This window comes from Antarcticimicrobium sp. (assembly GCF_029212575.1).
In the GTDB taxonomy this organism is placed as follows: domain Bacteria; phylum Pseudomonadota; class Alphaproteobacteria; order Rhodobacterales; family Rhodobacteraceae; genus Antarcticimicrobium.
Window position 1 is genome coordinate 1 of record NZ_JARGPK010000003.1, and the last position, 56,040, is coordinate 56,040.

53 protein-coding genes (1 of these 53 only partly in view) are annotated in these 56,040 nt (G+C 66.5%); 31 read left to right on the forward strand and 22 right to left on the reverse strand.

Annotated features, from left to right (window positions below):
* On the reverse strand, window positions 1-669 hold a 669-nt coding region (locus P1U75_RS00135; RefSeq protein WP_300238268.1), incomplete at its 3' end, for an alcohol dehydrogenase catalytic domain-containing protein.
* Window positions 670-825: 156 nt separating this feature from the next.
* Window positions 826-2,190, reverse strand: a complete 1,365-nt coding sequence (locus P1U75_RS00140; RefSeq protein ID WP_300238270.1) for a 1-acyl-sn-glycerol-3-phosphate acyltransferase — start codon at window positions 2,188-2,190, stop codon at window positions 826-828.
* 164 nt (window positions 2,191-2,354) lie between these two features.
* Between P1U75_RS00140 and P1U75_RS00145 the strand changes: the two genes are divergently transcribed.
* The 3 genes from P1U75_RS00145 (at window position 2,355) to deoD (ending at window position 5,510) form a co-directional block, all read left to right on the forward strand.
* A complete protein-coding gene (locus P1U75_RS00145; protein ID WP_300238412.1) occupies window positions 2,355-4,352 on the forward strand; it encodes a protein meaA in 1,998 nt (665 codons plus the stop codon).
* A gap of 105 nt (window positions 4,353-4,457) precedes the next feature.
* On the forward strand, window positions 4,458-4,778 hold the full coding sequence (locus tag P1U75_RS00150) for an H-NS histone family protein (RefSeq protein ID WP_300238273.1): 321 nt from the start codon (window positions 4,458-4,460) through the stop codon (window positions 4,776-4,778).
* Window positions 4,779-4,796: 18 nt separating this feature from the next.
* The gene (gene deoD / locus P1U75_RS00155) at window positions 4,797-5,510 is read left to right on the forward strand and encodes a purine-nucleoside phosphorylase (RefSeq protein WP_300238275.1); all 714 of its coding nucleotides are present in this window, start codon (window positions 4,797-4,799) and stop codon (window positions 5,508-5,510) included.
* A 32-nt stretch (window positions 5,511-5,542) separates the two neighbouring features.
* Here deoD and P1U75_RS00160 read toward each other — a convergent pair whose 3' ends face one another.
* From P1U75_RS00160 to P1U75_RS00180, 5 genes are all read right to left on the reverse strand, one after another.
* Window positions 5,543-6,388 (reverse strand): DUF1989 domain-containing protein, encoded by an 846-nt coding sequence (locus P1U75_RS00160; RefSeq protein WP_300238278.1) that lies wholly within the window; start codon window positions 6,386-6,388, stop codon window positions 5,543-5,545.
* Between the two features lie 161 nt (window positions 6,389-6,549).
* The gene (locus P1U75_RS00165) at window positions 6,550-7,419 is read right to left on the reverse strand and encodes a DmsC/YnfH family molybdoenzyme membrane anchor subunit (RefSeq protein ID WP_300238280.1); all 870 of its coding nucleotides are present in this window, start codon (window positions 7,417-7,419) and stop codon (window positions 6,550-6,552) included.
* A gap of 1 nt (window position 7,420) precedes the next feature.
* Window positions 7,421-8,173 (reverse strand): 4Fe-4S dicluster domain-containing protein, encoded by a 753-nt coding sequence (locus tag P1U75_RS00170; RefSeq protein ID WP_300238283.1) that lies wholly within the window; start codon window positions 8,171-8,173, stop codon window positions 7,421-7,423.
* Complete coding sequence (locus tag P1U75_RS00175) at window positions 8,170-10,998, reverse strand: molybdopterin oxidoreductase family protein (RefSeq protein ID WP_300238286.1); 2,829 nt, start codon at window positions 10,996-10,998, stop codon at window positions 8,170-8,172. Before P1U75_RS00175 ends, P1U75_RS00170 begins: the two co-directional genes overlap by 4 nt.
* 97 nt (window positions 10,999-11,095) lie before the next feature.
* A complete protein-coding gene (locus tag P1U75_RS00180; protein WP_300238288.1) occupies window positions 11,096-12,229 on the reverse strand; it encodes a citrate/2-methylcitrate synthase in 1,134 nt (377 codons plus the stop codon).
* A gap of 33 nt (window positions 12,230-12,262) precedes the next feature.
* Between P1U75_RS00180 and P1U75_RS00185 the strand changes: the two genes are divergently transcribed.
* Window positions 12,263-13,117 carry a phosphate acyltransferase gene (locus P1U75_RS00185; protein WP_300238291.1) on the forward strand — a complete coding sequence of 285 codons (855 nt, stop codon included), beginning with the start codon at window positions 12,263-12,265 and terminating at the stop codon, window positions 13,115-13,117.
* Between the two features lie 66 nt (window positions 13,118-13,183).
* On the opposite strand, the gene xsc is transcribed toward P1U75_RS00185, so the two are convergent.
* The 5 genes from xsc to P1U75_RS00210 form a co-directional block, all read right to left on the reverse strand.
* On the reverse strand, window positions 13,184-14,959 hold the full coding sequence (gene xsc, locus P1U75_RS00190) for a sulfoacetaldehyde acetyltransferase (protein WP_300238293.1): 1,776 nt from the start codon (window positions 14,957-14,959) through the stop codon (window positions 13,184-13,186).
* A 145-nt stretch (window positions 14,960-15,104) separates the two neighbouring features.
* Window positions 15,105-16,568 carry a PLP-dependent aminotransferase family protein gene (locus P1U75_RS00195; RefSeq protein ID WP_300238295.1) on the reverse strand — a complete coding sequence of 488 codons (1,464 nt, stop codon included), beginning with the start codon at window positions 16,566-16,568 and terminating at the stop codon, window positions 15,105-15,107.
* 316 nt (window positions 16,569-16,884) lie between these two features.
* Window positions 16,885-17,526, reverse strand: coding sequence for a glutathione S-transferase family protein (locus P1U75_RS00200; RefSeq protein ID WP_300238297.1), 642 nt, complete (start codon window positions 17,524-17,526; stop codon window positions 16,885-16,887).
* Between the two features lie 70 nt (window positions 17,527-17,596).
* On the reverse strand, window positions 17,597-18,571 hold the full coding sequence (locus tag P1U75_RS00205) for a class I SAM-dependent methyltransferase (RefSeq protein WP_300238300.1): 975 nt from the start codon (window positions 18,569-18,571) through the stop codon (window positions 17,597-17,599).
* A 292-nt stretch (window positions 18,572-18,863) separates the two neighbouring features.
* The gene (locus P1U75_RS00210; RefSeq protein WP_300238302.1) at window positions 18,864-20,249 is read right to left on the reverse strand and encodes an aminotransferase class III-fold pyridoxal phosphate-dependent enzyme; all 1,386 of its coding nucleotides are present in this window, start codon (window positions 20,247-20,249) and stop codon (window positions 18,864-18,866) included.
* A 421-nt stretch (window positions 20,250-20,670) separates the two neighbouring features.
* Here P1U75_RS00210 and P1U75_RS00215 point away from each other — a divergent pair, with 421 nt between their 5' ends.
* From P1U75_RS00215 to rplQ, 16 genes are all read left to right on the forward strand, one after another.
* A complete protein-coding gene (locus P1U75_RS00215; RefSeq protein ID WP_300238303.1) occupies window positions 20,671-21,669 on the forward strand; it encodes an ABC transporter substrate-binding protein in 999 nt (332 codons plus the stop codon).
* Window positions 21,670-21,742: 73 nt separating this feature from the next.
* A complete protein-coding gene (locus P1U75_RS00220) occupies window positions 21,743-22,549 on the forward strand; it encodes an ABC transporter ATP-binding protein (RefSeq protein ID WP_300238305.1) in 807 nt (268 codons plus the stop codon).
* On the forward strand, window positions 22,546-23,814 hold the full coding sequence (locus P1U75_RS00225; protein WP_300238308.1) for an ABC transporter permease subunit: 1,269 nt from the start codon (window positions 22,546-22,548) through the stop codon (window positions 23,812-23,814). The genes P1U75_RS00220 and P1U75_RS00225 overlap by 4 nt, the downstream gene beginning before the upstream one ends.
* A 276-nt stretch (window positions 23,815-24,090) precedes the next feature.
* The gene (locus P1U75_RS00230; protein ID WP_300238311.1) at window positions 24,091-24,855 is read left to right on the forward strand and encodes a carboxyltransferase domain-containing protein; all 765 of its coding nucleotides are present in this window, start codon (window positions 24,091-24,093) and stop codon (window positions 24,853-24,855) included.
* On the forward strand, window positions 24,852-25,862 hold the full coding sequence (locus tag P1U75_RS00235) for a biotin-dependent carboxyltransferase family protein (RefSeq protein ID WP_300238314.1): 1,011 nt from the start codon (window positions 24,852-24,854) through the stop codon (window positions 25,860-25,862). Before P1U75_RS00230 ends, P1U75_RS00235 begins: the two co-directional genes overlap by 4 nt.
* An 11-nt stretch (window positions 25,863-25,873) precedes the next feature.
* Window positions 25,874-26,650, forward strand: a complete 777-nt coding sequence (locus P1U75_RS00240) for a 5-oxoprolinase subunit PxpA (RefSeq protein WP_300238317.1) — start codon at window positions 25,874-25,876, stop codon at window positions 26,648-26,650.
* 89 nt (window positions 26,651-26,739) lie between these two features.
* Window positions 26,740-27,426 (forward strand): TetR/AcrR family transcriptional regulator, encoded by a 687-nt coding sequence (locus P1U75_RS00245; protein WP_300238319.1) that lies wholly within the window; start codon window positions 26,740-26,742, stop codon window positions 27,424-27,426.
* The gene (locus P1U75_RS00250; RefSeq protein ID WP_300238321.1) at window positions 27,423-28,739 is read left to right on the forward strand and encodes an AMP-binding protein; all 1,317 of its coding nucleotides are present in this window, start codon (window positions 27,423-27,425) and stop codon (window positions 28,737-28,739) included. The genes P1U75_RS00245 and P1U75_RS00250 overlap by 4 nt, the downstream gene beginning before the upstream one ends.
* A complete protein-coding gene (locus P1U75_RS00255) occupies window positions 28,727-29,488 on the forward strand; it encodes an enoyl-CoA hydratase/isomerase family protein (RefSeq protein WP_300238323.1) in 762 nt (253 codons plus the stop codon). The genes P1U75_RS00250 and P1U75_RS00255 overlap by 13 nt, the downstream gene beginning before the upstream one ends.
* Before the next feature lie 258 nt (window positions 29,489-29,746).
* Window positions 29,747-30,220: a 50S ribosomal protein L15 gene (rplO, locus tag P1U75_RS00260; RefSeq protein ID WP_300238325.1), complete on the forward strand. Its 474-nt coding sequence runs from the start codon at window positions 29,747-29,749 to the stop codon at window positions 30,218-30,220.
* A gap of 108 nt (window positions 30,221-30,328) precedes the next feature.
* Complete coding sequence (secY, locus tag P1U75_RS00265) at window positions 30,329-31,705, forward strand: preprotein translocase subunit SecY (RefSeq protein WP_300238327.1); 1,377 nt, start codon at window positions 30,329-30,331, stop codon at window positions 31,703-31,705.
* A complete protein-coding gene (locus tag P1U75_RS00270) occupies window positions 31,702-32,346 on the forward strand; it encodes an adenylate kinase (RefSeq protein WP_300238329.1) in 645 nt (214 codons plus the stop codon). Before secY ends, P1U75_RS00270 begins: the two co-directional genes overlap by 4 nt.
* Before the next feature lie 194 nt (window positions 32,347-32,540).
* Window positions 32,541-32,909 (forward strand): 30S ribosomal protein S13, encoded by a 369-nt coding sequence (gene rpsM, locus P1U75_RS00275; RefSeq protein WP_300238332.1) that lies wholly within the window; start codon window positions 32,541-32,543, stop codon window positions 32,907-32,909.
* A gap of 15 nt (window positions 32,910-32,924) precedes the next feature.
* Window positions 32,925-33,314 carry a 30S ribosomal protein S11 gene (rpsK, locus tag P1U75_RS00280; protein ID WP_300238335.1) on the forward strand — a complete coding sequence of 130 codons (390 nt, stop codon included), beginning with the start codon at window positions 32,925-32,927 and terminating at the stop codon, window positions 33,312-33,314.
* 114 nt (window positions 33,315-33,428) lie between these two features.
* Window positions 33,429-34,445, forward strand: coding sequence for a DNA-directed RNA polymerase subunit alpha (locus P1U75_RS00285; protein WP_300238338.1), 1,017 nt, complete (start codon window positions 33,429-33,431; stop codon window positions 34,443-34,445).
* Between the two features lie 186 nt (window positions 34,446-34,631).
* Window positions 34,632-35,051 carry a 50S ribosomal protein L17 gene (gene rplQ / locus P1U75_RS00290; protein WP_300238340.1) on the forward strand — a complete coding sequence of 140 codons (420 nt, stop codon included), beginning with the start codon at window positions 34,632-34,634 and terminating at the stop codon, window positions 35,049-35,051.
* A gap of 90 nt (window positions 35,052-35,141) precedes the next feature.
* Here the strand turns inward: rplQ and P1U75_RS00295 are convergent, their stop codons facing one another.
* Complete coding sequence (locus P1U75_RS00295; protein WP_300238342.1) at window positions 35,142-35,588, reverse strand: host attachment family protein; 447 nt, start codon at window positions 35,586-35,588, stop codon at window positions 35,142-35,144.
* 151 nt (window positions 35,589-35,739) lie between these two features.
* On the opposite strand from P1U75_RS00295, the gene P1U75_RS00300 reads away from it, so the two are divergent.
* The 10 genes from P1U75_RS00300 to P1U75_RS00345 all read left to right on the forward strand — a co-directional run bounded on the left by P1U75_RS00300 (window position 35,740) and on the right by P1U75_RS00345 (window position 46,038).
* Window positions 35,740-37,134 carry a trypsin-like peptidase domain-containing protein gene (locus P1U75_RS00300; protein WP_300238344.1) on the forward strand — a complete coding sequence of 465 codons (1,395 nt, stop codon included), beginning with the start codon at window positions 35,740-35,742 and terminating at the stop codon, window positions 37,132-37,134.
* A 3-nt stretch (window positions 37,135-37,137) separates the two neighbouring features.
* Complete coding sequence (locus tag P1U75_RS00305; RefSeq protein ID WP_300238347.1) at window positions 37,138-38,460, forward strand: replication-associated recombination protein A; 1,323 nt, start codon at window positions 37,138-37,140, stop codon at window positions 38,458-38,460.
* 43 nt (window positions 38,461-38,503) lie between these two features.
* Window positions 38,504-38,884: a fluoride efflux transporter CrcB gene (crcB, locus tag P1U75_RS00310; protein ID WP_300238349.1), complete on the forward strand. Its 381-nt coding sequence runs from the start codon at window positions 38,504-38,506 to the stop codon at window positions 38,882-38,884.
* Window positions 38,881-39,924: an RluA family pseudouridine synthase gene (locus P1U75_RS00315; RefSeq protein WP_300238351.1), complete on the forward strand. Its 1,044-nt coding sequence runs from the start codon at window positions 38,881-38,883 to the stop codon at window positions 39,922-39,924. Before crcB ends, P1U75_RS00315 begins: the two co-directional genes overlap by 4 nt.
* On the forward strand, window positions 39,921-40,595 hold the full coding sequence (locus P1U75_RS00320; protein ID WP_300238353.1) for an HAD-IA family hydrolase: 675 nt from the start codon (window positions 39,921-39,923) through the stop codon (window positions 40,593-40,595). Before P1U75_RS00315 ends, P1U75_RS00320 begins: the two co-directional genes overlap by 4 nt.
* Window positions 40,592-41,296 (forward strand): ATP12 family protein, encoded by a 705-nt coding sequence (locus tag P1U75_RS00325; RefSeq protein ID WP_300238355.1) that lies wholly within the window; start codon window positions 40,592-40,594, stop codon window positions 41,294-41,296. Before P1U75_RS00320 ends, P1U75_RS00325 begins: the two co-directional genes overlap by 4 nt.
* 207 nt (window positions 41,297-41,503) lie before the next feature.
* A complete protein-coding gene (locus P1U75_RS00330; protein ID WP_300238358.1) occupies window positions 41,504-42,520 on the forward strand; it encodes an amino acid ABC transporter substrate-binding protein in 1,017 nt (338 codons plus the stop codon).
* Between the two features lie 135 nt (window positions 42,521-42,655).
* Window positions 42,656-43,924 carry an ABC transporter permease subunit gene (locus P1U75_RS00335; RefSeq protein WP_300238361.1) on the forward strand — a complete coding sequence of 423 codons (1,269 nt, stop codon included), beginning with the start codon at window positions 42,656-42,658 and terminating at the stop codon, window positions 43,922-43,924.
* A 1-nt stretch (window position 43,925) separates the two neighbouring features.
* Window positions 43,926-45,236: an amino acid ABC transporter permease gene (locus tag P1U75_RS00340; RefSeq protein ID WP_300238363.1), complete on the forward strand. Its 1,311-nt coding sequence runs from the start codon at window positions 43,926-43,928 to the stop codon at window positions 45,234-45,236.
* Window positions 45,237-45,246: 10 nt separating this feature from the next.
* On the forward strand, window positions 45,247-46,038 hold the full coding sequence (locus P1U75_RS00345; RefSeq protein ID WP_300238365.1) for an amino acid ABC transporter ATP-binding protein: 792 nt from the start codon (window positions 45,247-45,249) through the stop codon (window positions 46,036-46,038).
* A 48-nt stretch (window positions 46,039-46,086) separates the two neighbouring features.
* Here P1U75_RS00345 and P1U75_RS00350 read toward each other — a convergent pair whose 3' ends face one another.
* From P1U75_RS00350 to ttcA, 8 genes are all read right to left on the reverse strand, one after another.
* Complete coding sequence (locus P1U75_RS00350; protein WP_300238368.1) at window positions 46,087-46,584, reverse strand: histidine phosphatase family protein; 498 nt, start codon at window positions 46,582-46,584, stop codon at window positions 46,087-46,089.
* Complete coding sequence (locus tag P1U75_RS00355) at window positions 46,569-47,186, reverse strand: ferredoxin (RefSeq protein ID WP_300238414.1); 618 nt, start codon at window positions 47,184-47,186, stop codon at window positions 46,569-46,571. Before P1U75_RS00355 ends, P1U75_RS00350 begins: the two co-directional genes overlap by 16 nt.
* 78 nt (window positions 47,187-47,264) lie before the next feature.
* Complete coding sequence (gene argB / locus P1U75_RS00360; protein WP_300238371.1) at window positions 47,265-48,128, reverse strand: acetylglutamate kinase; 864 nt, start codon at window positions 48,126-48,128, stop codon at window positions 47,265-47,267.
* 50 nt (window positions 48,129-48,178) lie between these two features.
* The gene (yihA, locus tag P1U75_RS00365) at window positions 48,179-48,835 is read right to left on the reverse strand and encodes a ribosome biogenesis GTP-binding protein YihA/YsxC (protein ID WP_300238373.1); all 657 of its coding nucleotides are present in this window, start codon (window positions 48,833-48,835) and stop codon (window positions 48,179-48,181) included.
* The gene (locus tag P1U75_RS00370) at window positions 48,835-49,596 is read right to left on the reverse strand and encodes an MOSC domain-containing protein (protein WP_300238376.1); all 762 of its coding nucleotides are present in this window, start codon (window positions 49,594-49,596) and stop codon (window positions 48,835-48,837) included. The genes yihA and P1U75_RS00370 overlap by 1 nt, the downstream gene beginning before the upstream one ends.
* A complete protein-coding gene (gene yidC / locus P1U75_RS00375; RefSeq protein ID WP_300238380.1) occupies window positions 49,593-51,416 on the reverse strand; it encodes a membrane protein insertase YidC in 1,824 nt (607 codons plus the stop codon). The genes P1U75_RS00370 and yidC overlap by 4 nt, the downstream gene beginning before the upstream one ends.
* 122 nt (window positions 51,417-51,538) lie before the next feature.
* Window positions 51,539-53,086 (reverse strand): bifunctional diguanylate cyclase/phosphodiesterase, encoded by a 1,548-nt coding sequence (locus tag P1U75_RS00380; RefSeq protein ID WP_300238382.1) that lies wholly within the window; start codon window positions 53,084-53,086, stop codon window positions 51,539-51,541.
* A gap of 66 nt (window positions 53,087-53,152) precedes the next feature.
* The gene (gene ttcA / locus P1U75_RS00385) at window positions 53,153-54,031 is read right to left on the reverse strand and encodes a tRNA 2-thiocytidine(32) synthetase TtcA (RefSeq protein ID WP_300238384.1); all 879 of its coding nucleotides are present in this window, start codon (window positions 54,029-54,031) and stop codon (window positions 53,153-53,155) included.
* A 136-nt stretch (window positions 54,032-54,167) separates the two neighbouring features.
* On the opposite strand from ttcA, the gene P1U75_RS00390 reads away from it, so the two are divergent.
* Window positions 54,168-55,886: a pentapeptide repeat-containing protein gene (locus P1U75_RS00390; protein ID WP_300238386.1), complete on the forward strand. Its 1,719-nt coding sequence runs from the start codon at window positions 54,168-54,170 to the stop codon at window positions 55,884-55,886.
* A gap of 10 nt (window positions 55,887-55,896) precedes the next feature.
* Here the strand turns inward: P1U75_RS00390 and yidD are convergent, their stop codons facing one another.
* Window positions 55,897-56,040, reverse strand: the 3' portion of a protein-coding gene (yidD, locus tag P1U75_RS00395; RefSeq protein ID WP_300238388.1) for a membrane protein insertion efficiency factor YidD. Its footprint extends 99 nt past the window's final position; 144 of the gene's 243 nt are visible here — the last part of the coding sequence; the start codon falls outside the window, past its right edge; it ends in the stop codon at window positions 55,897-55,899.

Here is a 56,040-nt window from a genome sequence, read left to right on the forward strand (position 1 = left end):
AAGACCGCCCGACGCGCCCCAAACCAGAACGTTCTGACCGGGCTTGAGCTCATGGGGGTGGTGACCGAAGAGCATACGGTATGCGGTGGCCAGCGTCAGCGTGTAGCAAGCGGCCTCTTCCCACGTCAGGTGCTTGGGGCGCGGCATAAGCTGCTGCGCCTGCACCCGGGTGAACTGCCCGAACGAGCCGTCGGGCGTCTCGTAGCCCCAGATCCGCTGGCTGGGCGAGAACATCGGATCGCCGCCGTTGCACTCCTCGTCGTCGCCGTCGTCCTGGTTGCAATGAACCACGACCTCGTCGCCGACCTTCCAGCGCTTGACCCGGTCACCCACCGCCCAGACGATGCCGGCGGCATCCGACCCGGCGATGTGATAGGGCTGCTTGTGGCCGTCGAACGGGCTCACCGGCTGGCCCAGCGCGGCCCAGACACCGTTGTAGTTGACGCCGGCCGCCATCACCAGGACCAGCACCTCGTGGCTGTCGAGCACCGGGGTCTCCACGACCTCCAGCTGCATCGCCGTGTCCGGCTCACCATGACGCTCCTTGCGGATTGCCCAGGCGTACATCTGCTTGGGCACATAGCCCAGCGGGGGCATTTCCCCCATTTCGTAGAGGTCTTTTTCAGGCGCCTCGTACGGCGCGATACCGCCGTTGGTGTCCAAAGCCATGGTGGCCTCCATTCTGCATTCCTTGTGCCGCGATGCAGAATCGCGGCTCTCAAGATGGGATATGAATAGCCACGCAACAATGCAATAGTGTTTTGATCAATTTTGTAATTTTATGACCCAGCGAGTGCAGAAAGATCTTTGCACTTGCAGAATTCCCTAGGTCTCGACCGGCATGAGATGGCGGATCGAATTGGCATAGAACTGCAACAGGTCCAGCCCCTGCGGATCGGGAAAATAGCCCCCCTGCTCCAGCCGCAACGCCCCCTGCGCGCAGAGCGCGCGCAGCCCGGCCTCGGTGGCGGCGTGCGGATCGGCACCGAACCGGCCCACGGTCGAGGCCGACAGGGTCGCAAGGGCGGCCCGGGCGCGGGCATCGAGCTCGGCCCGGCTCATGGCCCCATGGGTCAGAACTAGCCAGGCCACCAGCGGCACCGGTAGCACCGGAACCCCGTCGGCGATCCGCCGCATCAGCGTTTCCGCCAGCCGGTCGGTGACATCGCCTTCGCTCTCCGCCCGCAGCGCGGCAAGCGACAGGGGCGCGCCAAAGGTGACCACCGCCTCGCCAAAGCGGCGGTATCGCCCGGTCGCCCACAGCCAAAGCTGACGCAGCACATGGCCCGCGATCACCCCGATCCGCGCGTTGAACCGCCGCCCGGTCCCCTTGCCTGCGGCGATCAGGATGCGGTCCTCCAGCACCCGGTCGTAGTTCAGCGCCACCGGGACAAAGACCACGTCGCGCCCCTGCGGATCGAACCCCGTGGTGATGTATTTCAACAGCCCGAGTTTCGGCGGCGTCAGCCCGCCGGTCAGGCTCAGCCCACCCTCGGGGAACAGCGCCTGGGTCACCCCGGCATCGGTGGCCAGCCGCACGTAACAGGCCAGCACCGCGCGATAGAGGTCGTTGCGCGACTTGCGGCGAATGAAATAGGCCCCCATCGCCCGGATCAGACGGCTCAGCGGCCAGACCTGCGCCCACTCCCCCACCGCATAGGACAGCGCCGACCGTTCCGCCGCCAGATAGGTGACCAGCACGTAATCCATGTTGCTGCGATGGTTCATCACGAAGATGACCGTCGCATCGCGGTCAATGGCGCGCAGCGCCGGTTCGTCCAGCTGCCGCAGCCGCACATGATAGAGCGCGTTGCTCAGGAACCGCGCCGCGCGGATCGCAAAGCCGAAGTAGAGCGAGGCGGAGAACGACGGCACGATCTCGCGCGCATAGCGGCGGGCTTGCTGGAATGCCACGTTCTCCGGGATGCCCTCGGCGCGGGCGTGGTCGGCGATCGCCTGGCTGACCTGCGGGTTGTAGATGATCCGCTGGATCATGTCGAAGCGCCGGGTCAGCTTGAACGGCTGGATCGGCTGATCCAATCGCTCGTTCAGCCGCGCCACCACCCGCTCCAGCCGCCGCCGAAAGAACCAGCGCACCGAGGGAAACAGAAAATGCGAGGCAAAGGTGACCGCCGCAAAGAGCAGGATCAGTATAAACAGCCACAGCGGAAGCTCGATGGTCCGGGTCATGCGCAAGCCTTGCAGCAATGCGGCCCGGCAGGAAAGAGGCGGCGTGCCCAAGGGCGCGGCATCCATCGCCCGTTTCGCGCCATTGGCGGGCCAGCGAAACTGATGCCGCGACGCAGCGAATTGACACACGTTGATAATTGCGATTTAGAACATCCAAGCGAAATATTCTTGCGCACCGATTCAAGAGGCACCCGATGACCCAGACCCAGAAAGACCGCCCCTGGCTGATCCGCACCTATGCCGGGCATTCCACTGCCCAGGCCTCCAACGCGCTCTATCGCGGCAACCTGGCCAAGGGGCAGACCGGGCTTTCGGTGGCCTTCGACCTGCCGACCCAAACCGGCTATGACAGCGACCACACCCTGGCGCGCGGCGAGGTCGGCAAGGTCGGCGTGCCGGTCTCGCATTTGGGCGACATGCGGTTGCTGTTCGACCAGATCCCGCTGGATCAGATGAACACCTCGATGACGATCAATGCCACCGCGCCCTGGTTGCTTGCGCTCTATATCGCGGTGGCCGAGGAACAGGGCGCGGATGTCTCCAGGCTGCAGGGCACGGTGCAGAATGACCTGATCAAGGAATACCTGTCGCGCGGCACCTATGTCTGCCCGCCGAAACCCTCGCTGAAGATGATCGCGGATGTGGCTGAATACTGCTATTCCAACGTGCCGAAATGGAACCCGATGAATGTCTGTTCCTATCACTTGCAAGAGGCCGGCGCGACGCCCGAGCAGGAGCTGTCCTTTGCCCTTGCCACCGGCATCGCGGTGTTGGACGAGTTGCGCCCGCGCGTTCCGGCCGAGGATTTTCCCGCCCTCGTCGGGCGCATTTCCTTTTTCGTGAATGCCGGCATCCGCTTTGTCACCGAAATGTGCAAGATGCGCGCCTTCGTCGATCTCTGGGACGAGATCTGCGAGACCCGCTACGGGGTGAGCGATCCGAAATTCCGCCGTTTCCGTTACGGGGTCCAGGTCAATTCGCTGGGCCTGACCGAACAGCAGCCGGAAAACAACGTCTATCGCATCCTGATTGAAATGCTGGCGGTGACGCTGAGCAAGAAGGCCCGCGCGCGCGCCGTGCAATTGCCCGCCTGGAACGAGGCGCTGGGCCTGCCGCGCCCTTGGGATCAGCAATGGTCGATGCGCATGCAGCAGATCCTCGCCCTTGAAACCGACCTTCTGGAATACGACGACCTGTTCGAAGGCAACCCGGCGGTGGATGCCAAGGTCGAGGAATTGAAAGACGGCGCGCGCGCGGAACTGGCCAACCTCGACAGCATGGGCGGCGCGATCCAGGCGATTGACTACATGAAATCGCGGCTGGTGGAATCCAACGCCGAACGTCTGAACCGGATCGAGGCCGGCGAAACCGTTGTCGTGGGCGTCAACAGGTTCACCACCACCGAGCCCTCACCGCTGATGAGCGCGGACGGCGGCATCATGACTGTCGATCCGGCGGTCGAGCAGGAGCAGATCGACCGGCTGAACGCCTGGCGCGCTGAGCGGGACGAACCCGCCGTGCAGGCCGCGCTCGCCGCGCTGCGCCAGGCCGCGCGCGAGGGGCGCAACATCATGGAGCCCTCGATCGCGGCGGCCAGGGCCGGCGCCACCACCGGCGAATGGGCCGAACAGATGCGCGCCGTGCACGGCACCTACCGCGGCCCTACCGGCGTCTCCGGATCGGTGTCGAACAAGACCGAGGGGCTCGACGATCTGCGCGCCGCCGTCGATGCGGTCAGCGACCGGCTGGGACGCCGCCTGAAATTCCTGGTCGGCAAGCCCGGGCTCGACGGCCATTCCAACGGCGCCGAACAGATCGCCTTCCGCGCCCGCGATTGCGGCATGGACATCTCCTACGAGGGGATTCGCCTCACGCCGCAGGAAATCGTCGACAAGGCGATCGAGGAAAACGCCCATGTCGTCGGTCTTTCCATCCTCTCTGGCAGCCACATTCCCCTTGTCGAAGACGTGATGATTCGCATGAAAAACGCCGGATTGACCCATATTCCCGTGATCGTCGGCGGCATCATCCCCGAGGACGACGCTGAAAAACTGCGCGAAATGGGCGTGGCGAGAATCTATACGCCAAAGGATTTCGAACTGAATACCATAATGGGCGATATCATTTCCCTGGCGGATCCTGAAAAAATCGCTGCAGAATAGCAACGCCATCGCATTTTGACGCTGATCAGCGTCGCATTTATCGCTATTGTTGTTGGAACGCGTCGGCTATAGGGTCGGCGTTTCTGACAATAATAGGAGAATACGATGGCAATTGACCTTTCTGCTATGTCGCGCAAAGATCTGCTGGATCTCAGGAAAGACCTGGACAAGGCGATCAAGGACGCCGAGCAGCGCGAACGGCGCGAGGCCCTGATGGCGGCGGAAAAGGCGGCCGCTGAATTCGGCTTTTCCCTGTCCGAACTGGCCGATGCCAAAACGCGCCCTGCGGGCAAACAGGCGAAATCGCCGCCGAAATACCGCAACCCGGATGACCACGAACAGACCTGGTCGGGCCGCGGACGCAAGCCGCAGTGGGTGCATGATGCGCTCAAGCGGGGCGTCGATATCACCGAAATGGAAATGTGAGAATCAGCCGGCCTTGAAATGACCATTCATATTGGCGCCGCACCCGGCGACATTGCCGAAACGGTATTGTTGCCGGGGGACCCTTATCGCGCGAAATGGGCCGCCGAAACTTTCCTTTCGGATGCGAAGCAAATCAATTCCGTGCGCGGAATGCTTGGATTTACCGGCAGCTGGAACGGAAACCCGGTCACCATCCAGGGCAGCGGCATGGGCATGCCGTCGCTGTCGATCTACGTCAACGAGCTGATCCGCGACTACGGCGCGCAGACCCTGATCCGCATCGGCTCCTGCGGCGGGATGCAGGATCAGGTCGGCCTGCGCGACGTGATCCTGGCGATGACGGCCAGCACTGTCACCTCGCCCTCCTCCACCATATTCCGCGAGGTGAACTTCGCCCCCTGCGCCGACTGGACCCTGCTGCGCGCCGCCGCCGCGGCGGCCGAGGCCCAGGGCGCGCGCGCCCATATCGGCGGCATCTATTCCTCCGACACTTTCTATGACGAACGCCCCGACCTGAACGAACAGATGGTGCGCCACGGCATCCTCGGGGTCGAGATGGAGGCCGCCGAGCTTTATACGCTCGCCGCCCGCCACAATCGGCGGGCCCTGGCGGTGCTGACGGTCTCCGACCACCTGATCACCGGCGCGGCACTGCCCTCCGAGGACCGCGAGCGCAGCTTTGCCGCGATGGTGGAGATCGCCCTCAACGCGGCCTTTCCCGGCGCGCAATAACCCGGGCGCGGGCCAGGGCGCGCCCTTCGGGGTCAGCGCCCGTGGCTGCGGTCATACCCGTTCACCGGCGGCGGCGCCCATCCCTCCAGCGCACCCTCGGGCGGTGCGAAGACCTCGATCAGCAGCGGGTGGCAGGCGGCCGCGTCGCTGGAATGTTCGGCCGAACAATCCCCGCCCGGACAGGCGCTGAGCGCGCCCAGCAGGTCGATCTCGGCGAAGAATTCCAGGTGATCCCCCGGGCGCACAGGGCTGGCCTTCATGAAATACTGCCCGGTGTCGCGGGTGAACCCGGTGCACATGAAAACGTTCAGCACGTCATGCACATGCCGCTCCGCCTCGGTCAGAGACAGCCCCGCGTGATCGGCCAGCGCCCGCGTCAGGTTGGAATGGCAGCAATGGTGATACTGCCCCCCGGCCAGAAGGTTATGCGTATAGGGGTCGCAGCGGGTGCCGATCACGTCATGCACCGAGCCGCCAAAGGCGTCGATGCCGTACCACGACAGCGTGTCTGCGGTGATCGTCGCCATCGGCCGCATCGCCGGGAAACTGCTCCACAGCCGCGCGCCCGTCGTCACATGGGTGCCGTGCAGCGCCCGCGTCTTGCCGGAATAGAACCGCTCGGACAGATCCTGCGCGTTCCACAGGTTCAGATCCCCCACCTGCGGCCCCTGGATCGAGGAGATGCGAAAGAACTGCCCGGCCGCCACCTCGAAACAGGCCGCCTCGCGCGGCGGCGCGATCACCTCGGCCAGTTTGCGCGCCCCGGCCCGCGCCCGGGCATAAAGCGCCAGATCGAGCCGCGGCAGCGCATCAACGGGATAGCAGATCACCGGCGCGATGGCGCGGCGCGCCTCGGCATCCTCGGGGGCTTGGGTCATGGCGGGCTCCGTTTCGCTTCGCCCCACCAAACCGCGCCCGGCCCGAAAGCGCAAGCGCGGCACGGAAACCGCCCGACCCGGTCTTTTTCTGGCCGAAAATACTCCCGGGGGAGGCGCCGCAGGCGACGGGGGCAGCGCCCCCGACCCCGGCTGCGTCCCGCTCAGCGCTTGCCGTAATAAAGCCCCACCACATGCTCGGCTTCGGCGAAGAAAAGCCAGCGAGAGGCCAGAATGCCCAGCAGGTGGCTGAGTACGGCCAGCGCCGCGATGCTGTGCGAGAACGGCAGCGCCAGGCACCCCGCCGGCACCAGCACCATCATCACCAGCGCGATCGCCCGCAGCCGGGTCGCATGCTTGCGCCCGACCACATGAACCATCTCGTGCAGCAGGTAGTTGGGCCCGGTGTGTGGCGGCTCAAAGGCGCGCACAGGGCCGCCGGTGAGCCCGGTCGCGCTGTTCATCGTGCTGCCTGAGCGCGCCAGCGCCCCGTCGCCGCGCAGCCAGTGGGCGATCTGGATCGCCCCGGCCAGCAGCAACAGCGGCATCGCATAACCCACCTGCCCGGCCAGCAGCGCGCCGCCGGCCAGCGCCAGGCTCAGAAACAGCGCCGGGGTCAGCGCCATGTGCCAGCGCGGCACCGACCTGAGCTGGGTGTAGATCATCGAGGTGGTGAACACGGTGAGCAGGCTCAGTGCGGCGCCGATCCAGCCCAGCAGCGCCCAGCGGGCCTCAAGGAACACCAGCCCGGCGCCGTAGAGGGCCATCACCAGCAGCGTCGCGGCCGAGCACCAGGCCTCGCGGCTCAGCCAGCTCGTGCGCCATTGGGTGAAGGCCTTCAGCCCGCGTTCGGGCCGACCGAGGTGAAAGGTCGAGGCGATCAGCCCCCCCCCCGCCAACAGGTAGGCGACGGAGAAAAAGGCAAAGGCAGACCATCCGGTGACCGTCGGCAGGCCCAGCCCGAGCCAGATCAGCAGGCCGAATCCGAGCCCGGAGAGCGTGGTGAAAAGGATGACGGATCTGGCGGGATGCATCTCAGTCTCCTCCGCCGGGCAGCCGGTCGAGCGCGCGGTCGAGCCATCCGAGAAAGCCCGTGGCCTCCTCGACCACCGGCTCCAGCGCCCGGGGTTCTGCCGCGATCCGGTCCTTCGGGCGTGGCGGCAGGTACTTGTTGACGGGCCGCGTGCCCTGTTCCGGCATCAGGTCCAATCCGCCGCGCTCGGCCACCAACTGGCTGACGGCGCTGTCCGGGTCGCCCAGGTCGCCGAAATGCCGCGCGCCCGCCGGGCAGGTGCGCACGCAGGCGGGCATCCGATCCTCCTCCGGCAGGTTGTCGTTATAGATGCGGTCGACGCACAGCGTGCATTTCTTCATCACGCCCTCGGCCGCGTCCAACTCGCGCGCGCCATAGGGGCAGGACCAGGCGCAGAGCCCGCAACCGATGCAATCGCTCTCGTTGACCAGGACGATGCCGTCCTCGGTGCGCTTGTAACTGGCTCCGGTGGGGCAGACCGTGACGCAGGGGGCATCCTCGCAATGCAGGCAGGACTTGGGAAAGTGGATCAGCTGCGCCAGACCATCCTCGGGCTGCACCTCGTAGGAATGCACGCGGTTGAGGAAGGTCCCCGAGGGATCGGCGCCATAGGGCGACTGATCCGACAGCGGCGCGCCGTAATTCTCGGTGTTCCAGCCCTTGCAGGAGATCACGCAGGCATGACAGCCGACGCAGGTATCCAGATCGATCACGAGACCCAGCTTGCGGTCAGTGCTTTCCGGTAACGTCGTCATTTTCCCACCTTCCAGCGCAGGCGCTTCGGCCCGGTGCCCACCGGCGATTTGATCGGCGGGAAAACCGGCTGACTTTCCGTCGGTGCCGCGACCTTCTCGATCTTCACCTTGAGGTCGAACCAGGCTGCCTGGCCGGTGATCGGATCGGAGTTGGCCCAGCGCAGCCCGTCGCCCCTGGGCGGCAGCAACTCGTGGATCAGGTGGTTCAGGAGAAAGCCGCGCGTTGCTTCCGGCGCATCCTCTTCCAGCGCCCAGGCGCCCTTGCGCTTGCCGATGGCGTTCCAGGTCCAGACCGTGTTGTCGTTCAGTGCGGCCATCTCCATCACCGGCACGGTGATCTCGCCATGCGGCGAGGAGACCCGCGCCCAGTCGCCATCCTTAAGCCCGTGCTCGCGCATCAGCCGCGTGGGCATGTAAAGCGGGTTATGCCCGTGCAACTGCCGCAGCCAGGCGTTCTGGCTGCCCCAGCTGTGGTACATCGCCATCGGCCGCTGGGTCAGCGCGTTAACGGGAAAGCCCTCGTTGCCCTGCTGGTCGGTTTCGTACCAGATCGGCAGCGGGTCCATGGTGGTCTTGATCCGCTCGCGCAGGTGGTCGGGCGGCTGACGCTCGCCATGCCCCTCCGCCGCCAGCTGGAATCGCCGCAGCGGCTCGACGTAGAGCTGGAACAGGTAGGGCTGCGGGCTGTCGAACAGGCCCATGCTGACCGCCCAGTCCTGATAGGCCGCGTTCCACGGTTTGTAATAGGAGGCCTCGGCGGGGATATGGGTTTCGAAGAACCCGCCGTTGTCGATATAGCGGTTCAACTGCTCCGGGTTCGGCGCGCCGCGCCCGGCCCCGGTGCCGTCGCCACGCCAGCCGGCCAGCGGGCCGATGCCGGGTTTGCGTTCATGGTTGACGATGTAATCGGCGTAATCGGCATATCTGGCGCTGCCGTCCTCACTCACCAGCCCGGGCAGCGCCAATCTGACCCCGAGGTCGATCAGCACGGATTGAAACCCCTTCACGTTCCGGTCGGGTTCGATCACCGGCCAGCGGATCGCGTCGGCCATGGCATCGGCCTCGCAGATCGGGCGGTCGAGCAGGCTGATGCAGTCGTGTCGCTCAAGGTAGGTGGCATCGGGCAGCACCAGGTCCGCATAGGCCACCATTTCCGAGCTGTAGGCATCCGAATAGATGATGCGCGGGATCACGTAATCGCCGCTTTCATCGGTGTCGGTCAGCATCTCCATCACACCCTTGGTGTTCATCGAGGAGTTCCACGCCATGTTCGCCATGTACATGAACAGCGTGTCGATCTTGTAGGGATCGCCCGCATGCGCGTTGGAGATCACCATGTGCATCAGCCCGTGCGCCGACATCGGGTTTTCCCAGGTGAACGCCTTGTCGATGCGCGCCGGGCTGCCGTCGTCCCTGAGTGCGAGGTCCTCGGGCCCGTGTACGAACCCCAGGTGCGGCCCGTCCAGCGGTGCGCCCGGTGTCACGCCGCAATGCGGCTTGGGGTGGATGTGCGAGGGTTTCGGATAGGGCGGTTTGAACCGGAACCCGCCCGGCACCTCGACCGTGCCCAGAAGGATCTGCAACACATGCAGCGCGCGGCAGGACTGGAACCCGTTGGCATGGGCCGAGATGCCGCGCATGGCGTGGAAACTGACCGGGCGGCCGACCATGGTCTTGTGCGTCTCGCCCCGGAAATCGGTCCATTCGCGGTCCAGCTCAAAGGCCTCGTCAAAGGCGACGCGGGCGATCTCGGCGGCCACCGCGCGGATCTTGTCCGCCGGGATGCCGCAACGGCCGGCCACGGTCTCGGGTGCGTAGTCCGTTGACAGGTAACGGTCGGCCATCAGGTGCAGAACCGGGCGATAGGTCACACCGTCCTGTTCATGCGTGGCGGTGAGGTCCGGGCGCACCCCGGGGCGGTCGAACGGGGCGAGCTTGCCGCTGGCCCGGTCGATCACCAGCGTCTTGCCGCCCTCGTCGCGCAGCAGCAGCCCGTGCTGCGCGCTCCCCGGGGCCTCGGCCACCAGGCAGGGCGCGTTGGTGTAGCGCGCGAGGTAATCGAGGTCGATCTTGCCTGCCTTCATCAGCTCGTGCACCAGCGACAGGATGAACAGCCCGTCGGTGCCCGGCGTGATGCCGATCCAGTCGTCGGCCGCCGCGTTGTAGCCGGTGCGCACCGGGTTCACCCCGATCACCCGCGCCCCGCGCGCCTTGATCTTGCCGATCCCCATCTTGATCGGGTTGGAATCGTGATCCTCGGCCACCCCGAACAGCAGGAACAGCTTGGTGTGATCCCAATCGGGCTGGCCGAATTCCCAGAAGGCGCCGCCCATGGTATAGATGCCGGCGGTGGCCATGTTGACCGAACAAAACCCGCCATGCGCGGCATAATTCGGGGTTCCGAACTGTTGGGCCCACCAGCCGGTAAAACTCTGGCTCTGGTCGCGCCCGGTGAAAAAGGCCAGCTTTTCCGGCGCCTCCTCGCGCAATGGTTTCAGCCAGCCGGTGGCGATCTCCATCGCCTCGTCCCAGGAGATTTCCTCGAACTCGCCCGAGCCGCGCGGCCCGACCCGTTTCAGCGGCGCGCGCAACCGCGAGGGCGCGTTGACCTGCATGATCCCGGCGCTGCCCTTGGCGCAGAGCACGCCCTTGTTCACCGGATGGTCGCGGTTGCCCTCGATATAGGCGACCCGCTTCTTGCCATCGGGGCCGCTTTTCATGTGCACGTTGATCCCGCAGCGGCAGGCACACATGTAGCAGGTGGTCCGGCGTATCTCATCGGACACCTCCGGCGACGTCTCTAAAACCGGCTGGCGATAGGCCATCCGCTCTCCTCCCAGTCGTTTCGCGGCAGGTTAGGATAACATTCCAAAAAATGCGAATATTTTGTTGCGTAGTCTGAATCGCCAATCTGGTACATGCTTAGCGGTCCTCTAGCGCCACGTAGGGGCGCATCTCCGGCCCGTCGTAGAGCGTGAGCGGACGGATCAGGATGTTGCGCCGTTGCTGCTCGATGCACTGGATGATCCAGCCCGGCATCCGCCCGATCGCGAAGATCGGTACATAGAGGTCCATCGGGATGCCGTGCAGCTGATAGATCACGCCGGAATAGAAATCGACGTTCACGTTCAGCCCGTGGCGGGCATAGGGTTTCATCGCTTCGACCACTGCCTGCAGGATCTCGTACCACTCGGGCGCGCCCATCTCCTCGCCCAGCTTGCGCACGCCCTCGCGCATGTGGCGCGCGCGCGGATCCTCCTTGCGATAGACCCGGTGGCCGAACCCCGTCACCGCCTCTTTCGCCGCGCGCTTGGCCTTGACGTAGGCGGCGGCGTTCTCCGGCGTTCCGATCTCCTGCACCATCTTCATCACGTCTTCTGCCGCGCCCCCATGCGCCGGCCCGGCGAGGGTGGAAAGGGCGGTGACGATGCCGCCGTGCAGGTTCGCCTCGGTTCCCACAGTCACCCGCGCGGCAAAGCTCGAGGCGTTGGCGCCATGTTCGGCGTGCAGGATGAAATCGACGTCGGCCAGCCGGGCGGCCTCCTGCGACGGTGTCTCGCCCTTGAGCATCCACAGCCAGTTGGCCGCATGGCCAAGCGCGGGATCGGCTCCGACCGGGTCGCGCCCGTTGCGGATCGCCTCATGCGCCGCGATGATCATCGGGACCTGGCTGGTCAGGCGAAGGCCGTTCTCGACAAAACCCGCTTCACCCACCGCCTGGCTGGCCGGCTCCAGCGCCGCCAACGCCGAGACGGCGGTGCGCAGCACGTCCATCGGATGCCCGTCCTTGCAGGCGGCGATGATGTGATAGACTGCCTCGGGCAGCGCGCGCGCCGCCTTCATCCTTGCGTCGAAGGCCGACAGTTCCGCCGCACTCGGCAGCTCCCCGAATATCAGCAGGTAGCAGACTTCTTCGAAGGTGGATCGCGTCGCCAGATCGTGGATCGAATAGCCACGATAGCTGAGCTCGCCCCTGGCACCGTCGATGTCGCTGACGCCGCAGCGCTCGAAATAGACGCCCTTGAGGCCCCGGTTGATCTTGACGTTCTCACTCATGGCTGGCTCCTTCGGGTCGGCAGGGAGGATGCGATGTCGGCATTGGACAAGGCAGTTGAGGCAGCGCGCGCAAGACGCGCCCGGGTGGTGTTCCCCGAACTGGGGGAGGATGCGCGCATCGACGCGGCGGCCGAACGGCTGCGCGCCGAGGGGCTGGCCGAACCGCTCGCGGTGGCGGAGCCCTCCGAGGCGCAGCTCGCCGCCCTGGTCGCGGCGCGCGGGTTGAAAGAGGCGCTGGCGCGGCGGATGCTGTCCCGCCCGCTGATCCGCGCCGCCGCCATGGTCGCGGCAGGCGAGGCCGACGCGATGGTCGCCGGCGCCGTGACGGCCACCAAGAAGGTGATCGAGGCGGCCTCCCTCGCCATCGGCCCGGCCGAGGGGGTCACGACCGCCTCGTCGTTCTTTTTGATGCGGTTCCCGGACGGGCGCGAGATGATCTTTGCCGATTGCGGGCTGAACGTGGACCCGGACGCGGCGCAACTGGCCGACATCGCGCGCGCCTCGGAGGTGACGGCGCGCGCGCTTCTGGGGTCGGCGCGGGTGGCGCTGCTGTCCTTCTCGACCGGTAGCAGCGGCAGCGGCGCCAGCGTCGACAAGGTGCGCGTGGCGGCCGAGGCCACCGGCTTTACCGGCCCGGTGCAGGGCGATGCCGCGCTCAATCCGCGGGTGGCCGGGGCCAAAGGGCTGGGGCAGGGCGATGCCAATGTTCTCGTCTTCCCCGATCTGGACGCGGGCAATATTGCCTACAAGCTGGCGCAGGAACTGGCCGGTGCGCAGGCGCTCGGCCCGATCCTGCAGGGGTTCCGCCGCCCCGTCTGCGACTTGAGCCGGGGGGCGACGGTGGATGATATCGTGGCCGCCACCGTGGTGACGCTGGCGCTGGCCTGAGGGGCGGAATTTTCGAGAATTCCGGGCAGAATCCTTGGAAGGATTTTACCCCCGATCCCGATCCGGTCAGACCTTTTGCGGCCGCATGTCGGCGGCGTCGATGCCGGCCACCGCCACCGGTTTCTTCATCGCGTCGCGGCGGAACGGCTCGCCCAGTTCCTGGTTGATCAGCGCCTCGATAAGGGTGGTCTTGCCGTGCTCCATCTGGTCGGTGATTGCCTGGGCCAGGGCCGCCGACAACTCCTCCATGGTGCGCGCGACGACCCCTTGCAGCCCGCAGGCCTTGGCGATGCCGGCATAGGAGACCTGGGTATCCAGCTCGGTGCCGACGAAATTGTCGTCATACCAAAGCGTGGAGTTTCGCTTTTCCGCCCCCCACTGGTAGTTGCGGAACACCACCTGGGTGATCGCGGGCCATTCGCCGCGCCCGATGGCGGTCAGCTCGGTCACCGCGATGCCAAAGGCACCATCGCCGGAAAAACCCACCACCGGAACGTCGGGGCAGCCGATCTTGGCGCCGACGATCGACGGCAGCCCATAGCCGCAAGGACCGAACAGGCCGGGGGCGAGGTATTTCCGCCCCGCCTCGAAACTGGGATAGGCATTGCCGATGGCACAGTTGTTGCCGATATCGGAAGAGATGATCGCCTCGCGCGGCAGCGCGCTCTGGATCGCGCGCCAGGCCATGCGGGGGCTCATCCACTCGGGCTTGTCGTCGCGGGCGCGCTGGTTCCAGCTGGTGCCGGGGTCGTCATCCTCGTGATCCATGCTTGCCAGTTGCTGGGCCCAGGCCGATTTGGTCTGCGCGATCAGCGCCTTGCGCGCCTCCCGACCCTCGTCCCCGGCAGTGCCGGACAGCGTGTCGAGCAGCGCGCGCGCCACCTTTTTGGAATCACCGACGATGCCGACGCTGACGGTCTTGGTCAGCCCGATCCGGTCGGGATTGATATCGACCTGGATGATCTGGGCGTCCTTGGGCCAGTAGTCGATGCCATAGCCCGGCAGGGTCGAGAACGGGTTAAGCCGCGTGCCGAGGCAGAGCACCACGTCGGCCTTGGAAATCAGCTCCATCCCCGCCTTCGACCCGTTATAGCCCAGCGGCCCGGAAAACAGCGGATGCGAGCCGGGGAAGGCATCGTTGTGCTGGTAGCCGACGCAGACCGGCGCATCCAGCCGCTCGGCCAGTTCGATGGTGTCGGGGATCGCCCCGCCCAGCACCACTCCGGCGCCATTGAGGATCACCGGGAACCTGGCGGACGAGAGCAATTCCGCTGCCTTTTCAATGGCATCCGCGCCGCCGGAGGGGCGTTCGAATTCGACTATCTCGGGCAGGTCGATGTCGATCACCTGAGTCCAGTAGTCGCGCGGCACGTTGATCTGCGCCGGGGCGCTGGCGCGCCGGGCCTGGATGATCACGCGGTTCAGAACCTCGGCCACGCGGGAGGGGTCGCGGACCTCTTCCTGATAGGCCACCATGTCCTTGAACGCGGCCATCTGTTCGACCTCCTGGAAGCCGCCCTGACCGAGGGTCTTGTTGGCCGCCTGCGGGGTGACCAGCAGCAGCGGTGTGTGGTTCCAGTAGGCGGTTTTCACGGCGGTGACGAAATTGGTGATGCCGGGGCCGTTCTGGGCGATCATCATCGACATCTTGCCGGTGGCGCGGGTATAGCCATCGGCCATCATCCCGCCCGAGCCCTCGTGCGCGCAGTCCCAGAAGGTTATGCCGGCCTTGGGAAACAGGTCGGAGATCGGCATGAAGGCGGAGCCGATGATGCCGAAGGCATGTTCGATCCCATGCTGCTGCAGCACCTTCACAAAGGCTTCTTCGGTTGTCATTTTCATGATCGGAGGCTCCCCCGGGGCCATTTTGGAATTCAGTTTTATTCCGTTTTTCTTAGGGGGTTGTCGCGGGAACCGTTAGGGCCAGTCCGGAGCGCGGGTTAAGGCCACTTGGGTCAGGGGGGCTGAACCGGTTACCCCCTGATCCTCAGGACTGCGCCGCGAGGGCGGCGGCGATGCGCGCGATGCCCGCGCCGATCCGCGCCGACGAGATCGACGAATAGCCGAGGCGAAAGAACCGCGTCGGCCGGTCGGGGCCAGCGAAAAACGGGGTTCCGGGCTCGATAAACACGCTGTCGGCCAGCAGCCGCGCCGCCAGACGCGCGCTGTCGCTGCCCGGTGGCCCCTGCATCCACAGGGACGAGCCACCATAGACCCCGCGCCCGGCGATGGTCAGCCCGTGCTCGGCAATCGCCGCCTCCATTGTCCGGCGGCGGTCGTGCAGCGCCGCGCCCATGCGGCGGATCTGGCTGTCGTAATGGCCCAGCGACAGGAAATAGGCGGCGGTGCGCTGGATGTGGCCGGGCGGGTGGCGCAGCATGGTGGCGCGCAGCGCGCGGGCCTCGCGGATGAAGGGCTCGGAGCCGACCATGTAGCCAAGGCGCAGACCGGGAAACAGCGACTTGGAGAAGCTGCCGACATAGATCACCCGGCCGTCCTCATCGAGCGATTTCAGCGCCGGGGAGGGGGCGGCAAGAAAGGCCATCTCGAATTCATAGTCGTCCTCGACCACCAGCGCGTCGATCTCGCGGGCACGCGCCAGAAGGGCGCGGCGGCGGTGCAGCGGCATGGTGGCGGTGGTCGGGCATTGGTGGCTGGGGGTGGTGAAGATCACGTCGGTGTCGGGCGGGATCGCGTCGGGCGGCAGCCCGTCGGCATCGACCCGCACCGGGGTCAGCTGGCAGCCCGCGTGCGAGAGCAGGTCGCGCTGGGCGTGGTAACAGGGATCCTCGATCACCGCGCGGCGGCGGCGGTTCAGCAGCACACGGGCGGCGATCCATAGCGCGTTCTGGGCGCCGAGGGTGATCAGGATCTCTTCCGGGCGGGCGGAGATTCCCCGCCGTGGCAGGGTGTGGCGGGCGATGTATTCGACCAGCAGCGGATCGTCGCGATCGTAGTAGTCGTCTGTTAAGGCTGCGAAATCCTTTTGCCCCAGGGCGCGCAGGGCGCATTGCCGCCAATTGGCGTGGTCGAACAGCGTGGGGTCGGCCTGGCCGTAGATGAACGGGTAGCGGAAGTCGCGCCAGCCGCCGGGCTTGCGCGGCGTGTCGCCGCCGGTGAAGCGCTGGGCGATGGCGCGGGTCCAGTCCACCGTGTCGGCGGCGCGCGGGCGCGGCGAATAGCTGGGCGGCACCGGCGCGTTGTCCGACACGTAGTAGCCCGAGCGGCCGCGCGAGGTGAGATAATCGTTTGCCACCAGTTCGGTATAGGCGATGGTCACGGTGATGCGGCTGATGCCCAGATGCGCGGCGAGCTTGCGCGAGGAGGGCAGTTTCTCGCCGGCGTGGAAGCGGCCCGAGAGGATGCCCTCGGCGATCATCTGCTGCACCTGCGCCTGCAGCGTGCCGGAGGCCTCGGGGTTGAGAAAGAAGGTATCGACGGAGATTGGCATGGGGCAGGATAGGCTGGATATATCGGGGCTGTAAACTGGCCGTATCGCGCGGAACGGCTGGACTGACGGGCGGGGCGTTAACCGGACGGACCGGGGGGCGACTCAGCCCGGTTTGGGCGCGATAAGGCCGGGATTTCGGGGAGTTTCGGGCCTGTTCCGTACGGTCTGCCCGGGGCACGGGGGTGCCGGGGCCGGTGGTTTGGGGAGTTTTGCGGCGGTTTTGTACGAAACGGCGGATTTGCCGGGGAAATGGCCCGGAATGAGGTTAACGAGGGGGCTGTTGTCACATGATCCTGATCGTGGCCGGCGGGGGCGATCAGCCTACGCGCAATTCCTGGTAGGGGACCATCACATGCTCGCGGTAGGCCGGGCGCTGGGTCAGCCGGTCATAGTAGCGGCGCAGCGCGGGCAGGTCGGCGCGGGGGATGTCGATGTCGAAATAGCGGTAAAGGACGTGGCCGAACTGGATATCGGCGAGGGTAAAGCCGGCGCCGGCGAGATAAGGGTGTTCGGCGAGGCGCCGGTCGGCGATGGTGAGCTTGTCCTCCAGCGCGGCGAGCGCGGCGGAGGTGGCGGCAGGATCGCGATCGGCCGGGGACGTTCGCACCACGCGCCAGAACACCGGGACGGTGAAGCCGGTCGCCACGTTGATCTTGGCCCATTCCGCCCAGCGGTCGACCTCGGTCCGGGCCAGCAGGTCGGAGGGCCAGAATCCGTCGTTGCCATAGCGCGCGGCGAGGTATCGCAGGATCGCCCCGGTTTCCCACAGCGGCGGGTTGGTGCCATCGCGCAGCACCGGCACGGTCCGGTTGGGGTTCATCGCGGTGAACCCGGCGGTATCGGTGCCGCCAAAGCGGTGCCCGGCATCGTGGCGGATGTAGGCGAGCCCCAGTTCGCCCACCGTCCACATCAGCGCCTGGACGTTGGAGGAGGTCTTGCGGCCCCAGATTTCCAGCATGCGTCTCTCCGTGATCGGGTTGGAGCAGTTTGTCGTCAGCGCGCGCGCCGGGAAAGGCGCGGTGCGCCGCTCACCCGCTCTTGCGCCAGATTTCCGCGGCGCGATCCACCGGGGTCAGCACGCCGTGGCGGTCGAGGTCGAGCGGCATCGGCGCGATCAGATAGGCGCCGGGGCGCATGGTCTCGGCCAGCCGCGCCTCAAGCCGGGATTGCAGGTCGGGGTTGGAGAAGGGGCGGAAGGAATAGATCACCTCCGCTTGCGAATAGTCGTGCTCCAGCGCATCGCCCACCGTCACCGCATCGCCCAGATCGAAGGCGGCGCGGCCGAGCGCGATGGCCTGCGGGTTGATGTCGAAGCCGGTGCAGGTGCCGAAGCGGCAAATCCCGCAGGTTCGGGCAAGTTCGAGAATGTGGCCGGGACCGCAGCCGATTTCGAGGAAGGACACCGGGCGATAGCGCGCGCCGTCGCAGGCATAGGCCGGGTCCATCGACAGGCAATGATCGAGCCGCCCCAGCATGTCGAGGAACCGGGACAGGCCGATGGAGATGTAATCATACGAGCCTTCGGGCACATCGAACCCGCTGGCGGCGGTATCGGGGGCGGAAATTGGGACGCTGTCGCATTGCCGGTGAAACTGGCGTTCCAGCGCGCGGCAAAGCCCCGCGTTCTTGCGGATCTGCGAATCCTGCCCGGCCCGCAGCTCGGCCAGCAGGATCGCGTGCCGGCAGAGCGACTCGCGGCCAAGGGTCAGGGCGGCGCGATAGGCGGCGCGGTCCTCGTCGAGGGTCTGGCGCGCCTTGTCGAGCAGTTTCTCGGTCGCGGTGTAGCGCAGCTGCAGGGTTTTCAGCCGCCCCTGCCGGTATGGCGATACGGCGCCATCGGAGCCGGTGAGCGCGGCGATCCGGGCCGAAAGCGCGGTCAGGGTGGCAAGGTGCCGGGCCTGATCCGCCATCGCGCCGTCGAGGCGGGTCAGCGCATCGTCGACTGCGAGCGAGCTGCGGAGCACCGCGAGGGCCGGGGCCGGGCCGGTCGGATCGTCGATCATCTGGCGGACCTTTCCGCTGGGGTGCGGAGAGTGTGCCCGGGTTGGCGGGATTTCTCAACAGCGCGGGTCGAACGGCTGTTGCGGATGGCGGCGCAAGGGGGCGCGGCCCCCGTCGCCCTTTGGCCCCCCGGGATATTTTCAAAGAAAAGAAGCGGCGGGCGCCCCGGGGCAAGGACCCTGCGGTGCCAGAGGGCACGCGGTTCGCATCGGTTCGCGGGGGGCGGACGGGACGAAAAAGGCCGGGCTGCCTGCCCGGCCTCGTTACTTGTCAACAACAGCCGCGAGGCCTTCGTCAGCCGAAGACCTTGGTCAGGGCGGCATCGACGGTATCGGTGATCTGGTCGATGTCGTCCTCGGTGGCGATCAGCGCCGGCGAGAAGCACAACACGTTGTTGAGCCCCGGCACCGAGCGGTTGGACATGCCGATGATGACCCCCTGCGCGCCGCATTCGGCCGAGACCTGGGCCATCTGCTTTTCGCTGACCGGCTCCTTGGTGTTGCGGTCGGCCACCAGTTCGGCGCCGCAAAAGAGCCCCTTGCCGCGCACGTCGCCGACGACGCGGTGTTTCTCCATCAGCGCGCCGAGGTTGTCCATCATCCGCGCACCCATGTTCACGGTATTGTCGAGCAGGTTCTCGTCCTCGATGATGCGCATGTTTTCCAGCGCCGCCGCCGGGCCGGCGGTGCAGCCGCCAAAGGTCGAGATGTCGCGGAAGTAGTTCAGCGGGTCGGAGGCGTCGTCCTTGAACATCTCGAACACCTCTTCGGTGGTCACGCAGCAGGCGATCGCCGCGTAGCCCGAGGCGACGCCCTTGGCCATGGTCACGAAGTCGGGCTTGATGCCGTAATGCTGATAGCCGAACCAGGTGCCGGTGCGGCCCACGCCGCAGACCACCTCGTCGATATGGAGCAGGATGTCGTACTTGCGGCAGATCTCCTGCACCCGCTCCCAATAGCCCGGCGGCGGGGTGATGACGCCGCCGCCGGCGGTGACCGGCTCAAGGCAGAGCCCGCCGACGGTATCGGGGCCCTCGGCGAGGATCACCTCTTCGATGGCGTCGGCGGCGCGTGCCCCGTATTCCTCACCGCTCAGATCCCACTGGGGGCGGTATTCCATGCAGTGCGGCACCCGCACGAAGCCCGGCGCGAGCGGCCCGTATTGCATCACGCGCTCGTCCTGGCCGCCGGCGGACATGGTGGCCAGCGTGCCGCCGTGGTAATCGCGGTCGCGGTAGAGGATCTTGTGTTTCTTGCCGCCGTATTTCTTGTGCGCGATCTGGCGGATCATCTTGAACGCCTTCTCGTTCGCCTCGGAGCCGGAGTTGGTGTAGTAGACCCGGCTCATCCCCGGCATTTTCGAGATCAGCTTTTCGGAGAACAGCGAGCCGGGGATCGAGCCCGCCGACTGGGCGAAGTAGCACAGTTTCATCAGCTGGTCGTAGACCGCCTTGGCGATGCTCTCGCGGCCGTAGCCGACGTTCACCGTCCAGACCCCGCCGGAAACGGCATCGAGGTATTCCTTGCCGTTCTGGTCCCAGACCCGCATACCCTTGCCCTCGAGGATGATGCGCGGGTCGTTGGTTTCAAAGGGTTTGTGCTGGATCAGGTGGTGCCAGACGTGGGCCTTGTCGGCCTCGACGATGCGGCTGATGTCGTTTTCGTTGAACGTGCCGTCCATGGCCGGTCCTTTCGCTGTCTCAGGAACGAGGGGGCGCGCCGAAACCCCCGCTTGCGGGGGGGGGGCGCTGCTGATACCAGAAACGCCAAAATCCGGGCGTTCCGTAGGTCCAGATGCATTCTTCGCGTGAGTCCAGTCGGGTGAGCGGGGGCCCGGCGGGCGGAGCGCGTTGCGGGTCTAGTCACCCAGAATCGCGTTGAAAATCACAGATTAACGAAAGCCGAAGGCGGGTTTCGAAAACTGCAACAGATTGGCCCTGCCGGGAAAAATAAATTGATCGGAGGCCGGAATTCGGCTCGGATCAGGGCGGGTCGGCAGCGGCCGGACCGGACGCCCGACCCGGAGTGACGTGCAAGGACATGGCGGCGAACCGCCCGCAGCAACAGGGTCCGCCCGCGGGCGGAGGAACAGGGAGATAAAGATGACATTGAAAACCAGGCTGATGGGGGCCGTGGCCGGACTGGCCGTGCTGGCCGGGGCAAGCGCCGCGAGTGCCGATGAGATCACCGTGGGGTATTTCCTGGAATGGCCGATGCCGTTCGAATACGCCAAGGTGATGGGAACCTATGACGAGGAGATGGGCGTCACGGTGAATTGGGTCAGCTTCGACACAGGCACCGCGATGAGTGCCGCGATGGCCAGCGGCGACGTGCAGCTTTCGGTCAGCCAGGGGGTGCCGCCCTTCGTGGTGGCGACCAGCGCCGGGCAGGATCTGCAGATCCTCGATGTGGCGGTGAGCTATTCCGACAATGATAACTGCGTGGTGCGGGCCGATCTGGAGATCGACAAGATGTCTGCCGGTGAGTTGGCGGGCAAGAAGGTCGCCGTGCCGCTGGGCACCGCGGCACATTACGGCTTTCTCAAGCAGATGAGCCATTTCGGCGTCGATCTGGGCAGCCTGGAGGTGGTCGACATGGCGCCGCCGGATGGCGCTGCGGCGATCGCGCAGGGCGCGGTGGACATGGCCTGCGGCTGGGGCGGCAGCCTGCGCCGGATGAAGGAGCACGGCAACGTGCTGCTGACCGGGGCGGAGAAGGAGGAACTGGGGATTCTCGTGTTTGACGTGACCTCGGGCCCGGCGGGCTGGGTCGCCGAGAACAGCGATCTGGTGGCCAAGTTCCTCAAGGTGACCGGCGATGCCAACGCGATGTGGAACTCGGGCGAGCACAAGGCCGAGATGCTGCCGGTGATCGCCAAGGACGCCGGCATGGACATGGAGGCGACCGAGGCCACGATCAGCACCTTCATCTTTCCCCCGGTGGCGGACCAGCTTGGGCCGAAATGGCTGGGCGGTGGTGCGCAGACCTTCATGAAGGGGGTGGCCGATGTCTTTGTCGAGGCCGGCAGCATCGATGCCGCGCTCGACAGCTATGACAACGCGGTGAATAGCGCGCCGCTGCAGGCCGCCAGCGACATGTAAGCGACGGCAACGGTCCGGGCGGTGCGCTGCCCGGACCGCATCCGCGCGTCCATGCACAAACCGGGGGAAAGCCATGTCCGGACTGGCGATCGAAAACCTGTCGATGCGATTCGACCTGCCGGGCGGCGGGTCGGTGCAGGCGTTGCAGGATGTCTCGTTGCATTTGAAGGAAGGCGAGCTGATGAGCGTGCTGGGCCCCTCGGGCTGCGGCAAGACCACGCTTCTGAACATCCTGGCCGGGTTCCTGGCCCCGACCGAGGGGCAGGTGGTGATGAACGGGCACCGGGTGACCGGCCCCGCCGCCGAGCGCGGCATGGTGTTCCAGCAGGGCGCGCTGTTCGAGTGGATGAGCGTGCGCGACAACGTCAGTTTCGGCCCGCGCATGAAGGGCATGCCCAAACTGGACATGGCCGAGGTGGTCAATCACCTGCTCGAGGTGGTGGGGTTGCAGGATTTCAAGGACAAGGCGGTCTACGAGCTGTCGGGAGGGATGCAGCAGCGGGTGGCGCTGGCGCGTTGCCTGGCCAATGACCCGGACGTGATCCTGATGGATGAGCCGCTGGGCGCGCTGGACGCGCTGACGCGGGAAAAGATGCAGAGCCTCGTGCTCAAGCTCTGGAAGGAGACCGGCAAGACCATCATCCTGATCACCCATTCGGTCGAGGAGGCGCTGCTATTGGGTGAGCGTCTGCTGGTGATGGCGCCACGTCCGGGACGGATTCACAAGGAATACCGGCTGCCCTTTGCCGACCTGGGGGTGGGGGCCGACCTGCGCGAGGTCAAGAAACATCCCGAGTACGCGCCGACGCGCGAGGAGATCCTGAACATGATCTGGAACATGGAAGAGGAAATCATGGGCCGGGTGGAGGCAGGCGCATGATCCCGCTGCTGATCTATGCCGCGATCTTCGTCGCCTCGTTCCTGATCGTGACCCGGGTGATCCGACGGGCGGCGCGGCATGATTTCACCTCGCTCAAGACCGTGACCTTCGGCGACGAGAGCGCGGTGGTCTCCGACCGCTGGGCCAGCGTGATCTCGATCGTCTCGATCTTCGTGCTCTGGGGGATGTTCACCGGCTCGGCGCTGTTGCCGGGGTTTCTGCACGCACCGGGGCCGTTCCAGGGGGTGGCCACGTTCGAATATACCGCGCAGGCGACAAACGGGGATCGCGATACCGCCACGGTGACGGTTCTGGTGCATCCGGTCGAGCAGAAGGTCGAGAACCCCGAGGTGGAGCCGGGCGACGGCTGGGCCAGGAACGACAGCGCCACGGTGGGGATGTGGCGCAGCGGGCTGATCCGGGTCGACCGCAACGACGAGATCGGCCGCGACGCGGGCGCCAGGGTGGTGGCGGTGAATGGTGAGCCGATCGGGCCGGGCAAGAGCGTGGCGACCAGGTTCGGCCGCGTCGGCATGAGCCCCAAGGGGACGCTGAATTTTGAGCCCTCGAAAGGCTGGCAAATGGAGCCGATCTGGCTGCCTTCGCCCGAGGCGGTGGTCGCCCGGCTGGCCGAGATTGCCGGCGCGGGCTTTCGCGGATCGACCCTGTTGGAGCATCTGGGGTATTCGCTGTTCCGGGTCGTCGTCGGGTTCCTTCTGGGCGCGCTGGTCGGCATCCCGCTGGGCTATGCGATGGGGCTGTCGAACTGGTTCCGCGGCTGGTTCGATCCGATCGTCGAATTCATGCGGCCGGTGCCGCCCCTGGCGCTGATCCCTCTGGTGATCATCTGGGCCGGGATCGGTGAGACCGGCAAGATCATCCTGCTGTTCCTCGCCGCCTTGTGGATCATGGCCATCGCGGCGCGCTCGGGGGTCTCCGGCGTGTCGATTTCCAAGGTGCACGCCGCCTATTCGCTGGGCGCCAGCAAGTGGCAGATCATGCGCCATGTGATCATGCCCAATTCGCTGCCCGAGATCTTCACCGGCGCGCGGGTGGCGATGGGGGTCTGCTGGGGCACGGTGGTGGCCGCCGAACTGGTCGCCGCCGAGAAGGGCGCGGGGATGATGATCATGGTCGCCTCGAAGTTCCAGAACACCGATATCGTGATCATGGGGATCATCCTGATCGGGGTGATCGGATTCGGTATCGACATGCTGATGCGCTGGGCCGAGCGGGTGCTGGTGCCGTGGAAGGGCAAGGTGTGAGCCAGGGCTGACCCCCGCCCGGAACACGCGCGAAGCGCGCCGGGCGAGCGCCTGCCCGTTCCGGCGGGCTGGCGCTTTGGCAATCCGGGCGTGCCACTCCCGGCGAAGATGTGCTTTGCCGGGATAAAGTGCTCCGCCCGACCGTTTCGGGCGCCACCCCACGGGCAGGCGCTCGCCCTTTGGGACGCGTCGCGCGAAGGGGCGGGATGCGCGGAAAGCTTGCGCCTCGCCGCCCGGCTGCCGTACTCCTGCACGGGTGCAGGAGAGAGGCTTTGAATGACCGCCAATGACCGGCAGATCCGACCCGGGTTTCCGGCGCTGCGCCCGGTCGGGCTGTCGGGGATGCTGGTGAGCTTTTCCGACCGGCTGGAGGAGCCGGCAAATCGCGCCGCGCTGGCCTTTCGCGCCGCTGTCGAGGCGGAGCGCAAGGCCGGGATCGCGGAGACCGCGACCTCGCTCGCCTCGGTGTTCCTGCGGTTCGATCCCGAGGTTCTTTCCCATGATGCGCTGAGCGACTGGCTGCAGGGGCTGCTGGCGGCGCGCGACTGGTACGCGGCGGCCCTGCCCGGGGGGCGGCGTCTGATCCGGGTGCCCACCCTCTATGGCACCGATCTGGCGCCGCAGCTGGAGGAGGCGGCGGCGGCGGCCGGGATGGGTGTGGAGGCGGCCATTGCCGATCTGGGCACGACGCGGGTGCGGGTGCTGACCATCGGTTTCGCACCCGGGCAGCCCTATCTCGGGCCGCTGGGCGCGGACTGGGATCTGCCGCGGCAGACCGCGCTGACGGCACAGGTGCCGGTGGGGGCGCTGGTGCTGGCGGTGCGCCAGTTCGTCCTTTTTGCCGCGTCCTCGCCGACCGGCTGGCGCCATGTGGGGCAGACCGCGTTTCGCTGTTTCAGGCCCGAGGCGGCGGCGCCCTTTGCGCTGCGGCCGGGCGACGAGATGCTGTTCGAGCCGGTCAGCAAGCCGGAGTTCCTGCGGATCGCCGCACGCGCGACGGATGGCGCGGGCGGCGCCGTGATCGGGGAGATCGCGGAATGAGCGGGTTGCGGGTGCATCAGGCGGGGCCGGCCTGCACGGTGCAGGATCCGGGCCGGCCGGGTTTTCTGGGCCAGGGGCTGTCGCGCGGCGGGGCGGCGGACCCGCTGGCGCTGGTCGAGGGGGCGGCGCTGCTGGGGCAGGATGCCGGGCTTGCCGCGCTGGAGATCGCCGGGTTCGGCGGTGTGTTCGAGGCCGAGGGTGATCTGCGCATCGCGCTGACCGGCGCGCCGATGGCGGCCGAGATCGACGGCGCCCGCGTGGCCTGGAACGCCAGCCATGCGCTGATGGCCGGGCAGCGTCTGAGCCTCGGGGCGGTGCGCGCGGGCTGCTATGGCTATCTGCACCTGGGTGGCGGGATTGATACGCCAAGGGTTCTGGGCGCGCGGGCGGTGCATCTGGCCGCCGGTCTGGGCCGGGCGGTGGCGGCGGGGGATCAGCTGCCGGCGGGGCGGGATCGCGGCGGCGAGACCGGGCTTGCGCTGGAGGTCGCGGACCGGTTCTCGGGCGGGGCGCTGCGCGTGGTCGAGGGGGTGCAGACGCCGCTGTTCGCGTTGGATGTGCGGGCGCGGTTCGAGGCGACGGAATTTGTCCGGGGCGGGCGGGCCAACCGGATGGGGGTGGCGCTCGATTGTCCGGGCGAGGGGTTCGCCGCAGAGGGGCAGTTGGCGATCCTGTCGGAGGTGATCGTGCCCGGCGATATCCAGATGACCGGCGACGGGCGCCCCTTTGTGCTGCTGCCGGAATGCCAGACCACGGGCGGCTATCCGCGCATCGGCACGGTGATTCCCTGCGACCTGCCGAAGGTGGCGCAGGCGCCGGCGGGGGCGCCGCTGCGGTTTTGCTTCGTCAGCCGGGCGGTGGCGCTGGAGGCCGAGGCGCGGCATGCGAGCCACCTGGCCGGGTTGCGGCGCGCGCCGCGGCCGCTGGTGCGGCATCCGGGCGACATTCCCGATCTGCTGGGCTATCAGTTGATCAGCGGGGCAGTCTCGGCCCATCACGAGCCGTAAGGAGACAGCGAATGACCAAATCCGTCGATCTGAACGCCGATATGGGCGAAAGCTTTGGCGCCTGGCCCATGGGCGATGACGCGGCGCTTTTGCATGTCATCAGCTCGGCCAATATCGCCTGCGGCTTTCACGCGGGCGACCCGGATGTGATGGCCAGCACCATGCGCGCGGCGGCCTCGGGAGGGGTGGGGATCGGCGCGCATCCGGGGTTCGACGATCTTCAGGGGTTCGGGCGGCGGCGGATGCATGTTCCGCGCGAAACGCTGGAGAACATGATCCGCTATCAGCTTGGCGCGGCGAAGGGGATGGCGCAGGCGCTGGGGGTGCAGGTGCGGCATCTGAAGCTGCACGGGGCGCTGTCGAACATGGCCTCGGAGGATGCGGAGCTGGCGCGGGCCTGCTACGCGGCGGCGCTTTCGGTGGATCCCGAGATCATCGTGATGGTGCTGGCCTCGACCGCGCAGGAGCGCGCGGTGCGCGATCTGGGCTGTCGCTGGGCCGGCGAGATCTTTGCCGACCGGGCCTATAACGACGATGGCACGCTGGTGGACCGCAGCAAGCCCGGCGCGGTCATCCACGCGCCCGAGATCGTCGGACCGCGCATGCGGCAGATGGTCGAGGAGGGGGCGATCATCACCGAGAGCGGCAAGCGCATCCCGGCGGCGATCGATACCATCTGCCTGCACGGGGACACGCCGACGGCGGTGGCGCTGTCCCGGGCGGTGCGCGCCAGCCTGGAGGCGGGCGGTGTCGCCATTCGCCAGTTCGGCGGGCGCGAGGCGGGCTGACGCCCGCTGGCGCATGTGCAGAAAAGGCTTGCAATTGGTGGGGCGGGAATCAAAAGTGAAAATGAATTCAGTTTCAGTTTTGAGGAATCATGCCCGCTTTTGCCAGCACGAGACAAGCCGGTGCGTCAGCCCGGCGTTATGCCTATGCCGCGTTTCTGGCGGCGCAGGCGGCGGATCAGCCGAAGGGCGAGCGCACGCGCGCGGCCATGCTCGGGGCGGTCTGCGCGCTGTTGGACGACCACACCCCCCAGGATCTGACCATTTCGGCGATCTGCGGGCAGGCGGGCCTCTCCAACGGGGCGTTCTATGTCTATTTCAGCGATCGCCGCCTGTTGCTGGACGATCTGTTGACCGGGTTCGTCGGCTATGCCCGGGCGGCGATGCGGGCGGCCAGCCGGGCGCAGCCGGACGATCCGGTGCGGGCGGCGACCCGGGCCTATGTCGCGCTGTTCCGCGACAACCGGGGTCTGATGCGCTGTCTCGTGCATCACCTCGACGGCTTTCCCGAGGCGCGCGCGGCGTTCCAGAGGTTCAACCGCGACTGGCTGGAGGGCGTGGTGTCCTCGGTCGAGCGGGACCTGGCGCGGCAGGGCCGGTCCGGGACGATCGCGCGGGACGAGCTGCTGCGCCGCGCCTATGCGCTGGGGGGCATGGTGGACCAGTACCTGTCCAGCCTGTTGCTTTCGGAGGACCCGGCGCTGCTGGCGGTGTCGGGTGACGAGGCGGCGGTGCTCGACACGCTGGACCTGATCTGGGAGCGGGGGATGCAGGTATGAGCGGATGCCTCAAGGGGGCCGAGCGGATGCCGTGGAGCGAACTTGCGCCCCAAGTCGCCGCGCTCTGGCAGGCGCAGCGGGGCTATGTGGTGGAGCATTCGGCGTTTTACCGCGCGCTTTGGGCCGGGCAGGCGCCGCCGGAGCGGCTGGAGGATCTGCCCGAACTGCCGCTGTCGGACAAGGCGATGTTGCGGCAATCGCAGGCCGATCATCCGCCGTTCGGCTCCTACCTGGCCTCGGCGCGGCGGGCGGTGAATCGGCTGCACCGGACCTCGGGCACCACCGGGCAGGCGATGAACCTGGCGCTGTCGGCGCGGGATGCGGCGGTGACGCAGGAGGTGGGCGGGCGCTGCCATGCCGCCGCCGGGCTGACCGCCGAGGATACGGTGGTGCATTGCCTGAACTATCAGATGTGGATGGGCGGGTTGACCGATCACATGACGCTGGAGGCGACCGGGGCGCTGGTGGTGCCCTTTGGCGTCGGCGCGACCGAGCTTCTGGTGCGAACCATCCGAGAGCTGGGGGTGACGGCGATTTCCTGCACGCCGTCCTATCCGGCGGTGTTGGAGCGGGTGATCGCGGAGAAGTTTCCGGGGATCACGCCGCGCGATCTGGGGCTGCGGCTGGGCCTGTTCGGCGGTGAGCCGGGGCTGGACGATCCGGCGTTCCGCGCCCGGCTGCGCGAGACCTGGGGGATGGAGCCGAGGAATGCCAATTACGGCGTGTCGGACGTGTTCTCGAACTTCGCGGCGCAATGCGAGGACGATTCCCACCTGCATTTCATGGCGGCCGATGTGCTCTATCCCGAGCTGATCGACCCGGACAGCGCCGCGCCGCTGCCGATCGAGGCGGGGCAGGAGGGGGAGCTGGTGCTGACCCATCTGTTGCGCGATTGCCAGCCGCTGGTGCGGTTCCGCACCGGCGACATCATCCGCATCGCGGTGACCGCTCCCTGTTCCTGCGGGCGGACCGGGTTCCGCTTCTCGGTGGTGGGGCGGTCGGACGATATGGTGGTGGTGCGCGGGCTGAACATGTTTCCCAGCATGGTGGCGGCGGTGGTCAACGGCTTTGACGCGCTGTCGGGCGAGTACCGGATCGAGTTGTCCGGACCGCCGCCCTATGACGTCCTGCCGGTGGCGGTGGAACTGGCCGAGGAGGGCGCGCAGACGCCCGACCTCGCGGCGCGGGTGGAACAGGCGATCAAGGCGCGGCTGGGGGCGACGGCGCGGGTAGATGTGCGGACGGCGGGAAGTTTCCCGCGCACCGAAGGAAAGACCAAACGGGTGATACGGGGGACAAGATGCGCGAATTGACCTATGAGACGGTGTTGAGCACGCCGGGCGAAAACGGGGTGCGGGTCATCGCGCTGAACCGTCCGGGCAGCCTGAACGCGATGAACCGGCAATTGATCGAGGATGTGGCGCGGGCGTTTGACGATGCCAACGCGGACCCGGATACGCGGGCCATCGTGTTCACCGGCACGGGCAAGGCGTTCTGCGCCGGCGACGACCGGCGCGAACACGTGCATCCCGAGACGGAAGAGCAGGCGCGCGACCTGGTGAACGCGATCCAGCGGGCCACCCATGCGATCACCTTCGGCGCCAAGCCGGTGGTCGGCGCGATCAACGGCTGGGCCGTGGGCGGCGGGTTCGAATGGGCGATCAACTGCGACTTCCCGATCTGGGGCGAGAGTGCGAAGGGGTTCTTTCCCGAGGTGTCGCTGAACCTCTTCGTGACCGGGGCGGTGACCTCGCTGTTGCCGGCGATGGTGGGGATCGCCAAGGCGCGGGAAATGCTGATGCTGGGCGAACGCTATGACGCCGCCGAGCTGAAGGACCTGGGCGTGGCCTGGCGGGTGGCGCCGGATTCGGAGCTGATGACGCAGGCCGTGGCGGTGGCCGAACGGCTGGCGGCGCTGCCGCCGCTGGCGGTGCGGGCGATGAAGCGGGTGCTGAACGCCGCCGGCCAGACCGACCTGAACCGGGCGCTGGCGCTGGAGACCGAGGCGACGGTGGCCGGCTTCATGGACCCGGAGACCACGCGGTTGCTGAAGGATTTCTGAGGGGGCGGGGTGCGCCGGGCTGAAGCCCGGCCTACGGGCAGGGCGCGGGTTGCGGGGTGCGCCGGGCTGAAGCCCGGCCTACGGGCAGGGTGCGGGTTGCGGGGGGTGCCCTGTGGGCCGGTGCCGATCCCTGGCCTTGCATCGGGGCCTGCATCCGTCTATACGCCCCCGGTGGTCCGCATGGGCCCGACTCACAACCAAGAAACGCCGTGGTCGTCCTGTTCGCTTCGGGGGCGCATCCGGCAATGGAGAAGCGATATGAAACTGCACGAACTGCGCGACAATCCCGGCGCGACGAAATCCCGCAAACGCGTTGGCCGTGGCCCCGGCTCGGGCACCGGCAAGACCGCCGGTCGCGGTATCAAGGGTCAGAAATCCCGTTCGGGTGTGGCCATCAACGGCTATGAGGGCGGCCAGATGCCGCTCTATCAGCGTCTGCCCAAGCGCGGCTTCAACAAGCCGAACCGCAAATCCTTTGCGGTGGTGAACCTCGGGCTGATCCAGAAATTCATCGACGCCGGCAAGATCGACGCCGGCCAGGCCATCACCGAGGACGCGCTGATCGCCTCGGGGCTGGTGCGCCGCAAGCTGGACGGGATCCGCGTCCTGGCCAAGGGCGAGTTCAGCGCCAAGGCGACGATCGAAGTCACCGGCGCCTCGAAGTCGGCGATCGCCGCTGTCGAGGCTGCGGGCGGCGCGCTGAAGGTCACAACTGCCGGCGCTGCCGAGTAAGCGGTTGTGGGCGGCGCGCCAGCCGCCTAAATAGATCTCAGTTTTCCATGACGCCGCCCGAGCCGGAAAACGGCTTAGGGCGGCGCAATCATAAGAGAGACCTCTTTCATGGTATCAGCAGCAGAACAAATGGCGGCGAACACCAGCTGGTCCGCCCTTGGCAAGGCCACCGATCTGCGCAACCGCATCCTGTTCACCCTGGGCCTGCTGATCGTCTATCGGCTGGGCACCTTCATCCCGGTTCCGGGCATCGACGGTGCGGCGCTGCGCGAGTTCATGGAAAGCGCGGGGCAGGGCATCGGCGGCATGGTTTCGATGTTCACCGGCGGTGCGCTGGGGCGGATGGGCATCTTTGCACTCGGCATCATGCCCTATATCTCGGCCTCGATCATTGTGCAGCTGCTGACCTCGCTGGTGCCGCAGCTGGAGCAGTTGAAGAAAGAGGGAGAGCAGGGCCGCAAGAAGATCAACCAATACACCCGCTTCGGTACGGTGGCGCTGGCCACGGTGCAGGCCTATGGGCTGGCGGTGTCGCTGGAATCGGGCGATCTGGCCACCGATCCGGGGCTCTACTTCCGCTTCTCGACGATGATCACCCTGGTCGGCGGCACCATGTTCCTTATGTGGCTGGGCGAACAGATCACCGCGCGCGGGCTGGGCAACGGCATCTCGCTGATCATCTTCGTCGGCATCATCGCCGAGGTGCCCGCCGCGCTGGCGCAGTTCTTTGCCTCTGGCCGGTCGGGCGCGCTGAGCCCGGCGGTGATCGTCGGCGTCGTGCTGATGGTGATCGCGGTGATCACCTTTGTGGTGTTCATGGAGCGCGCGCTGCGCAAGATCCACATCCAGTATCCGCGCCGCCAGGTGGGGATGAAGGTCTATGACGGCGGCTCGTCGCATCTGCCGGTCAAGGTGAACCCGGCGGGGGTGATCCCGGCGATCTTCGCCTCGTCGCTGCTGCTGCTGCCGGTGACGATCTCGACCTTTTCCTCGGGTGCGGCGAGCGGTCCGGTGATGTCCTGGCTGCTGGCCAATTTCGGCCCCGGCCAGCCGCTCTATCTGCTGTTCTTCGTCTCGATGATCGTGTTCTTCGCCTATTTCTACACCTTCAACGTGTCGTTCAAACCCGATGACGTGGCCGACAACCTGAAGAACCAGAACGGGTTCGTTCCCGGTATCCGCCCAGGCAAAAAGACGGCCGAGTACCTGGAGTACGTGGTCAACCGGGTCCTTGTGCTGGGCTCGGGGTATCTCGCGCTGGTCTGTCTGCTGCCGGAAATCCTGCGCGGTCAGTTCGCGGTGCCGTTCTATTTCGGCGGCACATCGGTTCTGATCATCGTGTCGGTGACCATGGACACCATCCAGCAGGCGCAAAGCCACCTTCTGGCGCATCAGTACGAGGGGCTGATCGAGAAGTCGCAGCTGCGCGGGCGCGGCAAGGGGGCAACCAAGAAACGCACCAAACGGGGGCCGGCACGGCGATGAACATCATTCTTCTGGGACCGCCCGGTGCGGGCAAGGGAACGCAGGCACGGTATCTTGTGGAAGAGCGCGGCATGGTGCAGCTGAGCACCGGCGACATGCTGCGCGAGGCCAAGGACAGCGGCACCGAGATGGGCAAGGTGGTGGCCGAGGTCATGGCCAAGGGCCAGCTTGTCACTGACGAGATCGTGATCGGCCTGATCCGCGAGAAGCTGGAGACGGTCAAGGCCAACGGCTTCATCTTCGACGGCTTCCCGCGCACCCTGGCGCAGGCCGACGCGCTGGGCGAGCTGCTGGAGTTCGAGGGCCAGACCCTGGATGCGGTGATCGAGATGGAGGTCGATGACGAGGCGCTGGTGCAACGCATCACCGCGCGGTCGACCTGCGGCAGTTGCGGCGAGGTCTACAATGACATCACCAAGCCGATCCCGCCGAACGGCAAATGCTCCAACTGCGGCGGAACCGAGTTCAAGCGCCGTGCCGACGACAACGAGGACAGCCTGCGCACCCGGCTGATGGAATACTACAAGAAGACCTCGCCGCTGATCGGCTATTACTACGCCAAGGGCAATCTGACCCGGATCGACGGGCTGGGCGAGATCGATACCGTGCGCGGCGCGATCGCGGCGGCGCTGGACAAGTAACTGCGGGGGGTTGACCGCGCGGTCAAAACCCCATATCGACCCGCATCCCGCAAGGGAATCAAAGGCGCGGCGCGGGATTCGCCCGCCCCGCCGATCACCTCATAAACGGCTGACCCGCTGGCCCCACTGCCAAGGTCAATCGTTGTGAAAAAAGGTTCTGGAGTTACGGAACCGCAACGAAAGGAAAGTGACACGTGGCACGTATTGCCGGCGTAAACATCCCGACTGCCAAACGGGTTCCCATCGCCCTCACCTATATCACCGGAATCGGCAACGCCTCGGCCAGGGCGATCTGCGACGCGGTCGGCATCGACCATGCCCGCCGGGTCAACGAGCTGAGCGATTCCGAGGTTCTGCAGATCCGCGAGCATATCGACGCCAACTTTACCGTCGAAGGCGACCTGCGCCGCGAGACCCAGATGAACATCAAGCGCCTGATGGACCTTGGCTGCTATCGCGGTCTGCGCCATCGCCGCAACCTCCCCGTGCGCGGTCAGCGCACCCACACCAACGCTCGCACCCGCAAAGGCCCCGCAAAGGCCATTGCCGGCAAGAAGAAGTAAGGGAGGGTTCGATCAATGGCACGCGAAAAGACTCGTACCAAGAAGAAAGAGCGCAAGAACATCGCCGCCGGCGTGGCGCATGTGAACAGCTCGTTCAACAACACCAAGATCCTGATCTCGGACGTGCAAGGCAACGCGATCGCATGGTCGTCCGCCGGCACCATGGGCTTCAAGGGGTCGCGGAAATCCACCCCCTACGCCGCCCAGATGGCGGCCGAGGACGCTGGCAAGAAAGCCCAGGATCACGGCGTGAAAACGCTGGAAGTCGAAGTGCAGGGCCCCGGTTCGGGCCGTGAATCGGCGCTGCGTGCGCTGGCTGCCGTCGGGTTCAACATCACCTCGATCCGTGATGTGACCCCGATTGCGCACAACGGCTGCCGCCCTCCGAAGCGCCGCCGGGTCTAAGGGCAAGGACAGTTTTGACGGGGCCGCGCGGATGCACGGCCCCGATCCGTCATTTTAAACCTCGGGCGTCTGCGCTTTACGGACATGGAGCACAGACAGGAATGGAGGGACCGCATGATCCACAAAAACTGGGCTGAACTGATCAAGCCGACGCAGCTTGAGGTCAAGCCGGGCAACGATCCCGCGCGCCAGGCCACCGTCGTGGCCGAGCCGCTGGAGCGCGGTTTCGGGCTGACGCTGGGCAACGCGCTGCGCCGCATCCTGATGTCGTCCCTGCAGGGCGCCGCCATCACCAGCGTGCAGATCGACAACGTGCTGCACGAGTTTTCCAGCGTCGCCGGCGTGCGCGAGGATGTCACCGACATCATCCTCAACCTCAAGGGCGTGTCGCTGAGCATGGAGGTCGAAGGCCCCAAGCGTCTTTCGATCAGCGCCAAGGGGCCGGCCGTGGTCACCGCCGGTGACATCAGCGAGAGCGCGGGCATCTCCATCCTGAACCGCGATCACGTGATCTGCCACCTCGACGACGGCGCCGACCTGTTCATGGAACTGACGGTCAACACCGGCAAGGGCTATGTCTCGGCCGAGAAGAACAAGCCTGAGGATGCGCCGATCGGCCTGATCCCGATCGACGCGATCTATTCGCCGATGAAGCGGGTCAGTTATGACGTGCAGCCGACCCGCGAGGGCCAGGTGCTGGATTATGACAAGCTGACCATGAAGCTGGAGACAGACGGATCGGTCACGCCGGACGACGCGGTGGCCTATGCCGCGCGCATCCTGCAGGATCAGCTTTCGATCTTCGTCAACTTCGAAGAGCCCGAGGCCGCCGGCCGCGGCGAAGAGGACGAAGGGCTGGAGTTCAACCCGCTCCTGCTCAAGAAAGTGGACGAGCTGGAACTGTCGGTCCGCTCCGCCAACTGCCTGAAGAACGACAACATCGTCTACATCGGCGACCTGATCCAGAAGACCGAAGCCGAGATGCTGCGCACCCCGAACTTCGGCCGCAAGTCGCTGAACGAGATCAAGGAAGTGCTCTCGGGCATGGGGCTGCACCTGGGCATGGATGTCGAGGACTGGCCGCCGGACAATATCGAGGATCTGGCCAAGAAGTTCGAAGACACGTTCTGATCGGCGTGCCGGGCTGAAGCCCGGTCCACGAAAACGGGGCAGGCCGGGCGTTCGCCCGGCCCGCCGCGAATGCCCGGGATATCCGGGGAATGACATGGGCAACCGCCCCAAGGAGAGCCGGTGACACGCATCGCCGGACGGACAAAGCAAAACCGCCCGTAGAGGGCACGATTTGGAGAATAGAAAATGCGTCACGCTCGTGGCTATCGCCGCCTCAACCGCACCCATGAACACCGCAAGGCGCTGTTCGCCAACATGGCCGGGTCGCTGATCGAACACGAACAGATCAAGACCACCCTGCCCAAGGCCAAGGAACTGCGCCCGATCGTCGAAAAGCTGATCACGCTGGCCAAGCGCGGCGATGTGCATGCCCGCCGCCAGGCCGCCGCCCGGCTCAAGCAGGACCAGCACGTTGCCAAGCTGTTCGAGATCCTCGGCCCGCGCTACAAGGACCGCCAGGGCGGTTACATCCGGGTTCTGAAGGCCGGCTTCCGTTATGGCGACATGGCGCCGATGGCAATCATCGAGTTCGTCGACCGCGATGTCGATGCCAAGGGCGCGGGCGACAAGGCCCGTGTTGCGGCCGAAGAGGCCTTGGAGGATTAATTCCGGTCCGAGGTCTGACAGTTTCAGGGGCGCTGCCGGAACGGGCGGCGCCCCTTTTTCGTGTCGTCCGGTTGCCCGTCGTCCTGTTGCCTAGGGCGCGTCGAGGTCCGCCTTGATCAGGCGTTCCAGGTCGCGGATTGTGTGGTTGGCCATGTTCTTGGGGATCTCGGCCACCACCCTGGATTTCACCTCCGGGTGCAGCTCGTCGCGCAGCTTGCCCAGCAGGTCGGGGGCGGCGGCGATCACCAGGTGGGCATAGGCGCCCTTGTGGGCATGGCCATAGAGAATCCCGGCCAGGTCCTTGGCGAATCTGTCGCGGGCCAGCACGTGCCAGTCCGATTGTTCCATCGCCGAGCTTTGGCCCGGGCCGGTATCGGCGCGCCGGCCCGGACGGTCGGCGTTGTCGGCGACCTCGGGCTGCTCCTCGCGGGAGATGACCTCGAAATTGGGATCGGCGTGATCGGTCAGGTTGCGCATCAACAGCGCCTTTTCGCTGTCCGCCACGACGATCCAGGTTCCGTTCGTCAGTTTGGCCATGTACCTCCTCCTTTTCGTCTGTCCCGGCGAGTGTATCTGCGCGGCGGCCCCGGGGTAAAGCGCCGTACCGCCCCCCGTGACGGTTTGCGCGGCAGCTTGCAATCGCGACAGGCGGGGCGCATATCGACGGCAACCGAAAATGGAGGCGCCGATGTTCCGCTTTCTGATGATCGCACTGGGCCTTGCGCTGGCCACAGCGCCGATGGGTCCGGTGCGGGCCGAGACCCGCGTGCCGCAATCGCAGGCCGAGATCTCTCTGGGCTTTGCGCCCGTGGTCAAGCGCGCGGCGCCGGCGGTGGTCAACATCTATGCCCGGATCGTCACCCAGGTTCAGGACAGCCCGTTTGCGGGCGATCCGTTCTTTGCCGACCTGTTCCGCGGCTTCGGCACGCCGCGCCCGCGGGTGCAGAATTCGCTCGGCTCGGGGGTGATCCTGGCGGCGGACGGCATCGTGGTGTCGAATTACCACGTGGTCGGGCAGGCCACCGATATCCGCGTGGTCACCTCTGACCGGCAGGAATACGAGGCCCATGTGGTGCTGTCTGACAAGGAGGCGGATCTGGCGATCCTTCAGCTGGACGGAGCCAGCGGGCTGCCCTATTTGCCGCTGCGCGATTCCGATCACGTCGAGGTGGGCGAACTGGTGCTGGCGATCGGCAATCCGTTCGGCGTCGGCCAGACCGTGAGCAGCGGCATCGTGTCGGGGCTGGCGCGCTCCGGCGCGGCGACCGGCAATGCACGCGGCTATTTCATCCAGACCGACGCGCCGATCAACCCCGGTAACTCCGGCGGGGCGCTGATCGACGTGAACGGCGCGGTGATCGGCATCAACAGCCGCATTCTCAGCCGGTCGGGTGGCTCGAACGGGATCGGCTTTGCGATCCCGGCCAACCTGGTGGCACAGTTCGTCAAGCAGGCCGAGGACGGCAACACGGTGTTCGAGCGGCCCTGGGCCGGAATGGCAGGGCAACCGGTGGACTCCGATCTTGCCCAGTCGCTCGGGATGAGCCTGCCCGAGGGGATTGTGATCTCGGACCTGCACCCGGAAAGCCCGTTCCGCAAGGCCGGCTTCGAGGTGGGCGACGTGATCACCGACGTCGATGGCCAGCCGGTGAACTCGCCGCCGGAAATGGTGTTCCGGATGACGGTGCGGGGGATCGGGGCCAGGGCGCAGGTGACCCGTGCGCGCGACGGGCGAACCGAGGAGATCGCGGTCGAGATGATCGCCGCGCCCGACGATCCGCCCGCCGAGGCGGTGACTTTGGACGAAAAAACCGTTGTGCCGGGGCTGTCGGTGGCCCGCGCCAACCCGGCGGTGATCGCGCGGCTCGGTCTGCCACTGTCGAGCGAGGGGGTGGTGGTGACCGATCCGGGCCCTTACGGCGCGCGGGCGGGGCTGAAGCAGGGCGATGTGATCGCCGCGATCAACGATGCCGCGATCGCGCGGCCCCGCGATGTGCGCCGCGCGCTCAGCGATCCGGGCCGATGGCTCAAGATGGACCTGCTGCGGCGCGGTCAGCGCCTGCGCCTGCGGTTCCGGCTCTAGCGGATGGCGGATCTGTTCGATTCAGGCGATACGGCAGGGGGCGAGGCCGCCCCGGCGAAAACCCGGCCGCTGGCCGACCGGCTGCGGCCGCAGACGCTGGGCGAGGTGATCGGGCAGACGCAGATCCTGGGCGAGGACGGGCCGCTGGGCGCGATGCTGGCGGCAGGCTCGCTGTCGTCGCTGATCCTCTGGGGGCCGCCGGGGGTGGGCAAGACCACCATCGCGCGGCTGCTGGCGGCGGAAAGCGACCTGCATTTCGTCCAGATCAGCGCCATTTTCACCGGCGTGCCGGACCTCAAGAAGGTGTTCGAGGCGGCCCGGATGCGGCGCGGAAACGGCCAGGGCACGCTGCTTTTCGTGGACGAGATCCACCGCTTCAACAAGGCGCAGCAGGACGGGTTCCTGCCGTATATGGAGGATGGCACCATCCTGCTGATCGGCGCCACCACCGAGAACCCCTCGTTCGAACTGAACGCGGCGCTGTTGAGCCGGTCGCAGGTGCTGGTGCTGGCGCGGCTGAGCCTGGCGGAACTGGAGCGGCTGACCCAGCGCGCGGAACAGGAGATCGGCCGCCCGCTGCCGCTGGATGGCCCGGCGCGCGAGGCGCTGCTGGAGATGGCCGACGGCGACGGGCGCGCGGCGCTGAACCTGATCGAACAGGTGATGGCCTGGACTGTCGCGGGCAAGCTGACGCCGGATCAGCTGGCGACCCGGCTGATGCGGCGGGCGGCAAAATACGACAAATCCGGCGACGAGCATTACAACCTGATCTCGGCGCTGCACAAATCGGTGCGCGGGTCGGACCCGGAGGCAGCGCTTTACTGGTTCGCGCGAATGCTGGAGGGGGGCGAGGATCCCCGTTATCTTGCGCGCCGGATCACCCGGATGGCGGTCGAGGATATTGGCCTCGCCGATCCGCAGGCGCAGACCCATTGCCTGCACGCCTGGGAAACCTATGAGCGGCTGGGCTCGCCCGAGGGCGAGCTGGCGCTGGGGCAGGCGGTGATCTATCTGGCGCTGGCGCCGAAATCCAACGCCGGCTACGCGGCCTACAAGATGGCGCGGCAACTGGCCAAGAAGACCGGCAGCGCGCCGCCGCCCAAGCATATCCTGAACGCGCCCACCGGGCTGATGAAGGAGCAGGGATACGGCGCCGGCTATGCCTATGACCATGACGCCGAGGACGGGTTTTCAGGGCAGAACTATTTCCCCGAGGGGGTCAAGCGGCCGGTGATCTACAGCCCGGTGGAGCGCGGGTTCGAGCGCGAGTTGAAAAAGCGGCTGGAGTATTTCGCCAAGCTGCGGCTGCAGCGGCAGGGAAACTGAGCCGCCGCTTGACTCCGGCCCCCTGCCGCGCGACAGACCGGCCATGATGCAATCGGTTACATATGTGGCGCTGGGCGGGGCGATCGGCGCCTCGCTGCGCTATCTCGCGGGGCTGGGGATCGTGCGGATGCTGGGGCATACCGGCTTTCCGGTGGCGATCCTGACGGTCAACGTGCTGGGATCCCTCCTGATGGGGGTGTTCGTGGTGGCGGCGGCGCACAAGGGGCTGACGCACCTGAGCCCGCTGGTGATGACCGGCATGCTGGGCGGGTTCACCACCTTTTCGACCTTTTCGCTGGAGGCGGTGAACCTGATCGAGCGCGGCGACCTGGGGCAGGCGGCGCTTTATGTCGCCCTGTCGGTGGTGGTCTCGATCCTGGCGCTGGCGCTGGGCATGATGGTAACGCGCGGGGTACTGGCATGAGCGGGGTGCAGATGATTCCGGTGGAAGAGGGCGACGGCGACCAGCGGCTGGACCGCTGGCTGCGGCGGCTGTTCCCGCATGTGAGCCAGGGCCGGATCGAAAAGATGTGCCGCAAGGGCGAGTTGCGCGTCGATGGCGGGCGGGTCAAACCGGCGACGCGGCTGCAGGTGGGCCAGCAGGTGCGCATCCCGCCGCTGCCCGATGCCGATCACAAGCCGGCGCCGGTGCGCACGCATGTGTCCGATGCCGACGCGAAGATGATCCGCGACTGCGTGATCTACCGCGACGACCATATCATCGCGCTGAACAAACCGCCGGGGCTGGCGGTGCAGGGTGGCAGCGGCACGACAAAGCACGTGGATGGGCTGAGCGAAGCGCTGCGCTTTGGCTATGACGAGAAGCCGCGCCTGGTGCACCGGCTGGACAAGGACACCTCGGGCGTGCTGGTTCTGGCGCGTACGCGCGAGGCGGCGGCGGGGATGACGGCGGCGTTCCGGCACCGCGAGACCCGCAAGATCTACTGGGCGCTGGTCGCCGGCGTGCCGACCCCCTACCTGGGCGAGATCAAGGCCGGGCTGGTCAAGGCGCCGGGCCACGGCAAGGGCGGCGAGGGCGAGAAGATGATCGCGGTGCATCCGCGCGACATCGACAGCACGCCGGGAGCGAAGCGGGCGCATACGCTTTACGCGACGCTCTACCGGGTTGCGGGGCGCGCGGCCTGGGTGGCGCTGGAGCCGCTGACCGGGCGCACCCACCAGCTGCGCGCGCATATGGCCGAGATGGGCCATCCGATCGTCGGTGACGGCAAGTATGGCGGCTCCGGGCAGGAGAACATGGGCGAAGGCTGGGGCGCGCAGATCGGCGGTATCATCAGCAAGAAGCTGCACCTGCACGCCCGCAGCCTGACTTTCGAGCATCCGGTGACGAAAAAGCCGGTCACCCTTGTCGCAGAGTTGCCCGAGCATATGAAACAGAGCTGGGACACCTTCGGCTGGGACGAGAGCCTGGCCGAGGACGATCCCTTCGAGGCGATCCGGTGAACCTGAGGCTGGTGATTTTCGACGTGGACGGCACGCTGGTGGACAGCCAGGCCAGTATCGTGGCGGCGATGACGGGGGCCTTTGGCGCCGAGGGGTTGCCGGTGCCGGAGCGGGCGGCGATCCTGTCGATCGTCGGGCTGTCGCTGGATCACGCCATGCTGCGACTGGCGCCGGAGCTGGCGGCCGAGATCCGCGCGCGGCTGGTCGAGGGCTACAAGGCGGCCTATCACGCCCACCGGCTGGAGCAGGGGGCGGCGCATTCGCCGCTGTATCCCGGCGTGGCCGAGGTGCTGGCGCGGCTGGCGGTGCGGCCGGAACTGCTGATGGGGGTGGCGACGGGCAAGTCGCGGCGCGGGCTCGATGCGCTGATCGAGGCGCATGGGCTGGAGCGGTATTTCGTCACCCGGCAGGTGGCCGACGATCACCCGTCGAAACCGCATCCTTCGATGATCCACGCGGCGCTGGACGAGACCGGGGTCGATGCCGGCGGGGCGGTGATGGTGGGCGACACCAGTTACGACATGGACATGGCGCGCGCGGCGGGGGTCGCGGGTTTGGGCGTCAGCTGGGGCTATCACGCCCCGGAGGCGCTGAAAAACGCGGCGTCGGTGATCCACAGGGTCGACGACCTGCCGCCGGCGCTGGACCGGATCTGGGAAAAGACAGCATGAGCGAGTGGAAGCAGAAACGGTTCTGGACCGAGGTGAGCGTCCAGGAAGACGACGATGGGTATGCCGTGGCGCTGGACGGGCGGCGGATCAAGACCCCGGCCAAGGCGCCGCTGATCCTGCCCGGCCGGGCGATGGCCGAGGCGGTGGCCGGGGAATGGGCGGCGCAGGACGGCGAGGTCGATCCGCTGTCGATGCCCTTTACCCGTTCGGCCAACGCGGCGATCGACAAGGTGCGTGCCCAGCATGCGGAAGTGGCCGACATGTTGGCTGACTACGGCGATTCCGATCTGCTGTGCTACCGCGCCGAGAGCCCGCAGGCCCTGGTCGAGCGGCAGGCCGAGACCTGGGACCCGGCGCTGGACTGGGCCGAGCGCGCGCTGGGTGCGCGGCTGGAGCCGCGCCGTGGCGTGATTCACCAGCCGCAGGCGCCCGAGGCGCTGGCGCGGCTGCGCGCGCAGGTGCATGCGCTCGATGCGTTCCGGCTGGCGGCGTTTCACGATCTGGTCAGCCTGTCGGGGTCGCTGGTTCTGGGCTTTGCCACGGCGAAAGGCTGGCGCGATACAGACGCCCTGTGGGAAATGTCACGGCTGGATGAGCGCTGGCAGGAGGAGCACTGGGGCTCGGACGACGAGGCCACGGCGAGCGAGGCGCACAAGCGGGCGGCCTTTGTGCATGCCAAGGCATTCCATGATTTTGCATAAGTGATCATGGGTTACGCGAAATTGGCTGACCAAGCGGAAAGCGTTACGCGAAGCCATCCGATGTCTTGATCCAACCCTTGACGTTTGTTGATGAATCCGCCCACACTCGTGGGTGCTGAAAGGGAGGAACCCATTCAGCATGGGAACCGGCGTACCTGCCGGACATGCTGCCCCTGCGGGAGGCGGCAAAATCAGGAAGAGGTGAAAATGAAAAAATCCGTATTTTTGGGCGCGCTGACTGTCGCCGGCCTGACCGCGGGTGCAGCCGTTGCGGGCACGATGGACGACGTCAAGGCGCGCGGCAAGCTGAACTGCGGCGTCACGACCGGCCTCGTCGGCTTTGCCGCGCCGGATGCGAACGGGGAGTGGAAGGGTTTTGACGTTTCCGTTTGCCGTGCCGTTGCCGCAGCCGTTCTGGGCGACCAGAACGCGGTGGAGTTCGTGCCGACAACCGGCAAGACCCGCTTTACCGCGCTGGCCTCGGGCGAGATCGACCTGCTGGCCCGGAACACGACCTGGACCTTCTCGCGCGATGTCGACCTCAAGTTCGAATTCGTCGGCGTGAACTACTACGACGGTCAGGGCTTCATGGTTCCCAAGGGTCTGGGCGTCAGCTCGGCCAAGGAACTGGACGGCGCCACCGTCTGCATCCAGACCGGCACCACCACCGAGCTGAATCTGGCGGACTTCTTCCGCTCGAACAACATCAGCTACGAGCCGGTACCGATCGAAACCAACGCGGAGGCGCAGCAGCAGTACCTTGCCGGTGCCTGCGACGTCTACACCACTGACGCCTCCGGTCTGGCCGCGACGCGCGCCACATTCGAGGCGCCGGGCGATCACGTTCTGCTGCCCGAGATCATCTCGAAAGAGCCGCTCGGCCCGCTTGTCCGCCATGGCGATAACGAATGGGGCGACGTTGTGCGCTGGAGCCTCAACGCGCTGATCGCGGCTGAGGAATATGGCATCACCTCGGCCAACATCGAGGAACTGGCCAAGGGCACCAACAACCCCGAGATCAACCGCATGCTGGGCACCGAAGGCACCCTGGGCGAAATGCTCGGCCTGGATGCCGAATGGGCCAAGCGTGCGATCGCGGCGAACGGCAACTATGCCGAGATCTTTGCCAAGAACATCGGCGAGGACACTCCGGTTGGCCTGGCGCGCGGTCTGAACGCGCAATGGACCAATGGCGGGCTGCTCTACGCACCGCCGTTCCGGTAAAAGACGCCAATCAGGGCGCGGGATCATCCCGCGCCCTTTTTGCTTTTCAGATCATTACAATACATCCGGTCTTGTCGGAGCGGGGAGCAACCCCGCCGAAGGAAAGGACCGGAGAGCCTCGGGGATCCAACGGTCATGACGACACTTTCCGACCCGCCGAAGGAGCAGTTCCGGCTGTCGATGCTCCTTTACGATACACGTTACCGCTCGGGTACGATCCAGGTGATCGCGCTGATCGGTTTCATGCTTTTGGCAGCCTGGCTGATCAACAACACCGCCCAGAACCTGGCCGAACTGGGAAAGCCGATCGATTTCGGGTTCTTCAGCGAACCGGCCAGTTATGACATCAACCAGCGCCTGCTGGATTACGATTCGCGTGACACCCATCTGCGGGCGGCGCTGATCGGGTTGCTCAACACCCTTGTGGTTGCGGTGCTTGGCTGTGCAACGGCGACGGTGATCGGCGTGGTGGTTGGCGTGCTGCGGTTGTCGCACAACTGGATCGTGGGTCGGCTGATGACGGTCTATGTGGAGATGTTCCGCAACGTGCCGGTGCTGCTGTGGATCGTGTTCATCATGGCGATCCTGATCGAGACGCTGCCGGCGCCGAGTGCGTTCCGGGGCGAGGACCCCGCCGCGAGCATGTTGCTGAGCGACAGCGTGGCCTTTACCAATCGCGGCGTCTATATCCCCGAACCGCTGTTTTCGCGCAGCCTGGGCGACATCCATCTGCTCGGCGAGGCGAGCCTGCGGTTCGACGTCAGCGTCAACCTGATCGCGATACTTGCGGTGCTGATCGGCGGGATCTGGGTTTCGAATATCATCAAGCGCCGCGCAGACCGCATCCAGGAAAGCACCGGTGTACGGCCGACCACATGGTATCTGCGGCTGGGCGTGATCCTGGTGCCGCTGGCCATTCTCCTGGCCGCGCTCGGTGTTCACTTCGGATATCCGGCGCTCAAGGGCTTCAACTTCCAGGGCGGCACGCATCTGCGAAACTCGCTGATCGCGCTCTGGCTGGCGCTGTCGCTTTATACCGCTGCCTTCATCGCCGAGATTGTGCGCGCCGGCATCATGGCGATTTCCAAGGGCCAGACCGAGGCGGCCTCGGCGCTGGGGCTGCGGCAGAACCGGATCATGTCGCTGGTGATCCTGCCGCAGGCGCTACGGGTCATCGTGCCGCCGCTGATCTCGCAATACCTGAACCTGACCAAGAACTCCTCGCTGGCGATCGCGGTTGGCTACATGGACATCACCGGCACGCTGGGCGGGATCACCATGAACCAGACCGGGCGCGAGCTGGAATGCGTGCTGCTGCTGATGCTGGTCTATCTGGTCATCAGCCTGAGCATTTCGGCGGTGATGAACTGGTACAACGAATCCGTGAAGCTGAAGGAGCGCTGAGATGTCCGATGTGTCTTTTGTCCGCACGGAAATGCTGCCCGAAAAGGCGCCGCCGCCGACATCGGCAGGTGCCATCGGCTGGGCGCGGGAAAACCTGTTCTCGGGCTGGTTCAACACGCTGCTGACGCTGGCCTCGCTGGTGGTGGTCTACTACGTGCTGTCGGCGATCGTGCCGTGGATCCTGTCGCCGACCTTCTCGGGAACCTCGCTGGGCCAATGTCGCGAAATGCTGGCCGCGGCCGGCCAGGAGTCCGGCCATGGCGGTGGCGCCTGCTGGGGCGTGATCCGCGAACGTTGGATCCAGCTGATGTTCGGGTTCTACCCGAGCGAGCTTTATTGGCGCCCCATCGCGGCCTTCGTGTTGCTGGCGGTGGCGCTGGCGCCGATCCTGTTCTCGGACAAGGTGCCGGCCAAGCTGATCTGGTTCTCGGCGGCCTACCCGTTCATCTTTCCCTGGCTGCTCTGGGGCGGCGCCGTCTGGGGGCCGATCTCGGCCGCCGCCGGTTTCGTGATCGCGTTTGTGGTCTATCGCATCGTCAGCCAGTCGATGAGTGATCTCATCGGGTTGGTCGGCGGCATCCTGGTTGCGCTGATCTGGTGGCTGGTGCTGTCGGGGATCGCCGTCTCGGCGCTGGACAGTATCCTGCCCATCGGACTCGAACCGGTGGAAAGCCGCAAGTTCGGGGGCTTCATGCTGTCGATCACCATCGGCATCGTTGCCATCGCCTGTTCGTTGCCCCTGGGCATCGTGATGGCGCTGGGGCGGCAATCGGACCTGATGATCGTCAAGTACCTCTGCGTCGGCTTCATCGAGTTCATCCGCGGCGTGCCGTTGATCACCCTGCTGTTCGTGGCCTCGACCCTGCTGAACATCTTCATGCCGCCGGGGACCAATTTCGACATCATCCTGCGGGTGCTGATCATGGTGACGCTGTTTGCCACAGCCTATATGGCCGAGGTGATCCGCGGCGGGCTGGCGGCGCTGCCCAAGGGGCAGTACGAGGGCGCCGATTCGCTGGGGCTGGACTATTGGCAGGCGCAGCGGCTGATCATCATGCCACAGGCGCTGAAGATCTCGATCCCCGGGATCGTGAGCACCTTCATCGGGGTGTTCAAGGACACCACGCTGGTGTCGATCATCGGGCTTCTCGATCCGCTGGGTCTGTCCAACGCCATCCGTGCCGACGCCAACTGGAACGGCATCGTGTGGGAGCTTTATGGCTTCATCGCGCTGCTGTTCTTCGTCTTCTGCTTCGGCATGTCCCGTTACTCCATGTATCTGGAGCGCAAGCTTCAGACCGGCCACAGGTAAGGATAGAACAATGTCTGAATTGGCTATCGAACGCGAAATCGACCGCTCCAAGATGACCGTCTCGGATGAGGTCGCCGTCGAAATCAGCAACATGAACAAGTGGTTCGGGACATTCCACGTGCTGCGCGACATCAACCTGACGGTCAACGCTGGCGAACGCATCGTCATCGCCGGCCCGTCGGGGTCGGGAAAATCGACCCTGATCCGTTGCATCAACGCGCTGGAGGAGCACCAGCAAGGTCGGATCACCGTCGACGGAACCGAGTTGTCGAACGATCTGAAGAACATCGACAAGATCCGGTCCGAGGTCGGCATGGTGTTCCAGCACTTCAACCTGTTCCCGCATCTGTCGATCCTGGAGAACTGCACGCTGGCGCCGATCTGGGTGCGCAAGACCCCCCGCAAGGAGGCGGTGGAGCGCGCCATGCATTTCCTGGAAAAGGTGAAGATCCCGGAACAGGCCGACAAGTATCCCGGTCAGTTGTCGGGCGGTCAGCAGCAGCGGGTGGCGATCGCGCGGTCGCTTTGCATGATGCCGCGGATCATGCTGTTCGACGAACCGACCTCGGCGCTCGACCCGGAGATGATCAAGGAGGTGCTCGACACCATGATCGAACTGGCAGAGGAGGGCATGACCATGCTCTGCGTCACCCATGAGATGGGCTTTGCCCGCCAGGTGGCGAACCGGGTGATCTTCATGGACCAGGGCCAGATCGTGGAGCAGAACGAACCGGAAGAGTTCTTCAATAACCCGCAGAGCGACCGGACCAAGCTGTTTCTCAGCCAGATCCTCGGCCACTGAACCGGACGGGAAAACACGGACGGGGCCGGGCGGTTCGCCCGGCCTTTTTCATTGCTCCGGCAGGTCGCGCGGAACGGTGAACCCGACCAGATCGCCGCTGCGCCAGGCCAGCTTGTCCCAGCTGTCGAGGTCGAAGTGCGCCACCAGGGTGGCGCCGGTCGGGTAATCGCGGAACCTGGGGTGGTCGGGCGGCGCGCCGAGGATCTCGGCGGCGAACTGGCCGATGCCGGGGCTGTGGCCCAGCAGCAACACGGTGTCTCCGGTGGCGCCGGAGAGCTCGCGCAGGATCTGGTTGGCGGTGACGAGGTAGAGCGTATCGCTCACCTCGGCCGGGGTGTCGAAGCCCATCCGCTCATAGGTCTCACGGGTGCGCCGCGCCGACGAGCAGAGCACCTCGTCCGGCACCAGCCCGCGGGCGCGCAGCCAGGCACCGATGGCCTCGGCCGATTTTCGGCCGCGTTTGTTCAGGGGGCGGTCGTGGTCGTTCATGCCGGGGCTGTCCCAGCTGGACTTGGCATGGCGGGTCAGGATCAGGGTCTTGGGCATGGCGGATGAAAGGACCTCATGTGCAAGGCGGATTGCGCGGGGCTCCTCTCGGCGCCCCGGCTGACCGGACAGGCGCGGCGCACCGCGCACCCCTGCAGCATACAGGATTGACCGGCAGGGCTGTCCAGATATTCGTGACAGCGGGGCACATCATAGGGCGCGGCCCCGCCGAGCGCCCCGACCGGGCAGGCGGTCAGGCAGGGTTTTCCGGCGCAACTGTCGCAGGGCGATGAAGCGGTTGCGCGGGGCAGAGCGAGCGGCTCAACGAAATGCAGCGCCCCGCGATAGGAGATCATCAGCCCGACCGTGTCATGCACCAGCATGCCGGTGGGGCTGGAAAAGGCGCGGCCGGATTTCAGCGCCCAGTCGATGAAGGGGGCGTAGGGTGGGCCGCCGAAGGGGAAATGCGCGGTTGCACCCAGGGTGGCGGCCAACCCGCCGACGACGCGCCGGGACCAGCGGTCGACCGGATCGGGCGCGCCGTGCCGCGCCTCGGGCGCGGCGGTGAAGGCGGGCCAGAAGCCGCGCCCCGCGCCCAACAGGACCAAGCTGCCGCCGGAGAGGCCCTTGGCGCCGGATGCGTCCACATCGAGGGCACCCATCACGATCAGCCCGGCCGCCCCGGCGGCGTCGCGGACCGCCTCGTAGAGATGCGCGGGCTCCGCCACGGACGCCGGGCCTCAGCCGCCCCGGATCAGCGAGCCTGCGCCGTGTTCTGTGAACAGCTCCAGCAGCACCGCGTTGGGGGCGCGTCCGTCGATGATGGCAACCGCGCGCACGCCGCCCTCGATCGCGGTGAGCGCGGTTTCGGTTTTGGGGATCATGCCGCCGGCGATCACGCCCGCGCGGGTCATCTCGCGGATGTTCGCGGCGGTCAGTTCGGTTACCACCTCGCCGTCGGCGTTCTTGACGCCGGGCACATCCGTCAGCAGCAGCAGGCGGTCGGCCTTGAGGGCTGCGGCGATGGCGCCGGCGGCGGTGTCGCCGTTGACGTTGAAGGTCTCGCCGTTGCGGCCGGCGCCGATCGGGGCGATCACCGGGATGATCTCATGCGCGAAGAGATCGGTCAGCAGCTTGGGGTTCATCTGAGCCGGGGTGCCGACGAAGCCAAGCGCCGGGTCGGTCTGGTCGCAGACCATCAGGTTGGCATCCTTGCCCGAGAGGCCCACCGCGGTTCCGCCCTGCCGGTTGACCGCCTGCACGATCCGCTTGTTGACGAGGCCGGACAGCACCATCTCGACCACCTCGACGGTGGCTTTGTCGGTCACACGCTTGCCGTTGACGAATTCGGACTGAACGCCCAGCTTGCCCAGCATGGCATTGATCATCGGGCCGCCGCCATGAACGATCACCGGGTTCACGCCGACCTGCCGCATCAGCACAACGTCGCGTGCGAAAATGTCCATCGCCGCGTCGCTGCCCATGGCGTGACCGCCCAGCTTGATGACGATGATGGCCTCGTCATAGCGCTGCAGGTAGGGCAGCGCGTGAGACAGCGTTTCGGCGGTGGCGATCCAGTTGCGGTTCATGTCCTGTGTCTTCATCGGAAACTCCGTTCCGGGCGAAATCTCACGAAAGCCGCGCGCGGCGCAAGCTATTCTTGCGTCAGCCCGTGGATGATGGTGCGCAGCGTGGCAATGCCGTCGCCCTTCTCGGACGAGGTCAGCACGATCTCGGGGTAGGCGGCGGGGTGATTGGCCAGCGCGCCGCGCACTTGCGTCAGCACCTTGTCGCGGTCGGCTGCCTTGACCTTGTCGATCTTGGTCAGCACGCATTGGAAGGTGACCGCGCTGCTGTCGAGCCGCGTCATGATCTCTTCGTCCACCGGTTTCACCCCGTGGCGCGCGTCGACCAGGACGAAGGCGCGGCGCAGGGTCTGGCGGCCGGAAAGGTACTGTTTCAGCAGCCGCTGCCATTTCTCCACCACCGGAAGCGGCGCGTTGGCAAAACCGTAGCCGGGCAGATCGACGAGATAGAGATCCGGCCCTTGCGTGAAATAGTTGATCTCCTGCGTCCGCCCCGGCGTGTTGGAGGCCCGCGCCAACCCCTTGGTGCCGGTCAGCGCGTTGATGAGGGAGGATTTTCCGACGTTGGAGCGCCCGGCGAAACAGACCTCGACCCGGTCGGCGGGGGGAAGGCCGGACATGGCGACCACGCCCTTGACGAAGAGCGACTCGCGCGCGAACAGCAGGCGGCCGGCCTCGGCGGTCTGCGGATCAGGCTCTTCTGCAAGGGGAAAGCGCATCTGCATCAGGTCAGAACCTCGATCCCGTCGCCCTCGGCCAGCGGGCCGCCGCGGGTCACGCGGGCATAGACGCCGCAATCCTGGTGGCCGAAGCCCTCGTTCAGGGCCTTCAGCGTCTCGGCGTCGCGCTGGCCGGTCCGGGGGTTCGCGGTGGTCGCCATGCAGCGGCGGATCGGTTCCACCACCTCCAGCTCGACCGCGCCGATGCGCAGCCGCTTGCCGGGCCATGTGACCTCTTCCCAGGCCTCGACGCCGTCGAACAGGATGTTGCCGCGCCAGCGCAGCGGCGAGATCGCATGCCCAAGCTGCGCCTCGACCGCGGCATGGCTGGCCAGGTTGATCAGCGAGACCGATTGGTAATCGCTGTCGGTCATCGCCACATCCGGCGCCCGGACCAGCCGCGCGGGCAATGCCCGGTCGGGGTTGGACAGGGGCTGCACCCAGGCGATGAAGCGGGCGGCATCGCCCGCGTCGTCGGGATCGATGGTGATGTCCTCGCGCTCGGGATGGCCCAGCGTGAGGCGGCCACTGGCAGAATCGGTTTGCGCCCGGATCGCCTGCAGCGCGGGCGATTTCGCCCCGATCGAGAACTCCCGGCAGGGCACCCAGCCGGGCGCGTCGGCGTCAAAGCGCGATTGTTCATGCGCCACCGCCCAGCGCCGGTCCCCGGGCAGGGCGGCGCCCTCGGTCAGGGCCAGTTGCGTCACCCGTTCGCGCCCGTGGGATTTGATCGGGTGACGCCAGATCTCCCTGACCCGGGCGGTCACTTCTTGCCCCCGGAGGCGCCGCGCTTGAAGGTTTCCTTGATGTTGCCGAAAACGTCCGGCTTGTACCCCTGGCTGCGCATGATCAGGTACTGCTGGGTAAAGGTGATGGTGTTGTTGGAGATCCAGTACACCACCAGCCCGCTGGCAAAGCCGCCCAGCATGAACATGAAGACCCAGGGCATCCAGGCAAAGATCATCTTTTGCGTCGGATCGGTGGGCGCCGGGTTCAGCTTCTGCTGCAGGAACATCGAGATGCCCAGCAGCAGCGGCAGGATGCCGATCAGCACCGTCGCCATCAGTGTTCCCGGCTCCGGTCCGGCCCAGGGGGCCAGGCCGAAGAAGTTCATGATCGAGGTGGGATCCGGCGCGCTGAGATCCTGGAACGGGCCGAACCAGCCGGTCTGGCGCAGCTCGATGGTGACGAAGATCACCTTGTAGAGCGAGAAGAAGATCGGGATCTGCAGCAGGATCGGCAGACAGCCGGCAGCCGGGTTCACCTTTTCCTTCTTGTAGAGCTCCATCATCCCCTGCTGGACCTTCTGGCGATCATCGCCGGCGGCTTCCTTCAGCTTTTCCATCTGCGGCTGAAGTTCCTTCATCTTGGCCATCGAGACGTAGGATTTGAAGGCCAGCGGGAACAGGATCGCCTTGAGGATCAGGGTCAGGCCGATGATCGACCAGCCCATGTTGCCGAGCAGGTTGTGGATATTGTGCAGCAGCCAGAAGATCGGCTTGGTCAGGAAAAAGAACCAGCCCCAGTCGATGCTGTCGATGAACCCCTCGATGCCCGCGTTCTCGTACTTGCGGATGGTTTCCCATTCCTTGGCACCGGCGAAGAGCTGCGTGGTGACCTGCGCCGACTGGCCCGCGCCCAGGGTTTCGGTCGGCAGCACTGTTTCGGTCTGGTAGATGTCGCGGCGGTCGTCGTATTTCGCCACCTGCTTGAAGGCGCTGCCGGGCGCGGGGATCAGCGTGGTCATCCAGTAGTGGTCGGTGAAGCCGATCCAGCCGTTGGTCTGCACCTGGTTGACCTCGGCGCGGGCGCCCTCCCGGGCCTGGAAATCGAAATCCGGCATCTTCTTGTAGTCGGTCTCGGTCAGTTCGCCGTCGGCCATGGCGACCACGCCCTCATGCAGGATGAAGAACTTCTTGCGGTTGGCGGGTTCGCCGTGGCGGGCCAGGATGCCGTAGGGCGCCAGGCCGACGGTGGCGCCACTGGCGTTTTCGACCGATTGGGTGACGGTGAACATGTAATCGGCGTCGATCGCGATCTCGCGGCGGAAGGTCAGCCCCTTGCCGTTGACCCAGGACAGGGTGACCGGCGCATCGATGCCCAGGGTCCCGCCCGAGGCGACGCGCCATTCGGTGTTTGGCCCGGGCACATCGTCCAGCGTCAGCCCGGCACCCGGCGCCCATCCATAAAGCGCGTAATAGGCCCCCTCGTCCCCCACCGGTTTCAGCATCTTGACGATCGGCGATCCCGCATCGATGGTTTCGCGGTAATCCTTCAGCGACAGGTCATCGATCCGCCCGCCCAGCAGCGAGATACTACCGGTGAGGCGCGGCGTGTCGATGGCGACACGCGGGGCGTCGGCGACGGTTTCCTGCACGGCCGCACCCTGGCCGGCGCCGGTCTCGCCGGCCCCGGCGCTGGGGGCGGTGGCGGGCACGCTGGCCTCCGGCGCGGTCTGGCTGACCTGCCCGGTCGGCGGGGCCTCGGCGGTTTCGGGTTCCGGTGGCGGAAAGAAGAGGAACCACCCGAGGATCACCAGGAAACTGAGGGCCGTTGCGATAATGAGGTTCTTGTTCTGATCGTCCATAGGGGACCGCCACCTTGTGCTGTCACTGACAGGGTGGGTTCAACAGAGTGCGGCCCCAAAGGTCAAGCGGATTCCGGGCCGGGTGCCGCGTGCCGCCGGGCCGCGGCCGGGCTGCGGGGCACCTATCCGGTTTCGCGGCCGATCCGTGGCGCATCCTGCAGTTTCGCCCGATGTGCGGCGATCCAGTCCAGCGTGTGGTCGAAGGGCATCGGCCGGCCGATTCCGAAACCCTGCACATGGTCGCAGCCCAGCTGCGCCAGGAGCGCATGTTCCCCCACCGTCTCGACCCCCTCGGCCAGGGTTTCCAGGTCCAGGCGTTCGGCCATCGTCAGGATCGCCGCGATCAGTTTCTGCTGCTCGGGGTCGCGGTCCGCCTTCATCACGAAGGAGCGGTCGATCTTGATGCGAGACACCGCGAACCGCTTGATCGAGGCCAGCGAGGCCTGTCCGGTGCCGAAATCGTCAAGGTCGATACGGCAACCCAGTTTGGCCAGGCCCGAGATGTTGCGCGTGATGGTTTCGTCGGGATCCGTGCCCATGACGGTTTCGAGGATCTCGATCGACAGCCGGTCCGGGGTCAGGTCGAAACGGTCGAGTTCCCAGCGGATGCGGTCGACCAGCGAGGGATTGCGCAATTCCTCGGTGGAGAAGTTCACGCCGACGCGCGGCACGTCCGCACCGGCGCTGTCCCAGGCCTTGAGCGCGGTCAGCGCGTTGTACAGGATCACCTCGCCCAGCCGCTCCATCAGCCCGGCCTCCTCCAGCGCCGGCAGGAAGGTCGCGGTGGGAAGCATCCCGTGCACCGGGTGCTGCCAGCGCGCCAGCGCCTCGAACCCGGTGATCTTGCCGGTGTCGGTCGAAATCTGCGGCTGATACCAGGGCTGGATCTGGCCGTTTTCGAGCGCCGCGGCGGCCTCTTCGCGCAGGTCGCTGCGGGCGCGGCTGCGGCGGTGCGTGTCCTGGCTGAAGACCCGGATCGCCGAGGGGCCGTTGGCCTGCGCATCGTTCAGCGCCTCGCCCGCCGCGGCGAACCAGGCGGCGGCATTCGATCCCGGAGCGCGGCTGCGCAGGCACAACCCGACCGAGCATGTCACATAGAGTGTCGCGGCATTCAGCGGGATCGGATCCTCGATCGCGCTCTGCATGCGCCCGGCGAGCTGGATGCACAGCTCCAGATCCAGCTGGCGCACCGGCGTGAGGCAGACGGCAAAGCGGCTGTCGCCGATCCGGGCGACGGTATCGGAGCCGCGCAGCGCGCTTCCGATCCGCTCGCCGGTCTGCAGCGCCATCAGGTCGGCGGCGCCCTGGCCGTGGCGTTCCTCCAACTCGCGGTAATCGTCAAGCTCCAGCACGAAACAGGCCGAGCGCAGGCCGGAGCGCGTGGTTTCGGAATAGACCCTTTCGAGCGCCGCCTCGAATCCGTCGCGCAGCAGCAGCCCGGTCACAGCGTCGCGCGGCACCAGCGGCGCCCGCGCGCGTTCGTCGAAGGCCCCGGCAAAGGCGAAGAGCAGCGGCAGCCCCAGCGAGGTAATCACCAGCGCCGACTCGCCCCAGAGCCAGAACGCCCCGAGCGTGATCGCCGGCAGGAACGCCAGCACCGGAGGGCCCATCAGAATGGTCAGGGCGTTGTGGCGCAGCCGGCTGAGGGCGCTGGGGTTGGGCAGGGGCATGGCAGCGGGGCCTTTCACATTTCGCATTGCGCGAGGTGAGGTTAGCCCGATGTTCTGACCCAGATGTTAACGCAGGTCGGGAATTTTCCCGGCGTCCTCTGGCGGTTCGGCGGCGGCGCGCATCAGCCCGGCGAAGTCGAACAGCTTGGGGTCGAGCATATGGGAGGGGCGGATGTTCATCAGCGCCCGGAACATGACCTGCCGGCGCCCCGGTGCGTTCCTTTCCCAGCCGTCGAGAATCGCCTTGACCTGCTGGCGCTGCAACCCGTCCTGGCTGCCGCAGAGGTCGCAGGGGATGATCGGGTAGTTCATCGCGCGGGCGAACCTCTCGCAATCGGCCTCGGCCACATGCGCCAGCGGTCGGTAGACGAACAGGTCGCCCTCTTCGTTGACCAGCTTGGGCGGCATCGTCGCCAGCCGCCCGCCGTGAAACAGGTTCATGAAGAAGGTTTCGAGGATGTCGTCGCGGTGGTGGCCCAGAACCACCGCCGAGCAGCCCTCTTCGCGCGCGATCCGGTAGAGGTTGCCGCGCCGCAGCCGCGAGCACAGCGCGCAAAAGGTGCGCCCCTGGGGCACCTTGTCCATCACCACCGAATAGGTGTCCTGGTATTCGATCCGGTGCGGCACCTGCATGCGTTCGAGAAACTCGGGCAGCACCGTGGCGGGAAAGCCGGGCTGACCCTGGTCGAGGTTGCAGGCGAGCAGATCCACCGGCAGCAGGCCGCGCCATTTCAATTCGTGGAGCACCGCGAGCAGCGTGTAACTGTCCTTGCCGCCCGACAGGCAGACCAGCCATTTCGGCCGTTTCTCTCCGCGTTCGACCATACCGTATTGCTCGACCGCCTCGCGGGTGGCGCGCACGATGCGCTTGCGCAGCTTCTTGAACTCCGTCGAGGAGGGCGCGCCGTGAAACAGCGGGTGGATATCGTCGGTTTCGTCGAACATGGCCCGGCTTTAGTGGAGTTGCGGGCATCCGGCAAGCGCCGCGCAATGCCACCGGCAAAGGCTATTGCCGCTTGTCAGCGCCTGTGGGCATTGCGTAGCCTTGATGCGTGTTCACGCGTTCCGATCCGGTGACAAAATGCAGGACGACATCGACCCGCCGCCCGACACAACGGCGGCAAGACCGGCCCGATCCCGGCGTGGCAGGCGCTGGGCGCCCTCGGGGGCGCTGGGGCTGCTGATCTTCGGCTTCGGCGCTGCCGCCGGGTTCCTGATCGCCTTTTCCGGCCTCGGCCTGCTGGAGGATTGGGCCGGCATCCTCTTGCTGGTGTTCCTGGCCACGCTGATGTTCATCGGCGCGATGGGGCTGCTGCTGTTTCTGTTCCGCAAGCCGCTGCTGCGGCGGCTGTTCGGCCTGGCCCGCACCGAGCTGGAAAGTTTCGCCGAGCCGCTGGCCGAGGTGGCGCGCAGCGCAGTGGACCGCAACCCGCAGCGGGCGACCGAGGCGGCGCGCGACCTGGCGCATATGGCGCTGGCGCGCTACGCCTGGATCTCGACGCGGCGCTGGATCATCGGCTCGCTCACCGCGCTGATCGCGGCGATGGCAGCGCTTGCGGGCACGGCGCTGCTGTTCCGGCAGAACCAGCTGTTGCAGGACCAGTCGCAGCTTCTGGCCGAGCAGAACACGCGGATCGACCGGCAGATCACGCTGGAGACCTATACCGTGCAACTGGCCGAGGCGGCGCGCAACGCGCAGCTTGTCGTCGAGATCACCGCCATCGCCGCCGAACTGGGCGCCGCGGTGGACCGCGCAATGCAGGCGCAGGGCGTGCCCGAGACCGGCGCGGGCGGGCGCACCGCCGACGGGGCGATGCCGGTGCTCGACCCGTTGCAGGATCTCGATCTGGGTCTGATCATGCGGATCAGCGCGGCCAGCCGGGCGACGCGGCCCTATCGGTTCCTGCGCGGCGGTATCCGCAGCGAGGATCAATCCGCCATCCTGCGCGCCGCGCTGGAACGGCGCCGCACCGATCTGCCCAAGACGCTTGCCGCCATGGGCGCGGCCTTTGGTTGGGACGAGGGCACCGGCGCGGCGCTCGACCTTGTCGACCGACCGGCCAGCCCCGAGCGCGGGCAGCTGCTGACGGCGCTGCTGCAATCGGGCATTCGCGACACCGAGGTGCTGGGGTTCTACGGGCTGGACCTGTCCTATGCCTATGCGCCGGGCTCGATCCTGCCGGCGGTGTCGGCGCAACTGGGGCAACTCAGCTATGCCGACCTGTCCTTCGGTCAGCTGTTCGAATGCGATTTCGGCGGCGCGTCGCTCTATAGTGCGCGGTTTCGTAAGGCGCATCTGCGCGATGTCTCCTTTGCCTCGGTCCCGGGGCAGGCGGTCAAGGGGCCGTTCCAACGCGGTGACGTCACCTATGACACCAACCTCTCGGGGGCCGATTTCAGCGGCGCCTACCTGTTGCGGCCCGGGTTCGCCGGGGTGAACGGGCTGGCGCTGCAATTCGACGGCGCTGCGCTGGTCGAGGCGGATTTCAGCGATGCGAGCCTGGCCGCCTCGACCTTTCGCGGGGCGGTGATCCTGGGGTCGACGTTCGACGGGGCGGATCTGCGGTCAGTCGATTTCGACGGCGCGATCCTGGTGGGCGGCGATGCGCTGGACCGGCTGGTCGGGGCGGCGGCACCGGGCAGCTTCGTGCCCGACCGCTTTGCACTGGAGCCGGTGGAGATCACCGCGGCGCTGGAGGTGGAGGCGCTTTACCGGGTGATGGAGCCTGAGGAGCTGGAGGCGCGGGTCGAGGGGCGCGGGCTCTACCGGGTGCGGCGGGTGAAACCGTTCGAGGAGTGAGGCGGCAGGCTCAGCCCCTGGGCTTTGCCTTTGGCTCCGGCACCGGATCATAACCGTCGCTGCCCAGCGGGTGACAGCGGCCGATGCGGCGCAGCGCCAGCCAGCTCCCGCGCAGCGCACCGTGTTTTTCAAGCGCCTCCAGCGCATAGGCGCT

Coding starts and splice junctions, on each gene's coding strand:
- P1U75_RS00140 (WP_300238270.1), bottom strand. CDS start 2,190: ATGACCCGGACCATCGAGCTTCCGCTGTGGCTGTTTATACTGATCCTG.
- P1U75_RS00150 (WP_300238273.1), top strand. CDS start 4,458: ATGGCAATTGACCTTTCTGCTATGTCGCGCAAAGATCTGCTGGATCTC.
- deoD (WP_300238275.1), top strand. CDS start 4,797: ATGACCATTCATATTGGCGCCGCACCCGGCGACATTGCCGAAACGGTA.
- P1U75_RS00160 (WP_300238278.1), bottom strand. CDS start 6,388: ATGACCCAAGCCCCCGAGGATGCCGAGGCGCGCCGCGCCATCGCGCCG.
- P1U75_RS00165 (WP_300238280.1), bottom strand. CDS start 7,419: ATGCATCCCGCCAGATCCGTCATCCTTTTCACCACGCTCTCCGGGCTC.
- P1U75_RS00170 (WP_300238283.1), bottom strand. CDS start 8,173: ATGACGACGTTACCGGAAAGCACTGACCGCAAGCTGGGTCTCGTGATC.
- P1U75_RS00175 (WP_300238286.1), bottom strand. CDS start 10,998: ATGGCCTATCGCCAGCCGGTTTTAGAGACGTCGCCGGAGGTGTCCGAT.
- P1U75_RS00180 (WP_300238288.1), bottom strand. CDS start 12,229: ATGAGTGAGAACGTCAAGATCAACCGGGGCCTCAAGGGCGTCTATTTC.
- P1U75_RS00185 (WP_300238291.1), top strand. CDS start 12,263: ATGTCGGCATTGGACAAGGCAGTTGAGGCAGCGCGCGCAAGACGCGCC.
- xsc (WP_300238293.1), bottom strand. CDS start 14,959: ATGAAAATGACAACCGAAGAAGCCTTTGTGAAGGTGCTGCAGCAGCAT.
- P1U75_RS00195 (WP_300238295.1), bottom strand. CDS start 16,568: ATGCCAATCTCCGTCGATACCTTCTTTCTCAACCCCGAGGCCTCCGGC.
- P1U75_RS00200 (WP_300238297.1), bottom strand. CDS start 17,526: ATGCTGGAAATCTGGGGCCGCAAGACCTCCTCCAACGTCCAGGCGCTG.
- P1U75_RS00205 (WP_300238300.1), bottom strand. CDS start 18,571: ATGATCGACGATCCGACCGGCCCGGCCCCGGCCCTCGCGGTGCTCCGC.
- P1U75_RS00210 (WP_300238302.1), bottom strand. CDS start 20,249: ATGGACGGCACGTTCAACGAAAACGACATCAGCCGCATCGTCGAGGCC.
- P1U75_RS00215 (WP_300238303.1), top strand. CDS start 20,671: ATGACATTGAAAACCAGGCTGATGGGGGCCGTGGCCGGACTGGCCGTG.
- P1U75_RS00220 (WP_300238305.1), top strand. CDS start 21,743: ATGTCCGGACTGGCGATCGAAAACCTGTCGATGCGATTCGACCTGCCG.
- P1U75_RS00225 (WP_300238308.1), top strand. CDS start 22,546: ATGATCCCGCTGCTGATCTATGCCGCGATCTTCGTCGCCTCGTTCCTG.
- P1U75_RS00230 (WP_300238311.1), top strand. CDS start 24,091: ATGACCGCCAATGACCGGCAGATCCGACCCGGGTTTCCGGCGCTGCGC.
- P1U75_RS00235 (WP_300238314.1), top strand. CDS start 24,852: ATGAGCGGGTTGCGGGTGCATCAGGCGGGGCCGGCCTGCACGGTGCAG.
- P1U75_RS00240 (WP_300238317.1), top strand. CDS start 25,874: ATGACCAAATCCGTCGATCTGAACGCCGATATGGGCGAAAGCTTTGGC.
- P1U75_RS00245 (WP_300238319.1), top strand. CDS start 26,740: ATGCCCGCTTTTGCCAGCACGAGACAAGCCGGTGCGTCAGCCCGGCGT.
- P1U75_RS00250 (WP_300238321.1), top strand. CDS start 27,423: ATGAGCGGATGCCTCAAGGGGGCCGAGCGGATGCCGTGGAGCGAACTT.
- P1U75_RS00255 (WP_300238323.1), top strand. CDS start 28,727: ATGCGCGAATTGACCTATGAGACGGTGTTGAGCACGCCGGGCGAAAAC.
- rplO (WP_300238325.1), top strand. CDS start 29,747: ATGAAACTGCACGAACTGCGCGACAATCCCGGCGCGACGAAATCCCGC.
- secY (WP_300238327.1), top strand. CDS start 30,329: ATGGTATCAGCAGCAGAACAAATGGCGGCGAACACCAGCTGGTCCGCC.
- P1U75_RS00270 (WP_300238329.1), top strand. CDS start 31,702: ATGAACATCATTCTTCTGGGACCGCCCGGTGCGGGCAAGGGAACGCAG.
- rpsK (WP_300238335.1), top strand. CDS start 32,925: ATGGCACGCGAAAAGACTCGTACCAAGAAGAAAGAGCGCAAGAACATC.
- P1U75_RS00285 (WP_300238338.1), top strand. CDS start 33,429: ATGATCCACAAAAACTGGGCTGAACTGATCAAGCCGACGCAGCTTGAG.
- rplQ (WP_300238340.1), top strand. CDS start 34,632: ATGCGTCACGCTCGTGGCTATCGCCGCCTCAACCGCACCCATGAACAC.
- P1U75_RS00295 (WP_300238342.1), bottom strand. CDS start 35,588: ATGGCCAAACTGACGAACGGAACCTGGATCGTCGTGGCGGACAGCGAA.
- P1U75_RS00300 (WP_300238344.1), top strand. CDS start 35,740: ATGTTCCGCTTTCTGATGATCGCACTGGGCCTTGCGCTGGCCACAGCG.
- P1U75_RS00305 (WP_300238347.1), top strand. CDS start 37,138: ATGGCGGATCTGTTCGATTCAGGCGATACGGCAGGGGGCGAGGCCGCC.
- crcB (WP_300238349.1), top strand. CDS start 38,504: ATGATGCAATCGGTTACATATGTGGCGCTGGGCGGGGCGATCGGCGCC.
- P1U75_RS00315 (WP_300238351.1), top strand. CDS start 38,881: ATGAGCGGGGTGCAGATGATTCCGGTGGAAGAGGGCGACGGCGACCAG.
- P1U75_RS00325 (WP_300238355.1), top strand. CDS start 40,592: ATGAGCGAGTGGAAGCAGAAACGGTTCTGGACCGAGGTGAGCGTCCAG.
- P1U75_RS00330 (WP_300238358.1), top strand. CDS start 41,504: ATGAAAAAATCCGTATTTTTGGGCGCGCTGACTGTCGCCGGCCTGACC.
- P1U75_RS00335 (WP_300238361.1), top strand. CDS start 42,656: ATGACGACACTTTCCGACCCGCCGAAGGAGCAGTTCCGGCTGTCGATG.
- P1U75_RS00340 (WP_300238363.1), top strand. CDS start 43,926: ATGTCCGATGTGTCTTTTGTCCGCACGGAAATGCTGCCCGAAAAGGCG.
- P1U75_RS00345 (WP_300238365.1), top strand. CDS start 45,247: ATGTCTGAATTGGCTATCGAACGCGAAATCGACCGCTCCAAGATGACC.
- P1U75_RS00350 (WP_300238368.1), bottom strand. CDS start 46,584: ATGCCCAAGACCCTGATCCTGACCCGCCATGCCAAGTCCAGCTGGGAC.
- P1U75_RS00355 (WP_300238414.1), bottom strand. CDS start 47,186: ATGGGTGCCCTCGATGTGGACGCATCCGGCGCCAAGGGCCTCTCCGGC.
- argB (WP_300238371.1), bottom strand. CDS start 48,128: ATGAAGACACAGGACATGAACCGCAACTGGATCGCCACCGCCGAAACG.
- yihA (WP_300238373.1), bottom strand. CDS start 48,835: ATGCAGATGCGCTTTCCCCTTGCAGAAGAGCCTGATCCGCAGACCGCC.
- yidC (WP_300238380.1), bottom strand. CDS start 51,416: ATGGACGATCAGAACAAGAACCTCATTATCGCAACGGCCCTCAGTTTC.
- P1U75_RS00380 (WP_300238382.1), bottom strand. CDS start 53,086: ATGCCCCTGCCCAACCCCAGCGCCCTCAGCCGGCTGCGCCACAACGCC.
- ttcA (WP_300238384.1), bottom strand. CDS start 54,031: ATGTTCGACGAAACCGACGATATCCACCCGCTGTTTCACGGCGCGCCC.
- P1U75_RS00390 (WP_300238386.1), top strand. CDS start 54,168: ATGCAGGACGACATCGACCCGCCGCCCGACACAACGGCGGCAAGACCG.